The sequence below is a fragment of the Arthrobacter sp. 10T416 genome, assembly GCF_056394165.1.
In genome coordinates, this window is sequence record NZ_JBFTHI010000010.1 from 1 (window position 1) to 56,785 (window position 56,785).

General features: G+C 68.4%; 49 protein-coding genes and 4 tRNA genes (1 of these 53 cut by a window edge). 31 read left to right on the forward strand and 22 right to left on the reverse strand.

Annotated features, from left to right (window positions below; all coding sequences use genetic code 11):
• A partial coding sequence (locus AC1DBE_RS11340; RefSeq protein ID WP_476970589.1) for a CarD family transcriptional regulator occupies window positions 1-464 on the reverse strand: 464 nt, incomplete at its 3' end.
• A gap of 277 nt (window positions 465-741) precedes the next feature.
• Between AC1DBE_RS11340 and AC1DBE_RS11345 the strand changes: the two genes are divergently transcribed.
• Complete coding sequence (locus tag AC1DBE_RS11345; protein ID WP_476878632.1) at window positions 742-1,332, forward strand: hypothetical protein; 591 nt, start codon at window positions 742-744, stop codon at window positions 1,330-1,332.
• Between the two features lie 118 nt (window positions 1,333-1,450).
• Here AC1DBE_RS11345 and AC1DBE_RS11350 read toward each other — a convergent pair whose 3' ends face one another.
• Entirely contained in the window at window positions 1,451-2,131 is a 681-nt protein-coding gene (locus AC1DBE_RS11350) for a winged helix-turn-helix domain-containing protein (protein WP_476878631.1), read from the reverse strand.
• A complete protein-coding gene (locus AC1DBE_RS11355; RefSeq protein ID WP_476970665.1) occupies window positions 2,128-3,342 on the reverse strand; it encodes a sensor histidine kinase in 1,215 nt (404 codons plus the stop codon). Before AC1DBE_RS11355 ends, AC1DBE_RS11350 begins: the two co-directional genes overlap by 4 nt.
• A 207-nt stretch (window positions 3,343-3,549) precedes the next feature.
• Here AC1DBE_RS11355 and phoU point away from each other — a divergent pair, with 207 nt between their 5' ends.
• Window positions 3,550-4,212 carry a phosphate signaling complex protein PhoU gene (gene phoU / locus AC1DBE_RS11360; RefSeq protein ID WP_476878630.1) on the forward strand — a complete coding sequence of 221 codons (663 nt, stop codon included), beginning with the start codon at window positions 3,550-3,552 and terminating at the stop codon, window positions 4,210-4,212.
• A 94-nt stretch (window positions 4,213-4,306) separates the two neighbouring features.
• Here the strand turns inward: phoU and AC1DBE_RS11365 are convergent, their stop codons facing one another.
• Window positions 4,307-5,053 (reverse strand): phosphoglyceromutase, encoded by a 747-nt coding sequence (locus tag AC1DBE_RS11365; RefSeq protein WP_476878629.1) that lies wholly within the window; start codon window positions 5,051-5,053, stop codon window positions 4,307-4,309.
• Window positions 5,054-5,137: 84 nt separating this feature from the next.
• Between AC1DBE_RS11365 and AC1DBE_RS11370 the strand changes: the two genes are divergently transcribed.
• Window positions 5,138-6,010 carry a class I SAM-dependent methyltransferase gene (locus AC1DBE_RS11370; RefSeq protein ID WP_476970590.1) on the forward strand — a complete coding sequence of 291 codons (873 nt, stop codon included), beginning with the start codon at window positions 5,138-5,140 and terminating at the stop codon, window positions 6,008-6,010.
• On the opposite strand, the gene AC1DBE_RS11375 is transcribed toward AC1DBE_RS11370, so the two are convergent.
• Window positions 5,995-6,348 (reverse strand): DUF2516 family protein, encoded by a 354-nt coding sequence (locus AC1DBE_RS11375; RefSeq protein WP_476878627.1) that lies wholly within the window; start codon window positions 6,346-6,348, stop codon window positions 5,995-5,997. The genes AC1DBE_RS11370 and AC1DBE_RS11375 overlap by 16 nt on opposite strands.
• A gap of 9 nt (window positions 6,349-6,357) precedes the next feature.
• A complete protein-coding gene (locus AC1DBE_RS11380; RefSeq protein WP_476903843.1) occupies window positions 6,358-7,542 on the reverse strand; it encodes a trans-sulfuration enzyme family protein in 1,185 nt (394 codons plus the stop codon).
• Between the two features lie 91 nt (window positions 7,543-7,633).
• Between AC1DBE_RS11380 and tmk the strand changes: the two genes are divergently transcribed.
• The 4 genes from tmk (at window position 7,634) to AC1DBE_RS11400 (ending at window position 11,239) form a co-directional block, all read left to right on the forward strand.
• Complete coding sequence (gene tmk, locus AC1DBE_RS11385; RefSeq protein WP_476878625.1) at window positions 7,634-8,302, forward strand: dTMP kinase; 669 nt, start codon at window positions 7,634-7,636, stop codon at window positions 8,300-8,302.
• Window positions 8,299-9,441: a DNA polymerase III subunit delta' gene (locus tag AC1DBE_RS11390; protein WP_476970591.1), complete on the forward strand. Its 1,143-nt coding sequence runs from the start codon at window positions 8,299-8,301 to the stop codon at window positions 9,439-9,441. The genes tmk and AC1DBE_RS11390 overlap by 4 nt, the downstream gene beginning before the upstream one ends.
• A gap of 47 nt (window positions 9,442-9,488) precedes the next feature.
• The gene (locus AC1DBE_RS11395; protein ID WP_476970592.1) at window positions 9,489-11,063 is read left to right on the forward strand and encodes an alpha/beta hydrolase; all 1,575 of its coding nucleotides are present in this window, start codon (window positions 9,489-9,491) and stop codon (window positions 11,061-11,063) included.
• A gap of 103 nt (window positions 11,064-11,166) precedes the next feature.
• Window positions 11,167-11,239: transfer RNA gene (locus tag AC1DBE_RS11400), tRNA-Thr, on the forward strand.
• Between the two features lie 161 nt (window positions 11,240-11,400).
• Here AC1DBE_RS11400 and AC1DBE_RS11405 read toward each other — a convergent pair.
• Window positions 11,401-12,963, reverse strand: a complete 1,563-nt coding sequence (locus AC1DBE_RS11405) for a CehA/McbA family metallohydrolase (RefSeq protein WP_476970593.1) — start codon at window positions 12,961-12,963, stop codon at window positions 11,401-11,403.
• Between the two features lie 141 nt (window positions 12,964-13,104).
• On the reverse strand, window positions 13,105-14,049 hold the full coding sequence (locus tag AC1DBE_RS11410) for a peptidase (RefSeq protein WP_476879774.1): 945 nt from the start codon (window positions 14,047-14,049) through the stop codon (window positions 13,105-13,107).
• 320 nt (window positions 14,050-14,369) lie between these two features.
• On the opposite strand from AC1DBE_RS11410, the gene AC1DBE_RS11415 reads away from it, so the two are divergent.
• Window positions 14,370-15,701 carry an MFS transporter gene (locus tag AC1DBE_RS11415; protein ID WP_476970594.1) on the forward strand — a complete coding sequence of 444 codons (1,332 nt, stop codon included), beginning with the start codon at window positions 14,370-14,372 and terminating at the stop codon, window positions 15,699-15,701.
• On the opposite strand, the gene AC1DBE_RS11420 is transcribed toward AC1DBE_RS11415, so the two are convergent.
• Window positions 15,661-16,134 carry a DUF2231 domain-containing protein gene (locus AC1DBE_RS11420; protein WP_476879772.1) on the reverse strand — a complete coding sequence of 158 codons (474 nt, stop codon included), beginning with the start codon at window positions 16,132-16,134 and terminating at the stop codon, window positions 15,661-15,663. The two genes, AC1DBE_RS11415 and AC1DBE_RS11420, sit on opposite strands and share 41 nt — an antisense overlap.
• Before the next feature lie 70 nt (window positions 16,135-16,204).
• On the opposite strand from AC1DBE_RS11420, the gene AC1DBE_RS11425 reads away from it, so the two are divergent.
• The 3 genes from AC1DBE_RS11425 (at window position 16,205) to AC1DBE_RS11435 (ending at window position 18,728) form a co-directional block, all read left to right on the forward strand.
• Complete coding sequence (locus AC1DBE_RS11425; protein WP_476970595.1) at window positions 16,205-17,164, forward strand: hypothetical protein; 960 nt, start codon at window positions 16,205-16,207, stop codon at window positions 17,162-17,164.
• 36 nt (window positions 17,165-17,200) lie between these two features.
• Window positions 17,201-17,425, forward strand: a complete 225-nt coding sequence (locus AC1DBE_RS11430; protein ID WP_476879770.1) for a hypothetical protein — start codon at window positions 17,201-17,203, stop codon at window positions 17,423-17,425.
• A 169-nt stretch (window positions 17,426-17,594) separates the two neighbouring features.
• Window positions 17,595-18,728, forward strand: a complete 1,134-nt coding sequence (locus AC1DBE_RS11435; RefSeq protein ID WP_476970596.1) for a TRAP transporter substrate-binding protein — start codon at window positions 17,595-17,597, stop codon at window positions 18,726-18,728.
• Window positions 18,729-18,845: 117 nt separating this feature from the next.
• On the opposite strand, the gene AC1DBE_RS11440 is transcribed toward AC1DBE_RS11435, so the two are convergent.
• The 8 genes from AC1DBE_RS11440 to AC1DBE_RS11475 form a co-directional block, all read right to left on the reverse strand.
• Window positions 18,846-19,691, reverse strand: coding sequence for an aldo/keto reductase (locus AC1DBE_RS11440; RefSeq protein ID WP_476970597.1), 846 nt, complete (start codon window positions 19,689-19,691; stop codon window positions 18,846-18,848).
• A 95-nt stretch (window positions 19,692-19,786) separates the two neighbouring features.
• Window positions 19,787-20,242, reverse strand: coding sequence for a hypothetical protein (locus AC1DBE_RS11445; protein ID WP_476970598.1), 456 nt, complete (start codon window positions 20,240-20,242; stop codon window positions 19,787-19,789).
• 7 nt (window positions 20,243-20,249) lie between these two features.
• Window positions 20,250-20,888 (reverse strand): bacterial proteasome activator family protein, encoded by a 639-nt coding sequence (locus AC1DBE_RS11450; RefSeq protein ID WP_476880667.1) that lies wholly within the window; start codon window positions 20,886-20,888, stop codon window positions 20,250-20,252.
• A 130-nt stretch (window positions 20,889-21,018) separates the two neighbouring features.
• Window positions 21,019-21,210: a YbdD/YjiX family protein gene (locus AC1DBE_RS11455; RefSeq protein ID WP_476970599.1), complete on the reverse strand. Its 192-nt coding sequence runs from the start codon at window positions 21,208-21,210 to the stop codon at window positions 21,019-21,021.
• Window positions 21,211-21,221: 11 nt separating this feature from the next.
• Window positions 21,222-23,531, reverse strand: coding sequence for a carbon starvation CstA family protein (locus AC1DBE_RS11460; protein WP_476970600.1), 2,310 nt, complete (start codon window positions 23,529-23,531; stop codon window positions 21,222-21,224).
• A gap of 229 nt (window positions 23,532-23,760) precedes the next feature.
• Window positions 23,761-24,144, reverse strand: a complete 384-nt coding sequence (locus AC1DBE_RS11465) for a hypothetical protein (protein WP_476970601.1) — start codon at window positions 24,142-24,144, stop codon at window positions 23,761-23,763.
• Between the two features lie 71 nt (window positions 24,145-24,215).
• On the reverse strand, window positions 24,216-24,749 hold the full coding sequence (locus AC1DBE_RS11470; protein ID WP_476970602.1) for a PadR family transcriptional regulator: 534 nt from the start codon (window positions 24,747-24,749) through the stop codon (window positions 24,216-24,218).
• Window positions 24,750-24,889: 140 nt separating this feature from the next.
• On the reverse strand, window positions 24,890-25,873 hold the full coding sequence (locus AC1DBE_RS11475) for an NAD(P)H-quinone oxidoreductase (protein ID WP_476970603.1): 984 nt from the start codon (window positions 25,871-25,873) through the stop codon (window positions 24,890-24,892).
• 160 nt (window positions 25,874-26,033) lie between these two features.
• Here AC1DBE_RS11475 and AC1DBE_RS11480 point away from each other — a divergent pair.
• Window positions 26,034-26,121: transfer RNA gene (locus AC1DBE_RS11480), tRNA-Ser, on the forward strand.
• 142 nt (window positions 26,122-26,263) lie between these two features.
• Here the strand turns inward: AC1DBE_RS11480 and AC1DBE_RS11485 are convergent.
• Window positions 26,264-26,881 carry a hypothetical protein gene (locus tag AC1DBE_RS11485; protein WP_476970604.1) on the reverse strand — a complete coding sequence of 206 codons (618 nt, stop codon included), beginning with the start codon at window positions 26,879-26,881 and terminating at the stop codon, window positions 26,264-26,266.
• Between the two features lie 230 nt (window positions 26,882-27,111).
• On the opposite strand from AC1DBE_RS11485, the gene AC1DBE_RS11490 reads away from it, so the two are divergent.
• The 6 genes from AC1DBE_RS11490 (at window position 27,112) to AC1DBE_RS11515 (ending at window position 35,699) form a co-directional block, all read left to right on the forward strand.
• A complete protein-coding gene (locus AC1DBE_RS11490; protein ID WP_476879830.1) occupies window positions 27,112-27,549 on the forward strand; it encodes a helix-turn-helix transcriptional regulator in 438 nt (145 codons plus the stop codon).
• A 10-nt stretch (window positions 27,550-27,559) separates the two neighbouring features.
• The gene (locus tag AC1DBE_RS11495) at window positions 27,560-27,961 is read left to right on the forward strand and encodes a VOC family protein (RefSeq protein ID WP_476970605.1); all 402 of its coding nucleotides are present in this window, start codon (window positions 27,560-27,562) and stop codon (window positions 27,959-27,961) included.
• A gap of 154 nt (window positions 27,962-28,115) precedes the next feature.
• Complete coding sequence (locus tag AC1DBE_RS11500) at window positions 28,116-28,919, forward strand: VOC family protein (RefSeq protein ID WP_476970606.1); 804 nt, start codon at window positions 28,116-28,118, stop codon at window positions 28,917-28,919.
• A 359-nt stretch (window positions 28,920-29,278) separates the two neighbouring features.
• Window positions 29,279-33,820, forward strand: coding sequence for an ExeM/NucH family extracellular endonuclease (locus AC1DBE_RS11505; RefSeq protein ID WP_476970607.1), 4,542 nt, complete (start codon window positions 29,279-29,281; stop codon window positions 33,818-33,820).
• Window positions 33,821-34,035: 215 nt separating this feature from the next.
• Entirely contained in the window at window positions 34,036-35,478 is a 1,443-nt protein-coding gene (locus tag AC1DBE_RS11510; RefSeq protein ID WP_476970608.1) for a glycosyltransferase family 2 protein, read from the forward strand.
• Window positions 35,475-35,699, forward strand: coding sequence for a hypothetical protein (locus tag AC1DBE_RS11515; protein ID WP_476879140.1), 225 nt, complete (start codon window positions 35,475-35,477; stop codon window positions 35,697-35,699). Before AC1DBE_RS11510 ends, AC1DBE_RS11515 begins: the two co-directional genes overlap by 4 nt.
• Here AC1DBE_RS11515 and AC1DBE_RS11520 read toward each other — a convergent pair.
• Window positions 35,696-37,663, reverse strand: a complete 1,968-nt coding sequence (locus AC1DBE_RS11520; protein WP_476970609.1) for an FAD/NAD(P)-binding protein — start codon at window positions 37,661-37,663, stop codon at window positions 35,696-35,698. The two genes, AC1DBE_RS11515 and AC1DBE_RS11520, sit on opposite strands and share 4 nt — an antisense overlap.
• Before the next feature lie 74 nt (window positions 37,664-37,737).
• Between AC1DBE_RS11520 and AC1DBE_RS11525 the strand changes: the two genes are divergently transcribed.
• From AC1DBE_RS11525 to AC1DBE_RS11535, 3 genes are all read left to right on the forward strand, one after another.
• Window positions 37,738-39,969, forward strand: coding sequence for a prolyl oligopeptidase family serine peptidase (locus AC1DBE_RS11525; protein ID WP_476970610.1), 2,232 nt, complete (start codon window positions 37,738-37,740; stop codon window positions 39,967-39,969).
• Between the two features lie 82 nt (window positions 39,970-40,051).
• Window positions 40,052-40,139, forward strand: a tRNA-Ser gene (locus tag AC1DBE_RS11530).
• A gap of 122 nt (window positions 40,140-40,261) precedes the next feature.
• Window positions 40,262-41,917: a phytoene desaturase family protein gene (locus tag AC1DBE_RS11535; protein ID WP_476970611.1), complete on the forward strand. Its 1,656-nt coding sequence runs from the start codon at window positions 40,262-40,264 to the stop codon at window positions 41,915-41,917.
• Between the two features lie 34 nt (window positions 41,918-41,951).
• On the opposite strand, the gene AC1DBE_RS11540 is transcribed toward AC1DBE_RS11535, so the two are convergent.
• Window positions 41,952-44,141 (reverse strand): RecQ family ATP-dependent DNA helicase, encoded by a 2,190-nt coding sequence (locus tag AC1DBE_RS11540; protein ID WP_476970612.1) that lies wholly within the window; start codon window positions 44,139-44,141, stop codon window positions 41,952-41,954.
• Window positions 44,142-44,265: 124 nt separating this feature from the next.
• Between AC1DBE_RS11540 and AC1DBE_RS11545 the strand changes: the two genes are divergently transcribed.
• From AC1DBE_RS11545 to AC1DBE_RS11560, 4 genes are all read left to right on the forward strand, one after another.
• A complete protein-coding gene (locus tag AC1DBE_RS11545; RefSeq protein WP_476970613.1) occupies window positions 44,266-45,684 on the forward strand; it encodes a phosphomannomutase/phosphoglucomutase in 1,419 nt (472 codons plus the stop codon).
• Between the two features lie 4 nt (window positions 45,685-45,688).
• Window positions 45,689-46,198, forward strand: coding sequence for a hypothetical protein (locus AC1DBE_RS11550; RefSeq protein WP_476879146.1), 510 nt, complete (start codon window positions 45,689-45,691; stop codon window positions 46,196-46,198).
• 14 nt (window positions 46,199-46,212) lie between these two features.
• Window positions 46,213-46,695: an RrF2 family transcriptional regulator gene (locus AC1DBE_RS11555; protein ID WP_476879147.1), complete on the forward strand. Its 483-nt coding sequence runs from the start codon at window positions 46,213-46,215 to the stop codon at window positions 46,693-46,695.
• 194 nt (window positions 46,696-46,889) lie between these two features.
• Window positions 46,890-48,050 (forward strand): globin domain-containing protein, encoded by a 1,161-nt coding sequence (locus AC1DBE_RS11560; RefSeq protein ID WP_476879155.1) that lies wholly within the window; start codon window positions 46,890-46,892, stop codon window positions 48,048-48,050.
• A 125-nt stretch (window positions 48,051-48,175) separates the two neighbouring features.
• On the opposite strand, the gene AC1DBE_RS11565 is transcribed toward AC1DBE_RS11560, so the two are convergent.
• Entirely contained in the window at window positions 48,176-50,008 is a 1,833-nt protein-coding gene (locus tag AC1DBE_RS11565) for a phosphoenolpyruvate carboxykinase (GTP) (RefSeq protein ID WP_476903819.1), read from the reverse strand.
• A 277-nt stretch (window positions 50,009-50,285) separates the two neighbouring features.
• Between AC1DBE_RS11565 and AC1DBE_RS11570 the strand changes: the two genes are divergently transcribed.
• Window positions 50,286-50,359 (forward strand) — tRNA-Arg (locus AC1DBE_RS11570).
• Between the two features lie 118 nt (window positions 50,360-50,477).
• Here the strand turns inward: AC1DBE_RS11570 and AC1DBE_RS11575 are convergent.
• On the reverse strand, window positions 50,478-51,221 hold the full coding sequence (locus tag AC1DBE_RS11575; RefSeq protein ID WP_476970614.1) for a FadR/GntR family transcriptional regulator: 744 nt from the start codon (window positions 51,219-51,221) through the stop codon (window positions 50,478-50,480).
• 101 nt (window positions 51,222-51,322) lie between these two features.
• Here AC1DBE_RS11575 and AC1DBE_RS11580 point away from each other — a divergent pair, with 101 nt between their 5' ends.
• The 5 genes from AC1DBE_RS11580 to AC1DBE_RS11600 all read left to right on the forward strand — a co-directional run.
• Window positions 51,323-52,780: a dihydrolipoyl dehydrogenase family protein gene (locus AC1DBE_RS11580; RefSeq protein WP_476970615.1), complete on the forward strand. Its 1,458-nt coding sequence runs from the start codon at window positions 51,323-51,325 to the stop codon at window positions 52,778-52,780.
• Between the two features lie 127 nt (window positions 52,781-52,907).
• On the forward strand, window positions 52,908-53,585 hold the full coding sequence (locus tag AC1DBE_RS11585) for an ABC transporter ATP-binding protein (RefSeq protein WP_476970616.1): 678 nt from the start codon (window positions 52,908-52,910) through the stop codon (window positions 53,583-53,585).
• Complete coding sequence (locus AC1DBE_RS11590) at window positions 53,582-55,618, forward strand: YhgE/Pip family protein (protein WP_476970617.1); 2,037 nt, start codon at window positions 53,582-53,584, stop codon at window positions 55,616-55,618. The genes AC1DBE_RS11585 and AC1DBE_RS11590 overlap by 4 nt, the downstream gene beginning before the upstream one ends.
• The gene (locus AC1DBE_RS11595) at window positions 55,615-56,256 is read left to right on the forward strand and encodes a TetR/AcrR family transcriptional regulator (RefSeq protein WP_476903816.1); all 642 of its coding nucleotides are present in this window, start codon (window positions 55,615-55,617) and stop codon (window positions 56,254-56,256) included. The genes AC1DBE_RS11590 and AC1DBE_RS11595 overlap by 4 nt, the downstream gene beginning before the upstream one ends.
• A gap of 33 nt (window positions 56,257-56,289) precedes the next feature.
• A protein-coding gene (locus tag AC1DBE_RS11600) for a hypothetical protein (RefSeq protein ID WP_476970618.1) crosses the window boundary here: on the forward strand, window positions 56,290-56,785 show its 5' portion. The gene runs 269 nt beyond the window's last position; the window shows 496 of its 765 coding nt (coding positions 1-496); the start codon lies at window positions 56,290-56,292; its stop codon lies beyond the right edge, outside the window.

The window sequence follows — 56,785 nt, forward strand, 5'->3', positions numbered from 1 at the left end:
TCGAGAACGCTTGCGGCCTTCTCTTCATCAGTCTTCTCGGCCAGTGCCAGTTCTGAAATCAGAATCTGGCGGGCCTTGGCCAGCATGCGCTTCTCCCCTGCGGAGAGACCCCGGTCGTGGTCCCGGCGCCACAGATCGCGGACGACCTCTGCCACCTTGATGACGTCACCGGAAGCAAGCTTCTCCAGGTTTGCCTTGTAACGACGCGACCAGTTGGTGGGCTCTTCAGTGAACTCGGCCCGCAGCACGTCGAATACGTGCTCCAGGCCTTCCTTGCCCACTACGTCCCGGACCCCAACAAGGTCAACGTTTTCTGCTGGAACTTCAATGGTCAGATCACCCTGAGCCACCTTGAGCTTGAGATACATCTTCTCTTCGCCCTTGACAGTGCGCATCTTGATTTCTTCAATTTTTGCTGCACCGTGGTGAGGGTAAACTACTGTCTCGCCGACCTCAAAAACCATGTGGACATTCCCCTTTCCCGCAGACCAGTTTATCACGATTAAGGCATACGACTGCCATGGATCGGCCTCGGAAACCGCGTAAATCCGCGGAAAATGGCGTGAATCGGCCGCTTAAAGCCCTTGACGGATGCGGATAATAGTGCATTGGCCACCCCGTGCCAAGGCCCTCCGGCTTCGCTGCCCGGCGTCTCATCCGCGGTCCCGAATCCGCGTTTGAGGGCACTAGCGGATAGGCTATGCCTGAATAATGTTTCAAGACTCTCAAGGAGTGCGTGACGTGCGTTTCACTGCGATGACCCGGGGCCGGCGCGGCAAGCTGGCAATGGCAACGGCTGCACTTGGCATCAGCGTGCTGTCGGTGACCGGCTGCGGCTATATCAACCCCCAGCAGACCACTGAGCAGTACTCTGCCTCCGATGGAACGCGGACGGACCTGGGCCCGCTCCAGCTCCGCAACATGATGGTCATCGCAGACGGTGAGAACAAGCCCGGCCGCGTGCTCGGCGCGGTCTACAACACCTCCTCCCGCGATGTGAAGCTCACCATCGACGGCGCCAGCGGCTCCGAGACCCAGGTCCCGGTCAAAAAGAACTCCTACGTCCTGCTGAACGAGTCCGCCGACCCGGCGATCCTGAGCACCTCCGGCGGCAAGCCGGGTTCGCTCGTGGAGGTCACCATCAGCGAGGACGGCACCAGCAAGACCGCCAAGTTCAAGATGCCGGTCCTGGACGCCACCATCACGGACTACAAGAAGTACCTCCCCACCGCCGAGCCCACCGGCTCCGCGACCCCGTCCGGCACGGCCACCCCCTCCGAATCCGCCACCCCGGGGACGTCGGAGACCCCTTCGGCCACGCCGACGCCGTAGCCCGACGCTTCAGCCCGACGCCGGGCAGTCCCCGGCAACGGCAGTCCAGCCACACACAAAAGGAGGGGCACCCCACGGTGCCCCTCCTTTTGTGTGTGCCGGCTTGTGCGGGATCCGGCTAGGGTTCGAACTTGTAACCCAGGCCCCGGACCGTGATCAGGTACCGGGGCGCCGAGGGGTCCGGCTCGATCTTGCTGCGCAGCCGCTTGACGTGCACGTCGAGGGTTTTGGTGTCGCCGACGTAGTCGGAGCCCCACACCCGGTCGATGAGCTGCCCGCGGGTCAGGACCCGGCCGGAATTCCGCAGCAGCATCTCAAGCAGCTCGAACTCCTTGAGCGGCAGGGAGACCTGCTCGCCCTGGACGCTGACAACGTGCCGTTCGATGTCCATCCGCACGGGACCGGCCTGGACGGTGCTGGAGACCAGTTCCTCGGGCTCGCCGTGGCGGCGCAGGACGGCCCGGACCCGGGCGACGAGCTCACGGGAGGAGTAGGGCTTGGTGACGTAGTCGTCGGCGCCCAGTTCCAGGCCCACCACCTTGTCGATTTCCGCGTCCTTGGCGGTCAGCATAATGACCGGGACGGAGGAGCGCTGGCGCAGCTGGCGGCACACCTCAGTTCCGGACTGCCCGGGCAGCTGGAGGTCCAGCAGGACCAGGTCGGCGCCGTTGCGGTCGAATTCGGTGATGGCGTCCAGGCCGTTGTCCACGACCTCCACCTCGAATCCTTCCTTGCCCAGCAGGTAGGAGAGGGGGTCGCTGAACGACTCCTCGTCCTCGACAATAAGAATCCGGCTCAAGCGCTAGCTCCTTGTTCATGGACGCCGGCGGCGTCGCGTCGATCGTGTCGTGCAGTGTGAGGGGCCTTGCGGGGATCCTGCGCCGGCTCGTCCTGGCCTTCCATTTCCGGCAGGCGGATGGTGAAGGTGGAGCCCTGCCCGGGCTGGGACCAGAGGGTGACTTCGCCGCCGTGGTTGGCCATGACGTGCTTGACGATGCTCAGGCCCAGGCCAGTGCCGCCGGTGTGGCGGGAGCGGGCCGAGTCCACCCGGTAGAAACGCTCAAACACGCGCTCCTGGTCTTCCGGGCTGAGCCCCTCCCCCTGGTCCGTGACGGAGACCGCCACCAGGCCGTCGCGGGCCCGCACCCCCACACCCACGCGGGTGTTCTCGGGCGAGTACCGGATGGCGTTGTCGATCAGGTTGCGCAGCGCCGTGACCAGCAGGTCCTGGTCGCCGTAGACCATGGCGTCGGCCCGGCCGCCCACCACAATGTCGATGTTCTTGCTTTCGGCCGGCAGTTGGGACCGGTCCACGGCTTCGGCCACCACCGTGTTGATGTCCACCGGGTGGGCCTGCTGGGCCACGTTGGCCCCCTGCAGGCGGGAGAGTTCGATGATGTCCTGCACCAGCGCGGCGAGGCGGGTGGATTCCTTGTGCATCCGCTTGGCGAACCGGCGGACGGCTTCCTCGTCGTCGGGCGAAGCTTCCAGCGCCTCGGCCAGCAGCGAGATCGCGCCCACCGGGGTCTTGAGTTCGTGCGAAACGTTGGCGACGAAGTCGTTGCGGATCTCTTCGGTACGGGTGATCTCCGTGCGGTCGTCCGCGAGCAGCAGGATATATTCCTCACCAAGCATGGCGGCGCGGACCTGGACGACGATGGTTCCCTGGCCAAGCGGGCCGCGGGGCAGCTCGAGCTGCTTCTCCAGGATGACGCCGTCGCGGCGGACCTTCGCCGTCATTTCCAGCAGCTGCCGGTGCACCACCGTATGTCCCCGGACCAGCCCGTAAGCGTAGGCGCCCGGGCTGGCGCGCACCACGCCGTCGATGGCGTCCACCACCACGAAGGCACGCCCGACGACGGCGAGCACCTCGGCGGCGCCGTCGGGAAGGGACGGATCGCCGGTTTCGACGTCGCTGATCTTGCGCTGCTGTTCGCTGATCCTGAAGGCCAGCACGCCAAAAATGCCAAGCGCCAGGCCGATGAGGCCTGCGATCACACCGATAAGCATTGGATCCACGGCTTTAGCTTATGCGCAGCGGCCCGGCCGAAATTGAAATCTGGTGCGATTGCGGTGCTGGTTCAGCTAACGTTCACCTATTGAGGCGTAACAGTTCACCGGAGACTGGAAGGGTGAGAGGTTGAACGCCGCTACGGTGAAACGAAACGGGCCGGTCACAGTGGTGCCCGGCGACGTTTCCGAGGAAAGGACGCACCTGTGCGTAAGGTTTTTCAGGAAGAGCTCGTCCAGGTCGGTGAGCAGCTGATCGAGATTTCGAAGCTGGTCAGCGGTGCCTTCGAGAAGGCCACCACCGCCTTTGAGGGGGCGGACATCGACCTCGCCGAGGATGTCATCGCGGCGGATGCCCGGATCGATTTCCTGCAGAACAGCCTCGATGAACGTGCCATCGACATCCTCGCCCTCCAGGGCCCGGTGGCCAGCGACCTGCGCATGATCGTGGGCTCGCTGCGGATGAGCGCTTCCCTCGAGCGGATGGGCGACCTCGCCCGGCACATCGCCCAGCTCGCCCGGCTCCGCTACCCGGCCGTGGTCATCCCGCAGCCGCTGCAGGAGACCTTCAAGAGCTTCGCCAAGTACGACCTCGAAATCGCGGAGAAGCTCACCGTGCTCCTGGAAACCCGCGACCTCGAAGTGGCGCGCGACATCCTGAAGGCCAACACCGCCGTCAACGACCTGCACCTGAGCGTCTTCAAGGCCATCGCACGCAGTGACTGGGCCGAACCCGCAGCCACCACCGTGGACGTGGCCCTGGCCAGCCGTTACTTTGAGCGCTTTGCGGACCATGGCGTCTCCGTCGCGCAGAAGGTCACCTATCTGGTCACCGGCGCCTGGCAGCCCAACAGCATCGAGCACAGCTGACGGCTGGTCCGTCCCGGCAGCAGCCCATACGACGGCGGCCGGTCACCTTGGGGGTGACCGGCCGCCGTCGTTGTATCCCGGGTGGGAAGGAGGACTACTTCTTGCCCTGGTTCGCCACTGCCTTGATGGATTCCGCGGCGGCCTCGGGGTCCAGGTAGGTGCCGCCCGGGTTCAGCGGCTTGAAGTCCTCGTCCAGTTCGTAGACGAGCGGGATGCCGGTGGGGATGTTCAGGCCCGCGATGTCCTCATCGCTGATGCCGTCCAGGTGCTTGACGAGCGCGCGCAGCGAGTTGCCGTGGGCGGTGACCAGCACGGTCTTGCCGGCCTTGAGGTCTTCCTTGATGTCCGACTCCCAGTACGGCAGCAGCCGTACCAGGACATCCTTGAGGCATTCGGTGCGGGGCATGGCGTCGCCGAGGTCCTGGTAGCGCGGATCCCCCACCTGCGAGAACTCCGAGTCGTCGGCAAGGGGCGGCGGCGGGGTGTCGTAGGACCGGCGCCAGGTCATGAACTGTTCCTCGCCGTACTCGGCCAGCGTCTGGGCCTTGTCCTTGCCCTGCAGCGCGCCGTAGTGGCGTTCGTTGAGGCGCCAGTCCCGCTTGACGTCGATCCAGCCGCGGTCGGCCTTTTCCAGTGCCAGGTTCGCGGTGTTGATGGCCCGCTTCAGGCGGGAGGTGTAGAGGATGTCCGGGAGGATGTTGCTCTCCACCAGAAGCTCGCCGCCGCGTACTGCCTCGGCCCGGCCCTGGTCGTTCAGGTCAACGTCCACCCAGCCGGTGAACAGGTTCTTGGCGTTCCATTCGCTGTGGCCGTGGCGCAGCAGAATCAGCTTGTAAGTCATGCTTTTTATCCTAGCCGAGCGCTCCCTGACCGTGCCGAGCGTTACACGCCGCCCGCCTCACCGCAACGGCGATAGGGTTGGCGTGTGGTGCAGAAGGCTGAGCGGGTGGCGTCGCCCCGGAACCAGGGCGCGGCCCGGGACGGAGCCGCGGGCGCCTCCCGTGCCGGCCGGCCGGTGGGCAACGTGACCCGCGGGACCACCAACCCCAACCGGATGCGGCGGGTGGACCGGTGGCTGACCGGCCCCCAGGCCTGGCGCCTCCGCAACGCCACGGACCCGCTGGTGGTGGACCTCGGCTATGGCGCCTCCCCGGCCACCGCCGTCGAACTCTTTGAACGCCTGTCCGCGGTCAGGGCCGATGTGCACATGGTGGGGATCGAGATCGAGCCGGAGCGGGTCCGGCAGGCCAAGGCGCTGGAACGTCCCGGGCTCAGCTTCACGCGTGGCGGCTTCGAGCTTCCGGTGCCGGGCCGGCCGGTCCTGGTCCGGGCCTTTAATGTGCTGCGGCAATACGAGGAAGCGGATGTGGCGGCCGTCTGGCGGCTGGTGCAGGACCGGCTGGCGCCGGGCGGGCTGTTCATCGACGGGACGTGCGATGAGATCGGCCGCCGGGTCACGTGGGTGGCGCTCGACGCCGACCGTCCCCTCAGCCTGGGGCTGTCCATGCGTTTTGGCGGCTTTGAGCTTCCCTCGGAGATCGCCGAACGGCTGCCCAAGGCGCTGATCCACCGGAACGTGCCCGGCGAGCGGATCCACACTTACCTGCAGGCACTCGACAAGGCCTGGCTCGACGCCGCGCCGCTGGCCTCCTTCGGGAACCGGCAGCGCTGGACGGCCATGTGCCGGGCCCTGCGCGAGGCCGGCTGGCCGTTGCAGGACGGCCCGTCGCGCTGGCGGCTGGGCGAGCTCACTGTGGACTGGGAGGCCGTGGCCCCCGCCGGTCACCAGGGGCCGTAAGGGCCCATGTTCCTGCTGCCGCCGCGGCCGGCGTCCTTCACGGCGGGACGGACATCTGCGAGGTACACGGCAGCGGCCGTCACTGCGGCGAGGCCGAAGAGCCCCAGCGGGCCGAAGAACCCTCCGCCACCGCCCACGATGGAGAGCAGCCCGATGGCCAGTGCACCGCCGGTCAGTGCCAGCCAGAACGTTTTGGTCCGTTTGGACACCGCTTCGAACGCGTTGGCTTTGTGCCGGAGGCAGTCGAAGAACGCCCACACCTCGAGGCCAAGGGCCACGAGGGCGAGGAGGAAATAGATTCCTCTTTCGGCAATGTCAATCAGCACTCTTCCGTCCATGCCCCCAGCCTAGCCGTCCAGTGTGGCCAAAGCCTGCTGCAAATCGGCCCACAGGTCCTCGACGTTCTCAATGCCGACGCTCAGCCGGACCAGGTTCGCCGGCACGCTTTCCGGTTCCGCGGTGTGCCGGCGGCGGCGTTCAATCAGGGATTCCACTCCGCCCAGGGACGTGGCCGGCAGCCACAGCTGCAGGGCGCGGATCATCCGGTCGGCGGCGTCGGCCCCGCTGAGGCCGGCCGCCGGCGCCATCTCGATGCACAGCACCGAGCCGAAGCCCTTCATCTGGGACTTGGCCCGCTCGTGTCCGGGGTCCGCGGGGAGCCCCGGGTACCGGACGCTGCTGACGCGGGGATCGCCGCTGAGCCGTTCGGCGATGACCGCGGCCGAGGCCTGCGAGCGCTCAATCCGCAGTGCCAGCGTGCGCAGCCCCCGCAGGGCGAGCCACGCTTCGAAGGGCCCGGCGATGCCGCCGTGGATGGTGCGGTGGTGCAGCAGCTGCGCGTGCAGCTCGGCGTCGGACGTCACCAGGGCGCCCAGCACGACGTCGGAGTGGCCGGACAGGTATTTCGTGACCGAGTGCAGGACGACGTCGGAGCCGAGGCTGAGCGGCTGCTGCACCAGGGGCGTGGAGAACGTGTTGTCGGTGACGACGAGGGCGCCGGCCGCGTGGGCGGCGGCGGTGAGCGCACGGATGTCCGCGACGCCGAGCATCGGGTTGGTGGGGCTTTCGAGCCAGAGCATGCTGGCCGGCTTGCCGTCGGCGGGCGCCAGCTGCGCCAGCACGGCGTCGGTGTCCGCGATGTCCACGGTCCGCAGTTCCAGCGCGCCCTTCTGGGCCAGCTCGGTGGCCATCACGAGGGACCCCGCGTAGCTGTGCGACGGCATGACGAGTACACCCTGCGCCGGGACCAGGGACAGCGCGGAACTCACGGCGGCGAGACCCGAGGCGTACAGGAGGCCCGGAAGCTCGGCGCCTTCCAGTTGCGCCAGCGCCTGCTCGAACGGGTCCCAGGTGGGGTTGGAATACCGGCCGTAGCCGCGGTCTCCGGGACCCAGCGGTCCGGTGCCGAAATACGTCGAGGACAGCACGAGCGGCGGGTTGACCGGGGCGTCGCGTTCACGCGCCGGACGGCCCGCGGCCACCACTACGGTTTCGGCGGAAAGCGAGGCTGCCTGTTCATGGGAGAGACTCATGGTCACAGGGTACGATGCGGCCGCCCCGGCCCCGTAAGGCGTTACGCGCCGGCCACCCTAAAGTGTCGGTGATTATCGGTAGGCTAGAGCGGTGACTACCCAGACTCCCGGCCCGTTCCCTGGCCTGTTCATTGCCTTCGAGGGCGGCGACGGCGCCGGCAAGTCCACGCAGGCAGCCGAGCTCGCCGCGGCGCTGGAGTCACGCGGACTGACGGTGCTGCGGACCCGGGAACCCGGGGGCACCCCGATCGGCGAGAAACTGCGGTCCCTGGTGCTTGACCACGGCCATGGCCACATCGATGCCCACACCGAGGCCCTGATCTTCGCCGCCTCACGGGCGGCCCACGCCAGCCAGGTGATCCGGCCCGCGCTGGAGCGCGGCGACGTCGTCCTCACTGACCGGTACATCGACTCGTCGGTCGCCTACCAGGGCGCCGGCCGGAACCTGGGCACGGAGGCTGTCCGGGATATCAACGCATGGGCCACCTCCGGCCTGCAGCCGGACCTCACCGTGCTGCTCGACGTCGATCCCGCCGACGGCCGGCGGCGCCGGACGGCAGGGGACGCCGCGGAGGACCGGCTGGAATCCGAGGCGGACGAGTTCCACGCCCGGATCCGGGACACGTTCCTGGCTTTGGCAGCGGCCCGGCCGGAACAATATCTGGTCCTGGCCGCGCAACAACCCGTGGCGGAGCTGGCCGGGCAGATCCTCGCACGGGTCGAGGCGCTGCTCACGCTGCGCCAGGGCAGCTCGGCATGAGCGTCTGGGACGACCTCCAGGGCCAGCCCGCCGTCGTCACCCAGCTGCGCCAGGCTGCCGAGGGCGACGGGCTCACGCACGCCTGGCTGTTCACCGGTCCCCCGGGATCCGGCCGGTCCAACGCCGCGAAGGCCTTTGCTGCGGCACTGAACTGCGACCAGGAGGACGTGGCGAGGCGCGGCTGCGGGGAATGCCCGGCTTGCCAGACCATCCTCGGGGAGACGCACTCCGATGTGACTTTCGTGCGGACCGAGAAGGTCACCATCACCATCGACGAGGCCCGCGAGCTCGTCTCCAGCGCCGGCAACCGGCCCTCCTCGGCCCGCTGGCGGATCATCGTGGTCGAGGACGCGGACCGGATGGCCGAGCGCACCACCAACGTGCTGCTGAAAGCCATCGAGGAGCCCACCCCGCGCACCATCTGGATGCTGTGTGCCCCCTCCCCGGCCGACGTGCTCGTCACCATCCGCTCGCGCTGCCGCCCCGTGGCGCTGCGCCTGCCTCCCGCGGCGGACGTCGCGGCCCTGCTGGTCAAGCGCGACGGCGTCGACCCCGAAGTTGCCGAACGCGCGGCCCGCGCCGCGCAAAGCCACGTGGGGATCGCCCGCCGGCTGGCCCGTGACCCCGAGGCCCGGGACCGGCGGCTGGAGACCGTGCGGTTCCCCCTGCACCTGCGCGGCATCACAGCGGCCGTGATGATGGCGGACAAACTGGTCAAGATCGCCACCGAGGAAGCCAACAGCTCCAATGATGAGCGCGACGCCGCCGAAAAGACGGCGCTGCTCGCCACCCTGGGGGCACCCGAAAGCGGGCCGCTTCCGCCGGCGATGCGTGGCCAGGTGAAGCAGCTTGAGGATGACCAGAAGCGCCGCGCCAAACGGTCCATCACAGATTCGCTTGACCGTACCCTGACGGACCTGTTGTCCTTTTATCGGGATGTGCTGATCATCCAGATGGGCAATGCCGTGGAACTGGTCAACCTTGAACTCCGCGAGGAGCTGCGGGAGTTCGCCGGACGCTCGACCGCGGAAGTTACCCTTGCCCGAATGGATGCCATCAACAAGGCCCGCCAGCGGATCACCACCACCAACGTGGCTCCGCTGCTGGCCATCGAGTCCATGGCCGCCAGCCTGATTTGACCCGATCAGCCTCGATCCGCACAGTTCCACGTTCCAAGGAGAACCGCATGACGTCAGTTCCACCATCGCCGGCATGTAACCGAAGCCGGGGGTTCGGCGTGCGGAAGGCCAGCGCCCTGGCGCTGGGCCTGGTGCTGGCCCTGGTGCTCTCCTCGTGCACCCTGTTCGGGGGCGGCTCGAACAGCGCTTCGTCGACGCCCGATCCGTCGATCGCCGCTTCCGCCCCGGCCGAGCTGCGCAGTTTCTACTCGCAGCAGCTCAAGTGGTCCGCCTGCGAAGGTGACTTCCAGTGCGCCAAGGTCAAGGTTCCCGTGGATTACAGCAAGCCCGACGGCGACTCGATTGAGCTCGCCGCGATCAAGCTGGTCTCGAAGGGCGGCAACAAGAAGGGCAGCCTGCTGGTCAACCCCGGCGGCCCCGGCGGCTCCGGCTACGACTTCGTCAAGGATGCCGGGTCCACGAACATTTCCGAGAAGGTACGCTCCAACTACGACGTCGTCGGCTTCGATCCGCGCGGCGTGAAGCGCTCCGCTCCGGTCACGTGCCTCACGGACAAGGAACGCGACGCGAACCGCGCCAAGATCTACAAGCTGGACACCGACGCCGGGCTGGCCGAGGCCCTCGCCGACAACAAGGCGATCGCCGCCAAATGTGCCGAGAAGACCGGCCCCGTCCTGGGCCACATCGACACCGTCAGCGCCGCAAAGGACCTCGACATCCTGCGGGGTGTGCTCAACGACGCCAAGCTGAACTACCTCGGCTACTCCTACGGGACGTTCCTGGGTTCCACCTATGCCTCGCTCTTCCCGGACAACGTGGGCCGCATGGTGCTCGACGGCGCACTGGACCCGTCGCTGAGCAACGAAGAGCTCACGGCAGGCCAGGCAAAAGCCTTCGAAAAGGCCATCCATGCCTACGTGGCCCGGTGCCTGCAGGAGAGCGGCTGCCCGCTCAGCGGTACCCCGGACGAGGCCATCCGGCAGATCCAGGAACTCATCGCCGCGATCGAAGCGAACCCGCAGACCGCCAAGGACGGGCGTGTGGTCAACGCCTCCATGTTCGTCAGCGGCTTCATCCTGCCGTTCTACAACGACGACAACTGGCCCATTCTCACCCAGGCCCTGGACAGCGCCATGAAGGGGGACGTCTCCCCGATGCTGCGCCTGGCCGACTTCGGTGCCGACCGTGAGCCCAACGGCACGTACTCGGCCAACTCGACGTTCGCGTTCAACGCCATCAACTGCCTGGACTACCCGATGACCTCCGACACGGCAGCGATGCGGGCGGACGAGAAGCAGCTCCGGCAGCTCTCCCCGACCCTGGGCTACTACTTCGCCTACGGCGGCACGAGCTGCAAGGACTGGCCCTACAAGAACGTCCGCACCCCCGCGCCGGTCAAGTACACCGGCTCCACCGACATCGTGGTGGTCGGCACCACCGGCGACCCCGCCACACCGGTGGAGTGGGCCAGCTCCCTGCGCAAGCAGCTGGGCACCGCTTCGCTGCTGACGTGGAAGGGCGAGGGGCACACCGCCTACGGCCGCTCCAACAGCTGCGTCGAAAAGGCCGTGGACGGGTACCTCGTGGACGGCAAAACGCCGGCTGATAACACGGTCTGCTGACGCGCCGGAGGCCACCGCCCGGCTCATTTTGACCCGGGCGCAAAGACTCCATTACAGTTGTCTCTTGCATGATCCGCCCGGTTCGCCGGGCGTTCACGCGGTTGCTTCCTTAGCTCAGTCGGTAGAGCGTCTCACTCGTAATGAGAAGGTCATCAGTTCGATTCTGATAGGAAGCTCGAAGAAACCCCGCCATTCCTAGGAATGAGCGGGGTTTTGCTTTTGGGGCTCGTCGCTCAGGGCATAAAACTGCTCCCCGACAGTAGGGCTGATTTCTCAGTCCAACTATCGGGGAGCAGTTCATTTCCCGGAGCCGGTCCCGCCGTGGTTGGTGAGGCTGCTACTTCGCGCCGAGGAAGACCGGGTTCGTGAGGGCGGCCATCGGCCCGAGCAGCAGGGCCGTTCCCATGGCGGTGCCGTTGCTGGGGGTGCCGTCGGCCATGGGGTGGCGGACCTCGACCCGCACGTAGGAGGAGAGCTGCGCCGTGGTGATCCAGCTGTGGGAGCCCTGGCCGGAGGCCGGAAGCGTGACCTGCTGGGTCTGCCCCTCATCAGTGATAATCCGCACCACACCGTTCGGGACACCCGTGATGTCCACGCGCACCGTCACCGGCGCGTCTGCGGCGACATCCAGCCGCTCCCCTACGCCGGCTTTCCGTACGCCCGAGGTGACGCTGAGATCCAGCGAGATGTCGGCGGACTCGGCGATCCAGCTGCGTCCGTTGCGGATGCCCTCCAGCAGCGCGTCGTGGGAGAGCGCCGTGGCGTTGACGACGTTGTGCGGTAAACCGATGACCTGCGGCGCACTGTGGGCGTCACTGTTGCCCATGGCCGGCAGCCAGCGTCCGCCGGTACGCGCAGAGTGGGCGAGCATGGAGTCCCAGGAGTTGATCGCGTACTCGTCATCCGCGGTCCAGGGGCCGGTCCAGACCTCAACGGCGTCGGCGTCGTCGTACCCGAACTTCCAGCGGCAGGCGACGTAGGGGCAGAACGGGTGTGCCGGGACTACCAGGCCGCCCGAGGCATGGATGTGCTGCGCTTCCTGTTCGAATCCCTTGTCGCGGGCCCGGTAGCGCCAGTCGATCCAATCCCCCGGTTCGATACCGAGGGCGAGGTAGTGCCCGTTCCGGGTGGTGACTTCCTCCCCCGTGAGGATCAGCAGATCGTTGCCCGCGAGAGGCCCCCATACCCCGTGCGAGGCGGGGGTGTTGTGGTCGGTGCTGATCATGAAATCGAGTTTCGCGGCCCTTGCACCGGCCGCAACTTCCGCCGGGGTGCGCTTGCCGTCGGAGTAGACGGTGTGCAGGTGGGCGTCCCCGCGGTACCAGGCAGCTCCGCGGCCCGCGACCTGCTTCGGCGGGTACTGGGGACGGAACGGGGCGCCGTCGGGACCGTAGTCGAGGGTGACGTTGACGGTGTAGTCCATGCCTTGCTCGGCCACCTGGTACGGGCCCAGGGCGATGTTCCAGGTCCCCTTGCCGATCGGGCCGGGCAGGTAGCCGGGCGTGGCTTCGGCGGCGCTGATGAAGAATTCGGTGCGGAAGCCGCCGGACCAGCCGCGGAAGCCCTTGCCGGCGATGGCGGTGCCGTTCTCATCGAATACTCCGATGTCGCAGGCGTTGGTCAGCAGCCCCGAGGGCACCGTGGGCTTGCTGTAGGTGTAGGAGACGCTGATCTTGTTGACACCGGCGGGAACCTGCACCGGAAGGTACACGAAGTCGGCGGCTCCGGGGTCCAGATGCCCGGTGAGGGTTTTGGTTTTGCTGGTGCCGGTGTCCGCGGCGGCGAAGCTCATGGGCGCCAGGGTGATGGCTGCGCCGGTCAGTGCAGCAGCGAGGAATCCTCGGCGGCTGGGCGATAAGGGAGCATTATTGGCCTCGTGGGCCTGGCAGGGTGAAGTCACGCCCCCGAGTCTCAGGATGCGGACTTAACGGAAAGCAACGGGTCGACGAACACCGCCTAAACCGCGGCTGGGAAGATGCCGGGACTTATGGAACCTGAGGTCGGGGGCCCGGCCCTGTAGTGACGGCAAGGCCTCTGCCCTTCAGAGCCCGGGCCGGCACTCTCCGCGGCCAAGAATGGACAGTCCCGTCAGGTCGCCGGCCTGGTAGGTGCTCAGGCCGGCGGCATCGGTCGGGTTCATCAGCTGGGTCGGGTCCTGAACATGGTCCAGTCCCACCACATGGGCGAGTTCGTGTTCGATGGTGCCCCGCGCGGGCGCCGGCCCTTCGTGTTCGATGATGGTCTGCAGGCCGGGCCCGTTCAGGGTCAGCTGGCCGCTGACGTACGTGTAGTCCCGGTTGCCCAACCCGACGGAATCGCTGCCGCCCAGGCCGAGGACAGTGTCGCCGTACTCGGGGTTGGTGAAGCGGGGCTCTTCCGCGCTGGTTTCCCACGCGATGAGCACCGGCGCCCACCGGTCACCGTACCGGTCCGGCTGGTAGGACTGCCGGTCCTTCGACGGCGCCTCTGTGGTGGCGCCGTCGTCGATGAACATCAGCCCGGTCGCCCGGGAGACCGCCGCGACGGCCTCTTCGATGAGCTTCGGCCCGGCCGCGGGCGAGTTGGCGGCGCGGGTGACGTAGTGGATCGGCCGGCAGGGGTCGTAGGTCACGGGCTGCCCGCCGTTGCTGGTGTCCATAAAGGCGTAGGCGGTGGACCAGTCGGTCACCCGTGCGGGCGTGCCGAGGGGCACGGCATGCTCCTCCCGGCCCGGCGTCGGGTACGTGGCGAACGGATCGGGCATACCTGCGTCTGCCTGGCTCCGGTTCCGGTTGGGATCCGGCGCGGTGTGGTAGATCAGGCCGCCGGACTCACCGGCGGCGGCGGTGGTGGCGGGGCTGGCGGCGGGGCCGCCCAGGATCGCCGAGGGTTTCAGGTCGCCGTGCAGGTAGAGGCTGAAGCCGGCCGTAAGTACGCCCGTGATCACGACGGCGGCGACCCTCGACAATGTCCCGACGATCAGGGCACCGCGCGGCCGTTTCCGCACGGCCGGTGACGGGTAGGCCTGACCGGTCCCCCAGCCAGGATAATGCGGAACCCCGGGCCGCTCCGGTTTGCTGGCGTGTTCCTCCGGCCGCCACAGCGGACTCTGTGACGGCTCCCCCGGTCCATCCATCCGCAGCTTCTCCCCCGTTGTTCCCGACTCCGGTGTCAGCGTAAGGGAATCCCGGGCTTCACGCCATGGTTAGACGCCCACATGCCCGCGGCGGCATGGATTTCCCTGGCAGCGCGCCGGGGGCAGGGTCAGGGGCCGCTCCCGGGCCGGATCTGCTTGTCATTCCGCGCCCGGTCCGCGAATCTTGGGAAATGGACCGGCCTGAGCGCGAGGTACGCCCGGCGGCAGCGCCGTCGGGACGGACCCCGACGCCGGTTCCCGGCAGCAACCGGCCCTGGAGCGCGGTGGTCGGCTTCGGGCTGGTCAGCCTGGCGACCGACCTCGTCTCCGACGGCGCCCGCCCGCTCGCCGGGCCGCTTCTGGCCCAGCTTGGCGCCTCTGCGCTGCTGGTGGGGGTAGTGACCGGCGCAGCCGAGGCCGCGGCCCAGGGGCTGCGCCTGGTCTTTGGGCCGTGGGCGGACCGGACGCGCAAATACTGGACGTTCACGCTGGCCGGATACGCCACGACGGCGGTGTGCGTGCCGCTGCTGGCGCTTGCCCCGGCCGCGGGTGCCGCGGGGCTGGTCCTCGCCTCGGTGCTGATCATCGGGGACAGGGTAGGCAAGGCCGTGCGCAGCCCTGCCAAGACGGTGCTGCTGGCCGCCGCGGCCAAGGGGGTGGGCCGCGGCCGGGGCTTCGCCGTGCACAAGTCCCTGGACCTCGCCGGAGCGGTCGCCGGACCCGTCATCGTCGCCGCGGTGCTGGCCGCGACCGGAGTCCTTCCGGCAGCCTTCGCTGTCCTGGCCGTTCCCGCCGGCGTCGCCGTCGTGCTGCTGCTGGCGTTGCGCCGCAGGGTTGCGGGGCCGGACAGCGCCGGCACAACACCGCTCCCGGCAGGCAGGCCCACGGCCTTATTCTCCGGCGTATTCCTGCTCTTTGCGGTGTGCGCCTTCTTCTGGAGCGCCGGACTGGTGGCCTTCGGCGTCATCGCCTACCACCTCGGCGCTGACGTGGCTGTTCCCGCCCCCGTGGTTCCGTTGCTCTATGCCGCCGCCACGGGCGCGGCGGCGCTGGGGGCGTTGGGGAGCGGCAGCGTCTACGACCGGCTTGGTCCGTCGGTGCTGCTGGTCCTGCCGGTACTCATCGCCGCCATGCCCGTGCTGGCCTTCTCCAACGTCCTCGCCCTGGTGCTGGCCGGCGTCGCGGTGTGGGGCGCCGCCACAGGAGTCCAGGACTCAACCGTCAAGGCGCTAGTGGCGGATCTTGTGCCGGGGCCGAGGCAGGGGTCCGCATACGGGGTCTTCGCCGCCTTCGAGGGTGCGGGCGCGCTGGCCGGCGGCGCTCTTTACGGAGCCCTCTACGGTGCGTGGCCGGCCCTGATCGCCGTCGTCGCGGCCCTCCAGGTGGCGGCGTTGGGCCTGCTGCTCATGACGGTTCGGCGGTTGCACCGGACGGGAGAGGCCGGCACCGCCGCAGCGGCGGGCGGTGCCGTTGACCCGGTTGTTAGCGTCCCCAGACGGACGCGGCGCCGGAGTGACCGGTGACGATGCTCTGGTAAACGTAGACGGCGCCGGCCACGGCGCCGGCGACCAGCAGAATGATCCGCACCACCCGGTTTGCGCGCAGGCTTCCGAGGAAGGTGAACCGCCGGCCGATTGGCTCGAAGGTCACCACGATCATTGCCGCGACCACCACAAAGAACACCACCGAAATGATCTTCAGCGCGTCGCCCTGCTGGGCGTGGGCCAGTACCGCTGCCGTGGCCGGCCGGGACTTCTCCAGCTGCTCGCCCGCCTGCGCCGTGACAAGGGCCACCGGAACCAGCAGCAGGGACAATACAGCCAGGGGCCAGGCCAGGTACCGGCGCCAGCGCGGCGCGGCCGCGTACACAATGGCAGCGAGGCCGGCCATCGGACCCAACACCACAACGGCGTGGACCAGCAGGATGTGTGCCGGAAGGCCTGCAATTTCAATCACGTGGGATCTCCTACGGTGGACGTGCGCTGCGCGCCCCCGGCATGCAGGCCGGAGCTTCTATGATTCTTGCATGGCAAACCGTGAGCTCGCGGGGATCGCGGCGCGACTCTACGCGCTGCCATTCGACGACTTCGTCGCGGCCCGCAATAACGCGGCCAAAGAACTGCTGGGAACAGCGCCCGCGACACCCGAGCTGAAGTCCCGCGTGGCGCAAGTACGCGCCATGCCCAAGCCCTCCGTCGGCGCCTGGGCCGTGAACATGCTCGCCCTGCACCGCCCGGACACGGTCCGGGCGCTGATCGAACTGGGCCAGGAAATGCGCGGCGCGCAGGACTCCCTTGACGCGGCCGCATTGCGGAACCTGGGCCGGGAGCGGCGCAAACTCCTGGCAACCGCCGTCGACGCAGCACGGGCCGTGACGGTGCAACAGGGCCGGACGATCAGCACTGCCATCGCCGCCGAAGTGGAGCAGACCCTGCGGGCCGCCACGGCCGACGAAGGTGCCGCTGCCGCGGTCCGCAGCGGCCGGCTCCTCCGGTCTCTGTCGGCCGACGGCGTCGACGTCGTTGAGCTCGACGGCGCCGTCGCCCTCCCAGACCTGCCGGTGCCCACGCAGCCGGCTTCCGCCGGACGGACGGACGCGCGGACACCTGGCCCCGCGGCCCCGGATCAGCCGCGGCTGCGCGCAGTCCGCCCGGAACGGCCCGCCCCCACCCCCTCCGTCCGGGAACGGGCCGAGGCAGCCCTGGCGCTGGCCGCCGAAGCCGCGCTGTCCAGCGCCGCTGAGGCGGAGCAGGCCGACGCGGAACTGGCCGAGGCGGCGGGCGCCGCAGCTGCCGTCGCCAAGGAAGCCGCGGAACTCAAGGAAAAGCTGGCACGCGCCGAAGACGGGCTGCGGCTGGCACGCAAACGCCTTGGAACAGCCACCACCGCCGCGCAACTGGCGGCCCGCATGGCGGACAAGGACCGCCGTCGCGAGGATCTGGCGCGGGAACGGGTACTGCGGCTCGGCAACACGCCGGGCGGGTGAGCCTTGACTGTCACACCCCGGTTGCAGACTTAAGCCATGGAACAGCATCAGGAATTTGCAGCAGCCCCAGGTGCCGCCGCCACGTCAGCGGCCGTGTATTGGGAGGTCACCTACCTGGACACGGACTGCGGCCGGGTCCGTACCGAAGCTTTCGACGATGCCGCTGATGCGGAGCGGTTCGCCAGCCGCCGCCTCCTCGGCGAGGACGGCTGGGCGATCGTTGACGCCATCCGTCCGATGGAGGGCCGGGCGGCCGCCTAAGGCCGGCGACCGGCTTGCGGGCCCCCGGCTACGGGAGGGGGCACCCTGCCGGACAGCGCGGCCTCTTGTGCGGGCCGGCATCGGTGTCCGCAGGGTGCGGACCGGCCCTTTTGGCTCGGCGGCCGGAGGAGTACTTTCGGAATGAAGGCATTTCCCGAAAGAGGCCACCATGCAGCCACCGCGGCGCCGCAAGCCCCCAGACCGCAGCAGTGCACGGGCCCGCTGGGGTGCAGCGACTGCGGCCGGCGCTCTCCTCTTCGCCGCGGCCGGGTGCGCGCCTGCCAGCAACACCGTCCAGGGAGGGCAGCAGTCGTCCGACGACGCGACGGTCCTGACCCTCGCTACCGCCGGCGGACCCGACGGGCGGTCCGCAGCCCAGATCAACGAATTCGCCCGCCAGGTCAAGGATGTCTCCGGCGGGCGGCTTCGGATTGAGCTGGTGCTGAAGGCAGCGGCCGACGAATCCGGCGCCTGGGACCAGGCCGTCGCCCAGTCCACCGAGGGCGGCGACTTCGACATGGCGCTGGTTCCCACCCGGACGTGGGAATCCGAGGGGGTGCTGTCCTTCGCGGCACTGTCTGCCCCCTTCCTGCAGGCCTCCGACCAGGCATTGGCGAAGATGGTCGAGCCTGAGATCGCAGGCAGCATGATGGCGGGGCTCAAAACGGTCGGGCTCACCGGCCTCGCGCTGCTTCCCGACGGCCCGAGGATGCTCTTTGCCTTCGGAGCTCCGGTGGCCACACCGGCCCAGCTCGCCGGAAAAGTTGTCCGTGCTCCGCGCTCCAGCACCGGCTATGCAACCCTGAAGGCGCTGGGCGCGACTCCGGAAACCCTGGCGGGGCAGCTCTTTACTGACGCCCTCGCCAAGGGCACGGTCCGGGCCGCCGAGTCTTCCTTCACGCGGGCTGCCGCTTTCCCGCGGCCCAGCACCACGGCCGGGAACCTGCCGTTGTACGTGAAGGTCAACTCGCTGGTGATCAACTCCAAGACCTATACCCGGCTGGCCGCCGACGACCGGCGGATCCTGCTCGAGGCAACAGCCAAAACCCGGGCAGCCGTAACCGGCTCCATGATCCACACCGCGGAGGAGGCGGCCGCCTACTGCCAGCACGGGGGCACGGTTGTCACGGCCACGGACAAGCAGGTCGCGGCCTTCGAAGCCGCGGCGGCCCCGGTCTACGCCCAACTGGAGAAGGACGCCACCACGCGGGCACTCATCGCCAGGATCCGGGCCCTCTCCGACGCCGCAGAGGGCGCAGCGGACATCGCACCCTGCGGCCCCGGTGCGGGACCCGGCGGGTAGCGGGACCCGGCGGGCCGCCACGGGCCGGCACACTCAAACGAAAGAGCGGTCCACGACCCACAGGTCGCGAACCGCTCCTCCGGTCGCCCCGGCAAGTGCGCCGGGGCAGGAACGTGCTTAGGCGAAGTCGGAAACCGCCGGGTCCGGACCAATGCGTCCGGCGCCCTCGGCAGTCCGGTCCAGGCCGTTGATGGCCTGCACGTCGGTCTCGTCGAGGGTGACGTCCAGGGCGGCGTAGTTCTCGCGGATCCGCGACTCGGTCACGGACTTGGGGATCACAACGTTGCCGATCGCGAGGTGCCAGGCGATGACCACCTGAGCCGGCGTGGCGTTGTGCTTGGCGGCGATCTGGGCGATGACGGGGCTCTCCAGCAGCTCGCCGCCCTGGCCCAGCGGGGACCAGGCCTGCGTAAGGATGCCCTTGGAGGCGTTGAATTCGCGCAGCTCGGCCTGGTTGAAGAACGGGTGCAGTTCGATCTGGTTGATCGCCGGCACAACGCCGGTCTCGTCGATCAGGCGCTGCAGCCCTTCCTTGGTGAAGTTCGAGACGCCGATGGTCTTCACCCGTCCCTGCTTCTGGAGCTCAATGAGCGCCTTCCAGGTGTCCACGTACTTGTCCTGCTTGGGCTGCATCCAGTGGATCAGGTACAGGTCCAGGGTTTCGAGGCCCAGGCGCTCCATGGACTTTTCGAACGCTGCGAGGGTCGACTCGTAGCCCTGGTCGGCGTTCCACAGCTTGGTGGTGATGAACATTTCCTCCGGCTTGAGGCCCGAGCGTTTGATGGCGCGGCCCACACCGTCTTCGTTTCCGTAGATCTTGGCGGTGTCGATGTGCCGGAAACCGGCCTCGAACGCCTGGACAACCACCTTTTCGGCGACGTCGTCCTCAACCTGCCACACCCCGTAGCCCAGCTGCGGGATCGTGTTGCCGTCATTGAATGTCAGTTCCGGTGAAGAAGTCATTGGACCATCCTGCCAACCTGCAGGCTGTCAGACCAGTGATTCGGGACTACTAAGCTAGGCGCTTAACCCGGAATAACGCCGCCGGCCGCCGGGAGTCAGCCGTTTCCCGCCGCTTCCGCGAGCCTTCGTTCGGCGTCGTCAATGTGTTCCACCACCGATTCGGCCCGACGGCGGACCGATGCCGCGCCCACGGGCACCGGTCCGACGGCGAGGCGGAGCATCGCGGCCGCTTCCGCCGTCATGGCAAGCGAGTTGCCCGCCGTCGACAGTGAGCGGTGGACGCCGGCGAGGGCACCGGGGATGTCCAGGCCATCACTTGGCGACCGGCGCTGCGCTTCCACGCAGATCTGCCGCACCCGGACGGCCAAAGCCGAGAGCTCGTTGGCGATCTCCACCAGTTCCGCGTAGAGGGCCTCGTCCTCGACCCCCTCAAGGACCTGGTGGTAGCGGTCCAGTCCTCGGACAAACCGGTCGTGGGCGCGGCGCCACAGCCCCTTGCCGAGTTCGGCGTCGTCCCTGCGGCCCTGCCGTGCGGCGCTGAAGAATCCCAACGGTGTCCTAGAGGTACTGGCCCGGACCGTGGTCCGGGTCTACGGGTTTGGCGGGCTGGGAGGGATCGGCCCCGGGCTGCGGCTCGGCGGCGCGCTGTGGCTCGCCGTTTTCCCCGATGATCACGCCGGGAGCGATCATGGTTCCCGGCGGCAGCTGGCGGAGCTGCAACTGGGCCGCCGCGTGCTCGCGGGCGGCGTGCTGGGCCGCGATGGCCGTCTGGATGCCATGGAAGAGGCCCTCGAGCCAGCCGACCAGCTGGGCCTGCGCGATCCGCAGCTCCGCGTCGGACGGGGTTCCGTCCGCGGGAAACGGCAGATGGATCCGTTCCAATTCCTGCACCAGCTCCGGCGCGAGGCCGTCTTCGAGTTCCTTGATGGAGCGTTCGTGGATTTCCGCGAGGCGCACCCGGGCGGCGTCGTCCAGCGGGGCGGATTTCACTTCGTCCAGCAGCTGTTTCATCATGGTGCCGATCCGCATCACCTTGGCAGGCTGATCCACCAGGTCCTGCAAATGGCTCGCCCGGCTGCGCGGGTCCTGCCGGCCCTGCCCGCTCCCGGCCGGCGCTGCGTCCTGGACCGCAGCGGACGAGGTGACGCCCTCCATCGCGGTTTCATCGGCCGAGTGAGTGTCGATCGGATCGCTCATGGCTTCATACTCTCACGGGCGGCAACGGCGTGCGGGCGTGCATGACTCCCCGTGGCCGCCGGCGCCGGAACAGCGGAAGGCGCCGCCGGGAACGTGGAGTTCCCGGCGGCGCCTTCGGGCCGGCGGCTGATCAACAGCAGCGGCCCTGGGGGTTGCTGTCCTGCCGGTCCGTGTGGTCCCGCCAGAACGCCCGCTCGGTCAGGGGCGGGCCGTCATGGCCGGATGCCTGATGGTGCTCCAGGTACTTTTTGTAGGCGTCAGCTCCGAAGACGCCACTGAAATAATCAGCAACGCTCCGGAGACCCGCGACGAGGGCGTTCATGGCAGCAACCGTCAGTGCCGGGCGGAGTGTTCGAGCCGCTGGTCGGCCGGGAGGTTCTTCCACTCCGCGCCGAGCTCCCGCTCAGCAGCAGTGGGGAAGAGGCCCGCCGGCGCGAAGACGCGGGACGGCTGGGCCGGATCCTCGTACTCCACGTTGGCGATCCCGGCCGAGGCGTTACGGAAAGCTTTCGCCGTCGCGATCAGTGCGGTGATGATGACGATGATGCTCAGCACCACGAAGATCACCGATAGCAAGCCCTGGATCATGGTGTTGCGGACCACGGCTTCCATGGCGGCCTGCGTCTTGGCCGTACCGAAGGAGGTCTTGCCGTCCGCCAGCGCCTTGGCGAAGGCGGCGTTATTGGCGAAGTATCCAACGGCGGGGACCGGCGAGAAGATCTTGTAGAAGCTCGCTGTGATGGTCACGACGGCGGCGAAGGCCAGCGGGAGCGCCACGATCCAGAGGTACTTGAAGGTGCCGCGCTTGGCCACGATCGCGAGCACCACGGACAGGGCTATGGCCGCGAGCAACTGGTTGGCGATGCCGAAGAGCGGGAACAGCGTGTTGATGCCGCCCAGCGGGTCGGTGACGCCCATCAGCAGCACCAGCCCCCATGCGGCCACCATCACCAGCGTGGCGAGCCACGCCCCGGGCCGCCAGGAGTGGTCCTTGAACTTCGGAACGAAGTTGCCGATCGAGTCCTGCAGCATAAAGCGGGCGACACGCGTACCGGCGTCGACCGCCGTCAGAATGAAGAGCGCCTCGAACATGATCGCGAAGTGGTACCAGAACGCCATCATGGCGGTCCCGCCGATGAACTGTTGCATGATGTGGGCGAGGCCGACGGCGAGGGTGGGCGCGCCGCCGGACCGGGAAATGATGCTCTGCTCCCCGACGTCCTTGGCGGTCTGCGCCAGGACATCCGGAGTGATGTTAACGCCGGCCAGGCCGAGGCTGTTGACCCACTGGGCGGCCGTTTCCACGGTTCCGCCGGTCAGTGCCGTGGGGGCGTTCATGGCGAAGTAGATGCCGCGGTCGATCGAGATGGCCGCCACGAGCGCCATGATGGCGACGAAGGATTCCATCAGCATGCCGCCGTAGCCGATCAGGCGCGTCTGGCGTTCCTTCTCGATCAGCTTCGGCGTCGTGCCGGAGGCAATCAGGGCGTGGAAGCCGGAGAGGGCGCCGCAGGCGATGGTCACGAACAGGAACGGGAAGACGGCTCCGGAGAAGACGGGGCCGTTGTCACGGGACGCGAACTCGCTGAAGGCCGGGACGGTGATCTCGGGCCGGACCACGATGATGGCCAGGGCCAGCATCACGATCACGCCGATTTTCATGAAGGTGGAGAGGTAGTCGCGCGGGGCCAGGAGCAGCCAGACGGGCAGGATCGCGGCGATGAAACCGTAGATGATCAGGCCCCAGGCGATGGTGACCTTGTCCAGGTGGAAGAACGCGGCACCCCATTCGGTGCCGGCCACGGCGCCGCCGCCGATGATGGCGGCCATCAGGAGCACGAAGCCGATGAGCGAGACTTCCATAACCTTGCCGGGGCGAAGGTAGCGCAGGTAGACGCCCATAAAGAGGGCGATCGGAATGGTCATGCCGACGGAGAACACACCCCAGGGGCTCTCGCCGAGGGCGTTGACCACAACGAGGGCCAGGATGGCGACGATGATCACCATGATCAGCAAGGTGGCGACGAGGGCCGCGGTACCGCCGATCACACCGAGTTCCTCACGCGCCATCTGGCCCAGCGAACGGCCGCCGCGACGCATGGAGAAGAAGAGGACGAGGTAGTCCTGGACGGCGCCGGCAAGGACGACGCCGATGATGATCCAGATGGTGCCGGGCAGGTAACCCATCTGGGCCGCGATGACCGGGCCCACGAGGGGTCCGGCGCCGGCGATGGCGGCGAAGTGGTGGCCGAACAGGACGTTGCGGTCGGTGCGGACATAGTCCTTGCCGTCCGCCTTGTACTCGGCCGGGGTGGCGCGGCGGTCGTTGGGCCTGGTGATGTAGCGTTCGATCACCTTGGAGTAGAACCGGTAGCCGATCAGGTAGGTGCAGACCGAGGCGAACACGAACCAGATGGCGTTGACGGTCTCGCCGCGGACGATCGCGAGCATAAACCAGGCGACTCCGCCCAGCAGCGCGATGGTTACCCAGAGGGCGATTTTGGTGGGGGTCCACTTGCGCTCTTCGGCGTCTCGGACGGACTCGTCGACGGCGGTGGCCGGCAGCCCCGGCACCGGCGTGAGGCCGTCGTCGGCGTCGTCGAGTTGCGCGGTGCTTGGCCCGCGATCTGGCACTGTGCCCATGTCTCCTCCTTGAGAAACCCGTGGCCGATCAGCAGTCGGATCCGCCCATGGCACCCTATCAACGCCGTGATCGGTTGGGCCTGTCACCGCGGCCGCATTGCCATACGGCTCGTTGAGCGGCGCACTGGCCGCGGTGAACGGCGTCACATGGGGCGCTCAGGCCGGGCCGGTGAGCTGCATCAGGCGGGCCGTCCAACGTCAACCTGACCGGGCGTATCACGCAGCCAATTTACTTCCCGCGGATCTGGTGCATCAGTTCCTGGGCCGATTGCCTCAAAGTTGGCCGTGGCGGATGGAGTTCCTGACGCCACCCGAAAATCAGTTCCTCCAAGGCGGTTTCCTCGTTCCCTCTGGCTAGCCAAACAACCTGATACTCCCAAAAGACGTTGGCAGCGTAGTAGTCCGCCACGATGTACGAGTCGAGGGGGCCATCTTCCGGCGACGAACTAACGACTTCAGTCCAATAACCGCTTGTATGTTCCGGATAGAAGAGAATCAGTCGGTTCGAGTAGTCACCCTTGGTGATCACGCCAAGGCGGCCGTGCGGTTCCCAAAATTCCTTGTCCGCAAGCAGACGCAACAGGCTCCGTCGGTCGCGCTGTCCTGATTTCACTACGACCGAGCACCTCCTAGGACGTCATTCTGAGGATCCAAATTTACCCAACTCAGCCGACGGTGGGGCGCTCAGGCCGGGCCGGTGAGCTGCATCAGGCGGGCCTCGCACAGGTCCAGCCACCTCACCTCGGCCTCGGTCTGGAAGATCAGCGAGTCGAGGACCAGGAGCTTCGCGGTGTCCGCCGGTCGGGGGTGCACGACGCTCTCGCGCCGCGCTTTGGTGTACTCCTGCAGGGCCCGGATCGAGACGGCCCGCTGCGCCTGGATGAGTGCGCCGACGTCGACGTCCGGGAGGGTCAGTGCGAGGGCCAGTTTGATGGCGAGCTCGTTGCGGGGCGGGCTGGTACGGCCCACGGGCGCCCGGAACCAGTCCCGGGCCTCGGCGACGCCGGCGGCGGTAATGCTGTAGACGACGTGGCCCTCGCCGTCCGCGCCGTCTTTTTGCACGAGACCGTCGCGTTCCAGCCGTTCGAGGGTGGTGTAGACCTGCCCGATGTTGAGGGGCCAGGACGAACCGGTGCGGTCCTCGAATTCGGTCCTGAGCTGATACCCGTAGCGCGGCCGGTCCTGCAGCAGCGCGAGAAGGCTGTGGCGGATAGACATGGTGCTCCCGAGGGTAGCTGGACGATGGTATACACGCGCCCCAAGACGCGTGTATACCCCGTATGGAATCACACTATCGTCGTTTGCCCCGGAGACCCGCATAGATATGCCGGACCGCGCATGCCATTGGTCACATCCTGCTACATGACCAGAAGTACCTTGCCCACGTGCTCACCGGAGTCGAAGTAGCGGTGCGCGGCCTGGACCTGGTCCAGCGGGAAAGTCTTCGCGACCAGAGGGTGGATCCGCCCGTCCGCCAGCAAGGGCCAGACGGCGTCACGGACGGCGTTCATTATGACCGTCTTCTCCTCCACGGGCCGGGGCCGAAGTGAAGTCGCGATAATGGCAGCCCGCTTCCGGAGCAGCTGGCCGAGGTCCAGCTCCCCCTTGGTGCCGCCCTGCAGCCCGATCACGACCAGCCGGCCGTAGTCGGCCAGCGCGTCGACGTTCTGGCCGAGATATTTGGCGCCGACGACGTCGAGGATGACGTCCGCGCCTTTCCCGCCGTTCTGTTCGCGAAGGCTGTCCGGGAAGTGCTCCTCGGAGTAGTTGATGGCGATATCGGCGCCGAGGAAGGCCTTCGCGGTGCCGACCTTCTCGGCCGAGCCGGCTGTGGTGGCCACGCGGGCGCCCAAGGCTTTGGCGAGCTGGATGGCCATAGTGCCGATGCCGCCGGTGGCCCCGTGGACGAGCACGGTCTCCCCTGCCTGGAGCTGGGCCGTCATGACCAGGTTCGAATAGACAGTGGCCGCGACCTCCGGCAACGACGCAGCGGTAACCAGGTCTACGCCGTCGGGAATCCTCAGCACCTGCCCGGCCGGAACCGCAACCTGGCCCGCATAGCCGCCGCCGGCCAGCAACGCCACCACTTTGTCCCCGACGGAGAACGGCTTGGTAACCCCCGGGCCAAACCCGGCGATCCGCCCGGACACTTCGAGTCCCGGGACCTCGGAGGCACCCGGAGGAGGCGGGTAGAAGCCCATACGCTGCTGCACGTCGGCCCGGTTGAGCCCGGCGGCAACGACGTCGATCAGCACCTCGCCGGGACCGGGCACCGGTGCCGGGACCTCCCGAAGTTCCAGGACCTCCGGACCGCCGGGCTCTGAGATGTAGACAGCCTTCATGGAGAACTCCCGATTCCTTACTGATTTCTTGCGGGCAGGGCGCCCGATGCACGCGGCACAGGCAGCACCCGTTTCCAGAGTAGGGGCCCCAACGGACAGCGTCTGCGAGCGCCGCCGCTTTTTTGTGGCTGCCTACCGGCTATGAAAGACTACTCGTTAGGGAAGGTTGTCCGAGCGGCCGATGGAGCTGGTCTTGAAAACCAGTGTGCGGTAACCCCGTACCAAGAGTTCGAATCTCTTACCTTCCGCGGACGCGCAATGATTTGCGCGGTTGAGGGGCCGGTTGGGGCAATCGCAAGGTTGCTCCGGCCGGCCTTTCCCGTCCCTCCCGGAGCCCGGCTTCCCGTTTCCCGCCTCCCGGTTTCCCGCCTCCCGGAGCGCAGACCACCGTCAGGCGGAGGGCTCCGCGGGTTCGACCAGCTCCACCGCATACGGCTTCGTCGCCGAGCGCCGCAGCGGAGGCCGCAGGCGCACCTGGTAGGGGCCGTCCCGGAAAATGGCGCGGGGATCCATCTGGATCACCAGCAGCGGCTGATCCCTGCTGATGTCCACCCGCACCAACGTGCCGTCACGGCGCCCGTTGACCAGCAGCGGGGTGGCCGGCTCCACCGCGGTATTCCCGAGCAGTTCCCGGTTGCCTGCCGGAGCCCCGAGATACAGGATGCCGTGCGCGCGCCCCACGACGGTCAGCGGGATGAGGAGGTTGGGCGTCGAGGCGTCGGGGGCGGGCGCGTCCGGTGCGGAGCCGCGGTGGCGGGATGCTTTCCGGGTTGCCGACGACGCCGCGGCCGCGGACCGGCTGCACTCCGGGCAGCGGGTGCGCTCCCCGACGTCGGCCAGCATCGTCACGAGAAGGCCGCGCGGCGCCGAGGCCCACTTGTCCGCTACCGATCCGCACCACCGGGTGTGGAACTCGTGCCCGTATTTCATGACGTAGACCTGGCCGTGGCCCAGGACCGGCATCCCGTCCCGCCAGGCGGCCGGCGCTACCGGTTTGAGTTCGCCCACGGCGCTGGCGCGGCCCCCCGCGGGCTGGCCGGACTTGAGATATTTGCGGAGGAGCGGGTTGGGCGGCCGTTTTGGTCCTGGGATGGCGGGGCCTTCCTTTGCGGAGGGAGCGCGGTCTGCTCCCCGTGGTTACCCCCTGTCTAGCTTGCGGGCTTTTCCCCCAAGTTGCCAGCCGGATGGGACACTTTTTCGCCGGTCCGGACACACCAGGTGAGGGTTAGAATTTCGGCATGACACCACAGGAGCTTGCCAACCTGGCCCATGTGCGCCGGGCGCGGGACCTGATCGACCGCCACTACGCGCGCCCGCTGGACGTGCCCACGATGGCGGCCGGGGCGCTGATGTCCCCGGCCCATTTTTCCCGGCAGTTCAAAGCCGCCTACGGCGAGACGCCCTACAACTACCTCATGACCCGGCGGATCGAGCGTGCCATGGCGCTGTTGCGGGACGGCGCCTCCGTGACCGAGGCGTGCATGGAGGTCGGGTGCACGTCCCTCGGGTCTTTCAGTTCCCGGTTCACCGAGGTGGTGGGGATGACGCCGAGCGCCTACCGCGACCTGGAGCACCGCGCCGCGAAGGCCATGCCGCCCTGCGTCGCCCGGCAACACACACGGCCGCCGCGGAAACCGAGCAGGATCGAAGAAGCGCCGCCACTCCCCCGCGCCTAGCGTGTGAACTATGAACATTTCACTGCAGTACGCACACATCACTGTCAACGACCTCGACGAGTCGCTCGCCTTCTATCGCGACGTTCTCGGGCTGGAGGTACGCAACGACGTCGGCTCCGACGGGCACCGCTGGATCACCCTGGGCAGCACCAGCCAGCCCGACCTGGAGATCGTGCTTTCGCCCCCGCATGCCGGCCGTTCCCAGGACGACGGCGACGCGCTCCAGCAGCTGCTCACCAAAGGCGTCCTGCCCATCATCGTGTTCCGTACCGACGACCTGGACGCCACCTTCGAGAAGGTTCGGGCAGCCGGGGCGGAGGTCCTGCAGGAGCCCATCGTCCAGCCGTGGGGTCCGCGCGACTGCGCGTTCCGGGATCCCTCCGGCAACATGGTCCGCTTCAACCAGGGCTGACCGGCTGCGACCAGCCGCTCCCTGGAGGGGGGCATGTCGGCATACCCGTTGAAACGGTCGGACCCCGGGCATAGGGTCGTCCTTGTCTGACCCACCCATCAGTGAGCGGCCGCCGGCGACCCGGCCGGACCGCCCAGAAGCAGGAGAGCCCACCATGCCGAAACCCGACATCACCCCCGGCGCACCGTGCTGGATCGACCTCATGACCTCGGACACCGAGCAGGCGAAGAAGTTCTACGGCGAACTCTTCGGCTGGACCTTCGAAGCCGGCGACGAGGAAAAGTACGGGGGCTACATCATGGCCTCCAAGAACGGTAAGACCGTCGCCGGAGTGATGCAGAAGATGGCGGAGCAGGCCGGCTTCCCGGATATGTGGAGCACCTATCTGCGCGCCGATGACGCGGCCGCGACTGCCGATGCCGTGAAGGCCCACGGCGGCCAGGTTTACATGGAGCCCATGGACGTCCCGGAGCAGGGCAAAATGGCGATGTTCGCCGACGCCACCGGCGCCTCGATCGGGATCTGGGAGCCGCACGAGATGAAGGGCTTCGAACTCGCTGCCGAGCCCGGCGCTCCCGCCTGGCACGAACTCCACACCAAGGATTACCCCGCAGCGGTGAAGTTCTACCAGGACGTGTTCGGCTGGGACACGGACGTTATGAGCGACACCCCGGAGTTCCGTTACACCACTCTGGGCGCCGGAAACGCCGCCAAGGCCGGGATCATGGACGCCTCGGGCTACCTCCCCGCCGAGGTGCCCTCCAACTGGCAGGTGTACTTCGCCGTCCAGGACGCGGATGCGACCTCGGCCCAGGCCGTGTCGCTGGGGGCGACCGTCATCCAGGCCCCCGAGGACACCCCGTTCGGCCGGCTCGCCACACTGAGCGATCCCACGGGGGCAATGTTCAAGATCGTCGCCGAGACCGCTCCGGAGGGCTCGCGCAACGAAAACGCCTAGGACCCGGCGCTTTCATAAATCCTTTGGAAAAATTGCTGTAAGAAATACCGGCCATCCGCTTCCCAAGCGGCTACTGGCCGGTATTCTTTTGACTGCCCGGGCCGGGGGAAGGCCGGGGCAGTCAGAAGAGCTCTACCAACACCGTCGCTGGGGCCCCCTTGTTGGGCCCCGCAACGGCTGCGAGGCGGTCCGCTGGGGGCCGTCCCGCCGAATGCGCATGCAATCCACCTTGTGTTCATTCACCTCTGTTTTGCTGTGCCGGAATCTGCTTGACCAGGAGCAGACCGGCCGGTCCGCGGGCCTTATCCCGGACATCGCACCCAGCCCTTACCCGGGCACCCTAATGAGAGTTAGAGCGGATGAAAATCACACCTTGGAAAACAGCGCTGGGCACTGCGCTGTCCGCGGGGCTCATCGCAGCGCCGCTGACGGCCGTGCCGGCCGCCGCACTGGAGGCCTCACCGGCAGCCGCCGGAACATCGCCAGTGGTCATCAGCGAGGCGTACCTGAGCGGCGGTAGCGCCGGAGCGGCCTACAAGAACAAGTTCGTCGAGTTGTACAACACCTCGGATGCCCCGGTTACGCTGGACGGCTGGTCCATCCAGTACCGCTCCGCCACCGGCGCCGCAGCCCCCAGCACAACGGCGGCCCTCGCCGGCAGCATCCCCGCCAAGGGGTACTACCTGCTCAAGGGCGGAAGCAACGGCACCGCCGGGCTGGACCTGCCCGCCGCCGACGCCACCGCCGCCGGCTTCAACCCCGCGGGCGCGGGCGGGACAATCGTCCTGGCCAAACAGGCCACAGCCCTGGGTGAGCTTGCCACCGGCTCGGTTGTCGAGCCCGCGAACGTTGCCGACCTCCTCGGCTACGGGACCTCCAACACCTTCGAAACCCGGGCCGCAACACCGCCGTCGGGCAATACGGACGTCAAGAGCATGAACCGCAACGGCGGCACGGACAGCAACACCAACGCCGCCGACTTCACGCTCAACGCCACCATCACCCCCAAGGCCGCCAACGGCGTCGCCGATCCCGGACCGGTAGATCCGGGCCCAGGCACACCCCCGGCCGCCAAGACCATCGCCGAAATCCAAGGCACCGGCACGGCCAGCCCGCTCGCCGGAACGGCCTTGACCACTCGCGGCAAGGTGACCGCGGCCTTCCCGACCGGCGGCTTCGCAGGCTTCTACCTCCAGACCCCGGGCACCGGCGGCGACCTGACGCCGGCCAACCACACGTCGTCGGACGCGATCTTCGTCTACGCCCCCTCTGCCGTCGCGTCGGTCCAGATCGGCGACTACGTGGAAGTCACCGGTGACGTCGCCGAGTACTACGGCATGACCCAACTCAATGTCGCCGCCGCGGCCGGGGTCACGAAACTGACTGATGCCGCCCCGGAGGTCAAGCCCACGGGCTTTAGCCTCCCTGCCGACGAGGCTTTCCGCGAATCCCTGGAGGGCATGCTGCTGACGCCGCAGGGCGCCGTCACGGTCGCGGACAACTTCTCCCTGAACCAGTACGGCGAAATCGGACTGGCCGGCGGCACCACCGCGCTGGAGCAGCCCACCGCCGTCGCCCCCTACGGTTCGGCGGACTACACCGCCACGGTTGCGGCCAACGCCGCACGCGGCATCAAGCTCGACGACGGCGCCAGCACCAACTTCCTCAAGGACGCCACCACCAAGGCCCAGACGCTGCCGTACCTGACCACGGCGGATCACGTCCGGGTCGGCGCGCCGGTGACCTTCAAGACCAACGTGGTGCTCAGCTACGCGAACAACTCCTGGAAGTTCCAGCCGCTGACCCAGCTGACTGCCGAGAACGCGGACACCGTCCAGCCGGCCGGCTTCGGCGCGACCCGTGCGGACGCTCCGGCCGCCGTCGGGGGCAACCTCAAGCTGGCCTCGTTCAACGTCCTGAACTACTTCCCGACCACCGGCGATCAAATCCCCGGCTGCACCTTCTACACGGACCGAGCCGGGAACCCGATCACCGTCAAGGGCGGCTGCGACGTCCGTGGCGCGGCCAACGCTGAGAACTTCAAGCGCCAGCAGGACAAGATCGTGGCGGCCATCGCCAAGTCCGGCGCCGACGTCGTCACCCTCATGGAGGTGGAGAACTCGGCCCAGTTCGGCAAGAACCGGGACGATGCCCTGGCCAAGCTGGTGGACGCGCTCAACATCGCCACCCCCGGCATCTGGGACTACGTCCGTACTCCGGCCAACGCTCCCCCGCTGGCTGACGAGGACATGATCCGCACTGCTTTCATCTACAAAAAAGCCGCCGCCGAGCCGGTGGGCGAATCCATCATCCACAACGACACCATCGCATTCGCCAGTGCCCGCAAGCCGCTGGCCCAGGTCTTCAAGCCGGTCGGCGCGGGCGATGACAAGAAGTTCATCGCGATCGCCAACCACTTCAAGTCCAAGGGTTCGGCCGCGACTCCGGACGACACGGACAAGGGCCAGGGCGCCTCGAACCTCGCCCGCACCGCCCAGGCCAAGTCCCTGCTGGCCTTCTCCGACGAACTCCAGAAATCCAAGGGCACCGACAAAGTGTTCCTGATCGGCGACTTCAACTCCTACGCCAAGGAAGACCCCATCAACGTCCTCACGGCCGCGGGGTACGTCAACCAGGACGAAAAGGCCAAGACCGCCGACGGGAACGCCAAGCACTCGTACCTCTTCGGCGGGCTCGTGGGGTCACTGGACCACATCCTCGCCTCGCCGGCCGCCAACGCCGTCGTCACCGGCGCGGATATCTGGAACATCAACTCGGTTGAATCTGTGGCACTGGAATACAGCCGCTACAACAACAACGTCACCAACTACTACGCACCGGACCAGTTCCGTGCCAGCGACCACGATCCCGTGGTGGTGGGCCTGAACCTTCTTCTCACCCCGGCGAGCGTCGAGCTGAACTTCCTGGGCATCAACGACTTCCACGGCCGCATCGACTCAAACACCGTGCAGTTCGCCGGAACGATCGAAAAGCTCCGGGCCGCCGCGGCCCCCGGCGCCACCGCGTTCCTCTCCGCGGGCGACAACATCGGCGCGTCCCTGTTCGCGTCGGCCGTCGCCAAGGACCAGCCGACCATCGACGTGCTGAACGCGCTGGAGCTGCGCACCTCGGCCGTGGGCAACCACGAGTTCGACGGCGGCTGGGCGGACCTGCGTGACCGGGTGGTCGCCGGCGGCAGCAACGCCAAGTTCCCCTACCTCGGCGCCAACGTCTACAAAAAGGGCACCACCGAGCCGGCCCTGCCGGAATACACCGTGCTGGACATGAACGGGATCAAGGTGGCCGTGATCGGCACCGTGACCCAGGAAGTGCCCTCCCTGGTCACCCCGTCCGGGATCGCTGACCTTGAATTCGGTGACGCTGTGGACGCCATCAACCGTGTCGCCGCCAAGATCAAGGCCGGCAAGCTCGCCGACGTGATCATCGTCGAGAACCACGACGGCGCCGGTTCCGGCGCCCCCGAAGGCGCCACCCTGGAGCAGGAAGTGGCCGCCGGCGGCCCCTTTGCCAAGATGGTCCAGAAGGTCACCCCGGATGTCGCCGCGATCTTCAACGGCCACACCCACAAGCAGTACGCGTGGGACGCCCCCGTCCTGGATGCCGCCGGACAGCCGACCGGCAAGACCCGTCCGATCGTCCAGACCGGCAACTACGGCGAGTTCATCGGCCAGATCCAGCTCACCGTCGACACCAAGACGATGGCGGTCACCGGTTACAAGGCTGCCAACGTCAAGCGCAGCACGGACCCGGCGGCCGACCTGGTTGCCGCGTACCCCCGGGTGGCCGCAGTGAAGGCCATCGTGGACAAGGCCGTCGCGGACGCAGCCGCGATCGGCAACCAGCCGATCGGCAAGGTCACCGCGGATATCACGACGGCGTTCGGCGGCTCACCGGCCGTCCGCGACGACCGCTCCAGCGAGTCCACCCTGGGCAACCTGGTGGCCGACTCGCTGGTGGACACCCTCAAGGCGCCGGAACTCGGCGGCGCAGAGATCGGCGTCGTCAACCCCGGCGGGCTGCGCAACGAGCTCTACTACGCACCCGAAGGCACCGTCACCTACGCCGAGGCCAACGCGGTCCTGCCGTTCGTGAACAACCTCTGGACCACGTCGCTGACCGGTGCCCAGTTCAAGACGCTGCTCGAGCAGCAGTGGCAGACCAACCCGGACGGCACGGTCCCCAGCCGCGCCTACCAGCAGCTGGGCCTGTCCAAGAACATCAACTACACCTACGACGCCGCCCGTGCCGCGGGCGACCGGATCACCGCAATCCGCATCAACGGTGCCCTGATTGATCCGGCGAAGTCCTACCGGATCGGGACGTTCAACTTCCTGGCCACAGGCGGCGACAACTTCCGCATCTTCAAGGAAGGCACCGGGACCAAGGATTCCGGCCTCGTGGACCGGGACGCGTGGATCAAGTACCTGCAGGCGCACAACCCCGTCTCGCCGGACTTCGCCCGCCGCTCCGTGGCCGTGGTGAACACCACCGCAGCCGAGGTCAAGGGCGGGGACGCCATCACCCTGGCGGTCTCCAAGCTGGACCTCACCTCGCTCGGCAGCCCGGCCAACGCCTCGCTGCGGGCCGAATTCACGGACGCCGCCGGGACGGTCACCGCCCTGGGCAGCATCCCGGTCACCGCCGGCGCCGCCACGGTGAACGTCAAGGTGCCTGCCGGTGCCGCCGCCGGAACGGGCACCCTGGTGCTCACCGCCGTCGAATCCGGCACCGTGGTAAAGGCCGCAGTAAACGTCGCCGCCAGCACCCCGGTTCCGCCGAAGTGCACGGCGCCTGTCCCGCCGACCAAGTGGTACGACTTCGCCGGGTGGATCAAGTACACGATCGCCTGGGTGAAGTACCAGAAGTGCCTGCGGGGCTAAGCGCCTAGCCTGCCAGGAATGAGCATGCCCCTCCCCTGGCCGGAGCGGTGGACACAATGCGTAAATGTCCACTGCCCGGCCCGGGGAACGGGCATGCTCATTTTTTGTGCGGCGCGGTGCAGGACAGGCGCCGCAGGAGGCCGCAGGTCCCGTCACGTACCGTCGCGGTGCCGCTGGGACTGGTGGGACCTGTGGGGGCGTTGATATCATTGCGCATGCGAAAAGGGAGATTTAACCGCGCAGTCGGCATTTTTATCGCCCTGACCGCAGGCGGTGCGGCCGCGCTTTTGTGGTTCGCCGTCGCCGCCGGCGGCCCCGCGCTCAGCGAGTCCCCCGCCCACGGCCTCTTCTTCGGTTTCTGGAGCATCCTCTACAACACGGATGCGCCCGCGCCCCGCATCATCCTGGCCGCCATCGCCATGGCACTGCTCCTGGCCGCCGGCGTCGCCACCGTGGACCGGCGCATCGCCAACCGCTCCCGGCGTTCCGCGAACCCGCTCACCGGCCCGCTCGCGCCGCGCGTGGTGATGGCAGCGACCCGGGGTGAATATGCCGGCCCCATCCGCGTCACCGTGCTGATCCCGGCCCACAACGAGGAAGTATCGCTGCCCCTGACGGTCGCGTCCCTCCTCGAGCAGTCGCGCCGCCCCGACCGCGTCATCGTCGTCGCCGACAACTGCACGGACGCCACGGTGTCCCTCGCCCGGGAGGCCGGCGTCGAGGTCATCGAATCCGTCGGCAACACGCAGAAGAAGGCCGGCGCGCTCAACCAGGTCCTCAAGGAGTTGCTCCCCGATCTGGGCGACAACGACGTCGTGATGGTCATGGACGCCGATACCCGGCTCGACGACGGTTTCCTCGCCGCCGCGGTGGACCGCTTCACCAACGACCGGGCCCTGATGTCGGTGGGCGGCCTGTTCTACGGCGAGGAAGGCCACGGACTGATCGGCCAGTTCCAGCGCAACGAATACCTGCGCTACAGCCGGGAAATCGGGCGGCGCCGCGGCCGCGTGTTTGTGCTGACCGGGACCGCATCGATGTTCCGCTCACGGGCCCTGCGGACCGTGGCGGAGAGCCGCGGCGTGTCCATTCCCGGCGCCCCGGGCGATGTGTACGACACCGCCGCGCTGACCGAGGACAACGAGCTCACGATCGCGCTGAAGTCGCTGGGCGGGCTCATGATTTCGCCGGCACAGTGCACCGTGGTGACCGAGCTGATGCCCAGCTGGCGGACCCTCTGGTCGCAGCGGCTGCGCTGGCAGCGCGGGGCCCTGGAAAACATCGGCGCCTACGGCATCACCCCGCAGACCCTCCGGTACTGGGCCCAGCAGCTGGGGATCGGCTACGGCGTCATCGCGCTGGGGTCCTATCTTTTGCTAATCTTCCTCATGGTCTTCTCCCTGGACACGTGGGTCTGGTTCCCGTTCTGGCTGGGGCTGGGCGGCCTGTTTATGGTCGAACGCGTCGCCACGGTATGGCAGGGCGGCTGGCGTGCCCGGCTGCTGGCCGTCACCCTGTTCCCGGAACTGTTCTTCGACATGTTCCTCAACGTCGTCTACCTCAAGGGTGTCGCGGACATCTCGCTCGGCCGGACCGCCAGCTGGAAACACGTCGCACACGTCAAACCACGCGAAGCCATGGGGGCCGAACGCTCATGACCATCACCGCCGTCGTTGTCCCGGCCGGAATCCTGTTCCCCGAAGACCTCCTGCACTCGCAGTGGTTCGCCATCCTCGCCACCTTCGTAGCGATCAACACCGTGATGTACGCCGCCCTGGCGCTGGCGAAGATCCTGCCCAAGGTGCACCCGTCCGACTGGATCCGGAACCGGAACGAACGCTCGGAAACCCGCAGCATCCACCCCGACGCCGCGAACTAGGGCGCGTCCGGACGCAGGATGTCCCGGGCGATCTCGTCAGCATCGTGGAGGGTGCGCTGGCCGCTGGGATAGACCGGCCCGTCCTGCTGACGGGCCTCGGCGGCGATGGCCGTGCCCCACTGCGCCGCGGAAAGCTGCAGCCCCAGCACATACACACCCTCGGAGACCGAGCCGTTCGCGCCGACCGGCCGGTACGGGTGCGGGACAACATCCAGCCCGGAACTCTGCACAGGAATGCCCTCGACGCTCATCATCAGCCGCGGACGCACCACACCGTCCGCTAGGAGCTGCTCCAGGAGGGGTGAGGCGTTGACAGCCACGCGGTTGGCCGGCGCCAGGGCCTCCACCAGCACGGAGGCTTCGACGGTTGCACCGCCGCTATCCGCGGCCACCCAGGGCGAGGCGGCGGTGAAGGTCCGGTTCCTCCGGTCGACGTCGAACTTGGGGTCGGGGCCCACAAAGCTGACCACCCCGGCACGGACCAGGGCCGCGAGCTGCTCGGCGCGGAGGGCGGGCGGGCCGCTGGCGAGCCCTTCGACAAACGACTCGAACCAGCCGCGCAGCCCGGCGACCCACGACTCGTCGGTGATCCCGCCGTCGGCCACGGCCGTTTTCAGTACCGCCCGCCCATGGTGCAGGGCACCGATCGCCATCTTCACGGGGTCGTCCTCGCCGAGCGCGGAGCGGCGGGCGTCGTCGAGCAGGTAGTCGACGACGGCGGCGTCCAGGTCCGCCCGCGCGGGGAAGCTCCGGCCGGCCAGCGGTGCGGCCAGGCCCAGCAGGTCCAGGCGGTGGGCCGGGTCCACGTGCGCGCCGATCACCTCAGCGGCGGCATCCTCCCATTTGACGGTGGAGTGGGCGTGCGGGTGCAGGGCCTCCTCCAGACCGGCGAGGAAACCTGCCGGATCCGCGCCCACAGCGTCCGGACGGGACCGCGCCAGGGTGGAGTAGTAGGCCCAGATAACGTCCCGGTGCAGCAGGGGCCAGAGGTCGTGGTCGAAGGCGGGGAGGATGCCTGCGGCAGTGAACCGGGCTAGCGCCTCCCCGGTGAAGTACCGCAGTGACACCGTCGACGGGTAGTACCCGGCGAGGGTCGCCTTCGCCCGGTAGGGGGTCCCGCGGCGTGACGCGGCGATGATGAACGGTTCGCGCCCGGACGGCAGGTATTCCAGGCCCTCACCGTCCGGCGACGGGAGGAACTTGCCGCCGCGGCCCTCGGTCAGCTGGCCCATCACGTCGAAGAAGTTCAGGCCCATGCCGCGCACCAGAACCGGCTGGACGGCGGGGATCACTGACCAGTCGACGTCGGCCGGCGCGGCCGGAGGCAGGTACGTGAGTCCCAGGTCCTGTGCCGCCGACTGCAGCTCACGCTGCTCCGGGCTGAGCCTGGATTCCAGGTGCCCGAGCGCCAGCACTACGGACCCGACGTTCAGCGCGGTACCGTCCGCGAGCCCGACGTCGAACCCGGCGTCCGGACGCGTCCGCGCCCGCCGGACCGACGTCGCGGTGGTCTGGTGGAAGTCAACGCTCACCCCGGCGGGCAGCACCGCCAGAAGATCCTCCACGGTGGAGCGCAGATACCGGCCATAGAGGGCGCGGCTGGGGAAGTTAGCGGAATCCAGCCCGGCCAGCTCGGTGCGCTCCTCGGCGGTGAGCGCCGGATGCGGGTCCCGCCGCTGCCGGTGGCGCCACTGGTCAAAGGTGCAGCCCGCCAGCGGCCTTGCCAGCTCGGGGTTTTCGGGCACCACCGTGGGGTAGAAAGATTGTGTGTTCATTAGGTAGAGCCTGGACTGGCCCGGCTGCCAGACATGGCCCGGCCCGGCAGGATAAGGGTCGATCACGTCGATGTGCAGGGTGGATTCCGGGGTGGCGGGCTCCCAGTTGGCGAGCAGCCGCTCCAGCACGCTGGTGCCCCGGGGTCCGGCGCCGATCAATGCCGTCCGGATGCTTTGCGATGTGCCCACGGCATCCAGAGTATCCGCATCCGGGCCGCCGCCTTGACTTGCCTGCCCGGCGCTGGTGTTGCTTGGATGGGCCCATGACCACCTCTTCAGCTGAGTATCCCACCGCGTCCGGCGAGCTCTCCGGGGCCTCCTCCGGCACCGCTCCCGAACCCGTCGACGAGAACATCTGGCTGGAGGAGATCTACGGCGAACAGCCATTGGCTTGGGTCCGTGAGCAAAATGCCCGCACCGAGGAACTGCTGGAGGACGCCGAGTACGGCGAGCTCGAAGGCCGGATCCTCGAGGTCCTGGACTCCACCGACCGGATCGCCATGGTGGGCAAACACGGCCAGTGGTACTACAACTTCTGGAAGGACCGCGGGAATCCCAAGGGCCTGTGGCGCCGGACCGACTGGGACAGCTACCGGGCCGGGTCCCCCGACTGGGAGGTGCTCCTGGACGTGGACGCGCTCGCCGCGGCGGAGGGCGAGGAGTGGGTCTTCCACGGCGCCAGCTTCCTCCGTCCCGCGGAGGGGCAGCCGCACCGGCGTGCCCTGCTGGCGCTGTCTCCCGACGGCGGCGATGCGAACCGCTACCGCGAGTTCGACGTCGAGACCCGCAGCTTTGTTGACCCGGCGGAGGGCGGCTTTGACCTGCCGACGGCGAAGGGCAACGTCTCTTGGCTGGACGCCGACACGCTGCTGGTCGCGAGCACCGCCGCGGGTCTGCCGCGGACCAGCTCCTCATACGCCCGGACCGGGGTGCGGCTGCGCCGCGGCGAGTCGCTGGCCTCCGCCGAACGGCTCTTCGAGATCCCTGAGGACCACATGATGGCCCTCCTGGCGCACGATTCGACCCCTGGTTTCGAACGCACCTTCGCCGTGGACTGGATCAGCTTCTTCGAAAAGCGCACCTCGGTATTGCGCGACGGCGACTGGCTGGACATCGACGTGCCCAACGACGTCAACCTCAGTTCGCACCGGGAGTGGCTGCTCTTCCGGCCCCAGTCCGACTGGGACGTTGACGGCACCACCTACCCGGCCGGTTCGCTACTCGCGGCCGGCTTCGAGGATTTCCTGGCCGGCAGCCGGGAACTGTCCGTGCTGTTCACCCCGGATGAGCACACCTCGCTGCAATCCTGGAGCTGGACGCGGGACTTCCTGCTGCTGAACCTGCTCCGGGACGTCTCTTCCGAGATCCGGGTACTGGACCCGGAGCGGCCCGGCTCCGACGTCGCGTGGGCATCCACCGTCCTGGACGCCTGCCCGCCGCTGCATGACGTCAACGCCTACGCCGTGGATGACGAGGACGACGCCGACGACGCCGGCAGCGGGGCGGGTAACGACTTCTGGCTCGTCGCCACCGGATTCGCGACGCCGAGCACCCTGACCCGCGGCACGCTCACCCGTGCGGGGGTGGACGGGGTGGTCAGCTCGCACGAGGTGGTCCGGACCTCGCCGTCGTTCTTCGACGAGGACGCCTACGAGGTCCAGCAGCACTTTGCCGTGTCGCAGGACGGCACCCGGGTGCCCTATTTCCAGATTGCCGCCAAAGGCCTGGTGCTCGACGGGCAAAACCCGACGCAGCTCTCCGGCTATGGCGGATTCGAGATCTCCCGGACGCCGGCGTACAGCGGCGCCGTCGGCCGGGCCTGGCTGGAACGCCGCACGAAGGAGTCGGCGGGCGCCGAGGGCGCCGCGCCGCACAGCCGGGGCGGCGTCTACGTCGTGGCGAACATCCGCGGCGGCGGCGAGTACGGCCCGTCCTGGCACCGCGCCGCGCTGCAGGAGAAGCGGCACCGCGCCTACGAGGACTTCGCCGCCGTCGCGCAGGACCTGATAGCCCGCGGCGTAACGTCCCGCCAACGCCTCGGCTGCGTCGGCGGCTCCAACGGCGGGCTGCTGGTGGGAAACATGCTGACGCAGTACCCGGAACTGTTCGGGGCCGTCTCGTGCGGGGTGCCGCTGCTGGACATGCGCCGGTACAGCAAGCTCTCCGCCGGGTACTCGTGGATTGCCGAATACGGCGACCCCGATGTGCCCGAACAGTGGGAGTTCATCCGGACCTTCTCGCCCTACCACCTGCTCCGCGACGGGGTGGAGTACCCGGAAACGTTCATCTGGACGGCCACCTCGGATGACCGGGTGGGTCCGGTGCAGGCCCGCAAGATGGCGGCCCGCATGCAGGCCATGGGCATCCCCAACGTCTGGTTCCACGAGGCGCTCGAGGGCGGCCACGCGGGAGCCTCAGACAACCGCCAGGCCGCGGCCCTGCAGAGCCGCAGCCAGCATTTCCTGTGGCGAGCCCTCGCCGGCAGCGCCGCCTGAGCCCGGGAACCGACGCACCCGCCGACCGTTTTGCACTGCATGGCCCCTTCTGCGTATCCTTGGTTGGCTAGTAATAGCAATTGGAGACGTGCCAGAGCGGCCGAATGGGCTTCACTGCTAATGAAGTGTGGGGCACAACTCCACCGGGGGTTCAAATCCCCCCGTCTCCGCGTTTGGCCCCGGTCCTGGACCGGGGCCTTTTGCGTTCCCGGGTTTCTCGCGTTGCCGGGGTCCGCTGCGTTTTCGGCCGGGCCTGGGCCGCGGCGGCGGGGCCGGATGGCAGGATGGGCCCATGTCGACCAACCACGCGTTTGACGCGATCATCCTCGGCGGCGGCCACAACGGCCTCGCCGCGGCAGCGTACCTGTCCCGGGCCGGACGGAACGTCCTGCTGCTGGAAAAACTGGACCAGCCCGGCGGCGCTGCCGTATCTGCCCAGGCGTTCGACGGCGTTGAGGCCCGGCTCTCGCGCTACTCCTACCTGGTGAGCCTGTTGCCCCGGCAGGTCATCGACGACCTCGGCCTGCAGATCACCCTGGCGAGGCGGCGGTACTCCTCCTACACCCCGGATCCCGGCAACCCCGGCCGGGCACTGCTCATCGACAACGAGGACGCCGCGTCCACCGCCGCCTCGTTCGCCGCCGTCGGCGCGTCCGCGGATGAGTTCAAGGCCTTCAACGATTTCTACGCGGGCTGCGGAAAGCTCACGCGGGCACTCTGGCCCACCATGACCGCCCCGCTGCCCACCCGCTCCGAGGCCCGGGACCTCGCCGTCCGTGCCGGAGCCGCCGAGGCGTGGGAGAACATGATCGAACAGCCGGTGGGCCACGGCATCAGCCGGGCGCTCGGGCACGACCTGGTCCGCGGCGTTGTGCTCACCGACGCCCTCATTGGCACCTTCTCCCGGGCCGACGACGCCGACCTGCAGCAGAACATCTGTTTCCTCTACCACCTGATCGGCGGCGGCACCGGCGACTGGGACGTTCCCGTGGGCGGGATGGGCGCGGTGTCCGGAGAGCTGGAACGCGCCGCCCGGGAGGCGGGAACCACCATCCTGACGGCGGCCGAGGTCACCGCCGTCCGGCCGGGCGGTGTTGTTGATTACCGGCACGGCGGGCAACTTCACTCCGTCTCTGCCCCGTGGGTCCTGTCCAACGTGGCCCCGGTGGTCCTGGACCGGCTGCGCACCGCGGGCCGGGCCGGGGCGGGCGCGGAGGCTCCCGGGAAGGACCCCGCCGCGGTCCCGCAACCGGCGTGGAACCCGAATCATCTCCGCGAGGGGGCGCAGGTCAAGGTCAACCTGCTGCTCAAGCGGCTGCCCCGGCTGCTGGACGGCTCGGTCAGCCCCGAAGCGGCGTTCGGCGGCACCTTCCATATCAACGAGACGTGGTCCCAGCTGGATGCGGCGTACCTCAGTGCCGCGGCGGGAACAATCCCGGAGCCACTGCCGTGTGAGATCTACTGCCATTCACTGACCGACCCGAGCATCCTCGCCCCCGAGCTGCAGGCGGCCGGCGTGCAGACGCTCACGGTGTTCGGACTGCACGTTCCGGACCGGCTCATTACCGAGCAGAACAACGACGAGCGCCGGGCTGAGCTGGAGGCCGCCGTCCTCCGGTCGCTCAACAGTGTTCTCGCCGAGCCGGTGGAGGACCTGCTGCTGACCGGTCCGGACGGCAGGAAGTGCATCGAAACCAAGACCACACTGGACATCGAGCGCGCCGTAGGGATGCCCCGGGGCAACATCTTCCACGGCGGCCTCGACTGGCCCTTCCTCGAGGACGACGCGCCGCTGGACACGCCCGGACAGCGCTGGGGAGTGGCCACGGACGACCCGCAGATCCTGCTGTGCGGCTCCGGCGCCCGCCGTGGCGGGGCTGTCAGTGCCATCGGCGGGCACAACGCCGCCATGGCTGTCCTGGAGTCGGACCCCACGGTCGGCGCCTAGGGGCACGGCCGGCCCGCGCCCGGCGGGCCGGCGCCTAGCCTGCCTGGCCGAGGACCAGCGGGAGCACCGCCCCGGCCCCCGCTTGCCGGAGCGCACGCCCGGCGACGGTGACGGTCCAGCGGCTGTCCACGAGATCGTCCACCAGCATGACGCTCTGGCCCCGGATCCCCTCCAGGGCGGCGGCGAGTTCGGGTCCGACCACCAGCCGTTCCCAGACCCCCGCGAGCCGGTAGGCGCTGTTTCCGCCGCGGCCGCCTGTGGGTCCGCCGTGGGCCAGCTGCAGCTGACCCACGTACGGGATCCGTCCGATCTCGGAGATCCCCCGGGCCAGCGACTCCACCAGCTCCGGTTTCCCGCGGGACGGAATGCTCACGATCGCGGCCGGGCGGCCGGCGCCGCTCCAGCCCGGGGTCCGTGCGTCACCGGTGCCCCACTCGCGCAGGACCTGCACGCAGGCGCGCAGCATCCCCGGGTCCACGGCCCGGTCCGGGGCGCCCGCGGCGAAGGTCTCCCGCAGCGCCCCGCCCCAGCCAAGGTCGGTCAGGCGGGCCAGGACACGTCCATTGGCCAGGCTTTCCTCCGGCTTGATCTTGCCTTTCACATTCACGCCCAGGCGGTCCATGCCACTGGGCCACTGCAGCCGCGGTTCCAGCAGCATCCCGGCCCGGCTCAGTGTGGCGCCTGCCGCCTCTGTGGCGTCGGCGGCGATGTCGGCCGGGAACCATCGGCCCGCGCAGTTGTCGCAGCGTCCGCAGGCCGCGGCGGTTTCGTCGTCGAGGACGGAGGTGATGTATTCCATCCGGCACCCCGCCGTGTCCTGGTAGATCACCATCGAGTCCTGCTCGTCGACCCGGGCCTCGGCGATCCGGCTGTACCGCTCGGCGTCGTAGGTCCAGGGCTGGCCGGTGGAACGCCACCCGCCGCCGACGCGTTCGACTGCCCCGTCCACGGCCAGGACCTTCAGCAGCAGTTCCAGCGGCGTCCGGCGCAGGTCCACGCGGGCCTCCAGCGCCACCGTGGACACCGCGGTGCCCGCCTCGGCGAGGGCGGTCAGGACGGCGGCCGCTTTTTCCTCAGAGGGCATGGAAGCGGTGGCGAAGTACTGCCAGATGTCCCGGTCTTCGGCGCCGGGCAGGAGCAGGACGTCGGCGTTTGCGGCGCCACGGCCGGCACGGCCGACCTGCTGGTAGTAGGCCACCGGGGACGACGGCGCTCCGAGGTGCACCACGAATCCAAGGTCCGGCTTGTCAAAGCCCATGCCGAGGGCGGAGGTGGCGACCAGGGCCTTGACCTCATTGTCCTTGAGCAGCTGCTCGGCCCGCTCGCGGTCCGCGGGGTCCGTCCGGCCCGTGTAGGCCAGGACGTTGTGGCCGGCCTCGGCCAGGAGCCTGGCGGTGTCTTCGGCCGCTGACACCGTGAGGGTATAGATGATGCCGCTGCCCGGCAGGTCAGTCAGGTGCGTCAGGAGCCAGCCCAGCCGTTGCCTCGAGTCCGGCAGCCGCAGCACGCCCAGGCGCAGCGATTCTCGGCCCAGGGCGCCACGGATGGTCAGCACGCCGTCGCCGAGCTGTTCCTCGATGTCATGGACCACCCTGGAGTTGGCGGTGGCGGTGGTGGCCAGGACCGGGACGCTGTCCGGCAGCTGGGTGATCAGGTCCGCGATCCTGCGGTAGTCGGGACGGAAGTCGTGGCCCCAGTCCGAGATGCAGTGTGCCTCGTCAATGACCAGCAGCCCCGTGCGACGGACCAGCTCCGGCAGCTGGTTTTCGCGGAACGAGGGGTTGGTGAGCCGCTCCGGGGACACAAGGAGCACGTCCACCTCGTCGGCCGCGAGCTGTTCGCGGACCGTGTCCCAGTCGAGCTGGTTCGCCGAGTTGATGGCCACGGCCCGGACCCCGGCGCGCGCAGCGGCGGCAACCTGGTCGCGCATCAGGGCCAGCAGCGGGGACACAATCAGGGTGGGCCCGGCGCCGCGGCGGCGCAGCAGGAGGGAAGCGACGAAGTACACGGCGGACTTGCCCCAGCCGGTGCGCTGCACCACCAGGGCCCGGCGGCCGCCGTCGACAAGGGCCTCAATTGCTTCGAACTGGCCGTCGTGGAACTCGGCGTCGGGGTGTCCGACGAGTTCCCGCAGCACCGCCTGGGCCTGTTCCCGCGTCCCGGTACCCCCGGCGGAGGCGGGGTGGGCGGCGGAAAGGACTGCAGCGTTCTGGTTATTGGCCATTGCTTCAGTATCCCAGCCACCGCCGACAGCCACGAAGCCGGCGGCGGCCTATGTGGACAGTCCGTGTCCACATAGCAAGCCACTTCCGGGCGGCCGGGGCGCGGACCCCCGTAAGATAGAAGCCGTGACTAGCGACCAGACGAAGACTTTTGACCTCTCGGCTTCCTTCAAGGCCTATGACGTGCGCGGCATTGTGGGCGAATCCATCACCGCGGAAATCGTCGAAGCCGTGGGGGCTGCCTTCGTGGACGTCCTGGACCTCGCGGGCGAGACCGTGCTGGTCGGCGGCGACATGCGCCCCTCCTCCCCGGAGTTCAGCCGGGCCTTCGCCAACGGCGCGGCCACCCGCGGCGCCAACGTCCAGCTGCTCGACCTGATCTCCACCGATGAGCTCTACTACGCCTGCGGAGCACTGAACGCGGCCGGCGCCACGTTCACCGCCAGCCACAACCCGGCCGCGTACAACGGCATCAAGATGGCCAAGGCCGGCGCCGTCCCGATCTCCTCCGAGACCGGCCTGAAGGAAATCCAAGCTTTGGCCGAGGACTACCTCAACGCCGGCACCATCCCCGCCAAGGGCCCGCGCGGCCTGATCAGCGTCCGCGACGTGCTCAAGGACTACTCCGAGTACCTGCGCAGCCTCGTGGACCTGAGCGGCTCCCGTCCGCTCAAAGTGGTGGTGGACGCCGGCAACGGCATGGCCGGCATGACCACCCCGGCCGTCCTGGGCGACACCCTGCTGCCGAAGCTGCCGCTCGAAATTGTCCCGCTCTACTTCGAGCTCGACGGCTCCTTCCCGAACCACCCCGCCAACCCGCTGGAACCGGAGAACCTGCGTGACCTGCAGGCCGCCGTCGTCGAGCACGGCGCGGACATCGGCCTGGCGTTCGACGGCGACGCCGACCGCTGCTTCGTGATCGACGAAAAGGGCGAGCCGGTCTCCCCCTCGGCCGTCACCGGCATGGTCGCCCGCCGGGAGATCGCCCGCGCCAAGGCCAACGGCGAGGAAACGCCGACGATCATCCACAACCTCCTCACCTCCCGGGCCGTGCCCGAGCTGGTTGAAAATGACGGCGGCCGGGCGTTCCGCACCCGCGTGGGACACTCCTTTATCAAGGCCGTTATGGCAGCCGAGGGCGCGATCTTCGGCGGGGAGCACTCCGCCCACTTCTACTTCCGCGATTTCTGGAATGCGGACACCGGCATGCTGGCCGCCATGCACGTCCTGGCTGCCCTCGGCGAGCAGGACGGCCCGCTGTCCGAGCTCGGCCGCGAGTACGAGCCCTACCGGTCCTCCGGCGAAATCAACTCGGAGATCGAGGACAAGGCAGGCGCCGTGGAACGTGTCCGCGTCGACTTCCACGACGAGGACGTTGAGGTGGACTACCTCGACGGCAGCACGTTCATCGCCGCCGACGGCAGCTACTGGTTCAACCTGCGCCCGTCCAACACCGAGCCCTTCCTGCGCCTGAACGTCGAGGCCACCGACCAGGCAACCATGGAACGGGTCCGCGACCGGGTCCTGGCCCTGGTCCGGGGCTGAGGCAGTGACCGACGCGGCGAAAGCCCAGGAAACCGTCCTGCAGCCGGCCGATCCCGCGGAGGACTCATGGCGGGGTTCGGTGCCCGATGCCAGCGCCACTGACCTGGAGAACCTGCTCGGCACCGGTGTGGGCGCCGCCCAGGAACAGCTGGAGCGCAATGGCGGCTTCCTCCCGTTCGCCCTGGTGGTGGAGAACGACGGCGAGGTCCGCCTTGTCGCCGTCACCCCGGCGGATGCGGAGCCCGGCACCGAGGCCGACTTCGACGCCGACGGCATGATCAGTGATCTCACCGAGCTGCTCCGGCAGCACCGGGACGAGTTCCGCGCCGCTGCGATCGTCTGCGACATCACCCTCCTGGAAGAGGATTCGGACGCCATCCACGTGGCCGCCGAGCACCAGGACGGATCCGTGTTCGCGGCCGTGCTGCCCTACAGCGCCAATCCGGAGTCCCGCGAGCTGGAATTCGGCGATCTGGCCGCAGACGCCAACGAACCCGCCGTTTGGGTGGACTAGACCAGGCCCGTGCCATGAAGATCAACGCCTTTGCCGACGTGAGCCTGCGCGCCATGATGGTGCTCGCGGCGGCGCCGGACGGCGGACTGCTCACCACCCAGAGCATCTCGGATGCCGTCGGCACCCCGTACAACCACGTCAGCAAGGCCATGGCCAGGCTGCGGGAGCTGGGCCTGATCGACGTCGAACGCGGCCGTAACGGCGGCTCCCGGCTCAGTGGCGCCGGCCGTACCGCGACGGTTGGACAGTTGCTGCGGGCGCTGGACACCCGGACGGATCCCGCAGACTGCGCGGGCGCCGGCGGCACCTGCCCGCTGATCAACGAGTGCCGGCTGCGCGGCGCCCTGGGCCGCGCCCGCGAGGCCTTTTACCGTGAGCTTGACGACATTGTGGTGGCCTCCCTGCCCACTGAGAGGCAGATGAACCCCGTCTTCCAGGCCATCGGCCTGCGCCCCGGACTCCGGCCGGACCCCCAACCCGGCCTGTACCCGGGCTGACCGGGCCGCGCCTCCCGCGCCGGCGCCACCCGAGGCCCCCGTACCCGGCCTCCGGCACCCTCCGCAACCCAACAGCGTCAATTTGCAACCTTTTTCTACGGCGTGTAGAACTGAGGCATAAATACACGCATTTCAAATGCGGGTATTTCGGAACGTCCGGTTGAAGACACCGGGCCACTATCTCAGGAGTCAGCATGCTCTCGGACAAGTCCTTCCCCGTCATCGAGGCCACCCTGCCGCTGGTCGGTTCCCGGATCGGCGAGATCACCCCCAAGTTTTACGCCCGGCTCTTCGGCGCGCACCCCGAACTGCTGGATGGACTGTTCAGCCGCTCCAACCAGCGCTCGGGCAACCAGCAGCAGGCCCTGGCCGGGAGCATCGCCGCTTTCGCCAGCCACCTCGTGAGCAACCCCGGCACCCTCCCCGAGACCGTACTGTCCCGTATCGCCCACCGCCACGCCTCGCTGGGCATCACCGAGCCGCAGTACCAGGTGGTCTACGAGCACCTCTTCGCGGCCATCGCCGAGGACCTTGCCGAAGTCATCACCCCCGAGATCGCCAAGGCCTGGACCGAGGTCTACTGGCTGATGGCCGACGCGCTGATCAAGCTGGAGAAGGGCCTCTACGCGGCGCAGGCCAACGGCAAGATGTGGACCCCCTGGCGGGTTGCCGCCAAGACCCCCGCCGGCACCGGCTCCATGACGTTCGTGCTGGACCCGGCGGACGACACCCCCATCACCCCGGCATTGCCCGGCCAGTACGTCAGCGTCAAGGTCACGCTGCCGGACGGCCTGCGCCAGGTCCGGCAGTACTCGCTCTCCGGCGACGCCGGCACCAGCCGCAGCTTCACCACCAAGCTCGACGACGGCGGCGAGGTCTCCCCCGTGCTGCACAACAATGTGGAGGTGGGCGACATCATCGAGATCTCCAACCCCTACGGCGAAATCACCCTCAAGGACGGCGACGGCCCGGTGGTCCTGGCCTCGGCCGGCATCGGCTGCACCCCGTCGGCGTCGATCCTGCGCTCCCTCGCCGAGGCCGGCTCGGACCGCCAGGTGCTGGTCCTGCACGCCGAAAGCACCCTGGACAGCTGGGCCCTGCGCTCCCAGATGACGGACGACGTCGAGCGCCTCGACGGCGCCGAACTGCAGCTGTGGCTTGAGCAGCCCGTGACCGGGACCAAGGAGGGCTTTATGTCCCTGCGCGACGTGGACCTGCCGGCCAACGCCTCCCTGTACCTGTGCGGACCGCTTCCTTTTATGAAGAACATCCGCAACGAAGCCATCAATGCCGGCATCCCCGCCACCCGGATCCACTACGAGGTCTTCGGGCCGGACATCTGGCTCGCCAACTAAGTCCCCCCGCCTCCCTAACTTCGCTCCGCTCAGCCAGGGAACCCTCGGCGGCGGAGGCCCCTGTTGGGAACGACGGCGGCCCCGCACCTGCGATAGGTGCGGGGCCGCCGTCGTTGGTCATCCTGCTAGTGCGCGGACATCCGCTCCTTGAGGGAACCGAGCTCGGCGCGCAGCGCGTCCGGCAGCGAGTCGCCGAACTTCGCGTACCACTCCTCGATCGAGGCGAGCTCGGCGTCCCATTCCTCGCGGTCGACGCGGACGGCGTCTTCCACGTGGGCGTGGGTCAGGTCCAGGCCGGTCAGATCCAGGGCGTGGCCGGTCGGGACGAAGCCGATCGGCGTCTCGACCGCGTCGGCCTTGCCTTCAATGCGCTCGATGGCCCACTTCAGCACCCGGGAGTTGTCCCCGAAGCCCGGCCAGGCGAAGCCGCCGTCGGCCGTGCGGCGGAACCAGTTGACCAGGAAGATGTGCGGCAGACGCTCCGGGTTGGCCTTGCCGGAGACACTGATCCAGTGCTTCAGGTAGTCGCCGGCGTCGTAGCCGATGAAGGGCAGCATGGCCATCGGGTCGCGCCGGAGCACGCCCACCTGGCCGGCCGCGGCAGCGGTGGTTTCCGAGGACAGCGTCGAACCCATAAAGATGCCGTTGGTCCAGTTGCGGGCCTGGGTCACCAGCGGCACGGTGGTCTTGCGGCGGCCGCCGAACAGGATCGCGGAGACCTCAACGCCTTCGGGGCTGTAGTACTCCTCGGCGAGCATGTCGACCTGCGAGATCGGCGTGCAGAAACGGGAGTTCGGGTGCGCGGCGGGCTTGTCCGACGCCGGCGTCCAGTCGTTGCCCTGCCAGTCGGTCAGGTGCGCCGGGACTTCGTCCGTCATGCCTTCCCACCACACACCGCCGTCGTCGGTGAGAGCCACGTTGGTGAAGATGCTGTGGCCCTTGGCGATGGCGCGCATGGCGTTGGGGTTGGTGCCCCAGCCGGTGCCCGGAGCGACGCCGAAAAGGCCGGCCTCGGGGTTGGTGGCGCGCAGTTCGCCTTCCTTGCCGATCCGCATCCAGGTGATGTCATCGCCGAGGGTCTCGACGTTCCAGCCTTCGATGGTGGGGTCCAGCAGGGCGAGGTTGGTCTTGCCGCAGGCCGACGGAAAGGCCGCGGAGACGTAGTAGTTCTTCTTCTCCGGCGAGGTCAGCTTCAGGATGAGCATGTGCTCGGCCAGCCAGCCCTCGTCGCGGGCCATCACGGAGGCGATACGCAGCGCGAAGCACTTCTTGCCCAGGAGGGCGTTGCCGCCGTAGCCGGAACCGAAGGACCAGATGGACCGCTCTTCCGGGAAGTGCACGATCCACTTGTCCGGGTTGCAGGGCCAGGCGACGTCCGCCTGTCCCGGGGCCAGCGGGGCACCCAGGGAGTGCAGGGCCGGGACGAAGAAGGCGTTGGTTGCCGTGATCTTGTCCAGGACCTCGGTGCCGATGGTGGCCATGATGCGCATGGAGGCAACCACGTAGGCGCTGTCGGTGATCTCGACGCCGAACTTGGGGTCCTCGGCGTCGAGGTGGCCCATCACGAACGGGATGACGTACATGGTGCGTCCGCGCATGGAGCCGCTGAACAGGCCGCGCAGCTTTTCCTTCATCTCCGACGGGTCCATCCAGTTGTTCGTGAAGCCCGCGTCCCGCTTGTTTTCGGAGCAGATGAAGGTCTGCTCTTCAACGCGGGCGACGTCGGCCGGGTCGGAGAACGCTGCAAAGGAGTGCGGGAAGAGCTTCTCGTTCAGCCGGGTCAGGGTGCCGGCGGCCACGAGCTCGTCAGTGAGCCGCGTGTTCTCCTCTTCCGAACCATCAACCCAGTGGATCTGGTCCGGCTGGGTCAGTTCAGCAACCTCTTCAACCCATGCCAGCAGCCCGGCATGTGTGGTGGGTGCTTTCTCAAGCAGCGGCAGTCGCGCCAGATCGCCCATTACGGTTCCCTTCCTCGGGTTCAGTGGTGTGTCCTAAATGTAGGGCTCGCGGCGGATTCATTTTTGGGCCCAAATACGGGTTGACTCCAGGAGCGCGGAGCAAAAACCGCAGAAAGTCAAGGTTTTCCCTGGGGAATCGTCGCCATTTTTGTGACGAAGGTCACGTAGACCGGTCTAGTCAGGCAGATTACATGCCTCACGATTTGGCACTCCGGGCCCACCTCGCGTAAAGTAATTCGAGGTTCGGGGAGCGAGAAGTTCCCGAAGAGCCGAGAATGCGCCCATAGCTCAGCTGGATAGAGCGTCTGTCTACGGAACAGAAGGTCAGGGGTTCGAATCCCTTTGGGCGCACAGAGTAAAAAGATCCGCACCGGTCCGCCGGTGCGGATCTTTTTGTTTTCCCGTCCGGTTTCCCGGCCGGTTTAGGGGGCGCGTCGTGTTCCCCGCCTGGTTCCCCGGGCCGCCTGCCCTAGTCCTCCGCCGCCGCCTCAACCCTGCGGCGGATCGCCCCGAAGTGGCTGCCCAGCAGTTCGGCGGCCAGGTCCGCGTCCCCCGCGGCCACTGCCTGGTACAGCTGCCGGTAGCGCACAGCATCGCCGGGCCGGTCGACGCCGGCCACGGACCGCTCCAGCTCGATCCTGCGGCCGACGGTCCGGAACGCGCCCAGCAGGCCCTGCAGCTGCGCGTTACCCAGTGGCTCGAACAGCAGGTGGTGGAAGTCGGCTGCGGCCTCGACGAAGGGCTCGCCGGAACGTGCCAGCTCTTCGATCCTCAGCACGGCCGCCTCCAGCCCCGCCAGCTTGCCCGGCTGCAGGGCCGCTATCGCCGTGCCGACCAGTCCGGACTCCAGCAGCCGCCGGGCATCAATGAGTTCCAGGGCTTCCCGCCCCTGGTGCCGCAGGGAGAGGCGCGCCCGGAACAGCAGCCCTTCCACCAGGGCATCGAAGTTGCTCGCGGCCACGAACGTACCGAAGCCGTGGCGGATCTCGATGACACCCACGGCCTGGAGCACTTTGAGCGCCTCCCGCAAGGTGTTTCGGCCGACGCCCAGGACGCCGGTCAGCTCGTTCTCGGTGGGCAGCGGGTCACCCGGTTCCAGTTCCCGTTCGAGAATCAGTTCGATGATGCCGGACTGCAGGGCACGCAGCCGTTCCTGCGCACCCCGGCGGCGGGGCGGCACCGCGCCGGCGCCACTCATTGCGGCTGCACACATCAGTGGACTCCTCCCCCGGGTGACCCTCAGGGTAGCGGACGTCCCACCTCCTGCACAGGGCCCCGCCCCGGGTACAGTCCCGGCGGGGTTAGGCTGTTGCCATGACGGCACACCTAGAGCGTGAATTCGATGTCATTGTGATCGGAGCGGGCGCGGTGGGCGAGAACGTGGCCGAGCGCGTGGTGAAGGGCGGACTGAGCGCCGTCCTGGTGGAAGCGGAACTGGTGGGCGGCGAGTGCTCCTACTGGGCCTGCATGCCCTCGAAGGCCCTGCTGCGGCCCGGCACCGCGCTCCACGGCGCCCAGACCGTCCCCGGCGCCGAAGAGGCAGTGACCCGCGTGCTCGATGCCGAGGCGGTGCTGAAACGGCGGGACTACTTCACCTCCAACTGGCAGGACGACAGCCAGGTCAAGTGGGTCGAGGACACCGGCATCGAGCTCCTGCGCGGCCACGGCTGGCTCACCGGCACCCGCCGCGTGGAAGTCGCCGGCCTGGACGGCAACAACTACGCACTCACCGCGCACCACGCCGTCGTACTGGCCACCGGCTCGCGCCCCAGCATTCCGTCCATCGAAGGGCTCGAGGACGCCGACTTCTGGACGACACGGGAGGCCACTTCGGCCCGGGAAATCCCCGACCGTCTCGGGGTACTCGGCGGCGGTGTAGCCGGGACCGAACTCGCCCAGGCCTTCGCCCGGCTCGGCTCGGCCGTGACGGTCGTGGCCCGCGGCGGCCTCCTCGGGACCTTTCCGGCTCCCGCGGCGGAGCTGGTCCAGGCCGGGCTGCGGGCCGACGGCGTCGAGCTCCACCTCCACACCGGAACCGAGAGTGTCCACGAGGATGAGGACGGAGCCCTGACCCTGACCCTGGCGGGCGGCGGCACCGTCACCGTGGACAAGCTCCTGGTCGCCACCGGCAGGCACCCGGCGCTCGAGGGCCTCGGCCTGGAGAGCGTGGGGCTGGGCGACGGCGGGGAGGCCACCCGGCGGCTGAGCACGGATGCGAGCGGACTCGTCCTGGGCGCGGAGGGCAATGACGACGCCCCCTGGCTGTACGCCGTCGGCGACGCCGCAGGCAAGGTCCTGCTGACCCACCAGGGCAAATACGAGGCGCGGGCCAGCGGCGACGCCATTGCCGCCCGGGCCAAGGGAAGCCTCTCCGGCGAGCCTGGTGCCTGGAGTCCGTACGCCCACACGGCCGACGACCACGCTGTTCCCAACGTTGTCTTCACCGACCCCGAGCTGGCTTCCGTGGGCCGCAGCCTGGAGCAGGCCAAAAAGGACGGCTACCGCGCCACCTCCGTGCAGCTGCCCATCCAGGTGGCGGGGTCGTCGCTGCATTCCGAGCATTACAAGGGCTGGGCCCAGCTGGTGGTGGACGAGGACCGCAAGGTGCTGCTCGGCGCAACCTTCGCCGGGCCCGACGTGGCCGAGCTCCTGCACGCCGCGACGATCGCCGTCGTGGGCGAAGTTCCCCTCAGCCGGCTGTGGCATGCCGTCCCCTCCTACCCCACCATCAGCGAGGTGTGGCTGCGGCTCCTGGAGGAATACGGCCTCTAAGCGACGCCCCCTCAAGGGCCCCGGAGCCCGGCTCCGGGGCCCTTTTGTGTCCCGTTGCTCACATCTATTTGAACTGACCGGTCAGTTTAGTTAGCCTTGGAGAAGATCATCCTTCGAAAGGCATCCCTTGCTCCGCGTACAACAGCTTCACGTGAAGGGCCGGCGTGACCCCCTGGTTCCGACCACCTCGTTGCAGGTCGGCCGGGGTGAACTCCTGCTTGTCACCGGCCAGCGCCAGGACCAGCGCACCGCACTCGCCCTGACCCTCAGCGGACGGATGAAGCCCTCCGGCGGGACCGTCCAGTGGGACGGCGCCGGACGCATCAAGCAGTTGCGGCAGGCGGGCGCCGTCGTCGACGCTCCCGGCGTCAGCGAACCGGAACCGCACCTGAGCGTGCGCGACCTGGTGACCGAGGACCTCGCCCTCATCCCCCGCCGTTACCGCGGCGCCCTGCTGAGCACACCCTGGCTCAAGGTCAACCGCTTTGAGGACATCGCGGGAAGCTGGGCCGAGGAGCTGCCCGCGCACCGCCGCCTGGAACTGCTGACGGCCCTGGCCCTGGCGGATCCCCACACCGACCTGCTGGTGGTCGACTCTCCGGACCGCCACAGCGGGGATCCGGCCGATTGGCTTCCGCTGCTCCAGGAACTGGCGCACGACGGCGGGCGGCCGCTGGCCGTCGTCGCCACGGTCGGCAGCATCCCGACGGGGTGGACCGGTCCGGCCGAAGAGATTGGCAATGCCGTCCCGGCACCCGAGCCCGAGGACGCACCCCTGGAGACCGAAACCGAGGAGGCCCGATGACCGTGCTGCGGCTGGCCCGTTCCGAACTTAAGCGCATGACCGGCGGCCTGCTGCCGAAGCTGACCATCCTGGCCCTGACGCTGGTGCCCCTGCTCTACGGCGCGGTGTACCTCTACGCGAACTGGGATCCCTACGGCAAGCTCAACCAGATCGATGCCGCCCTGGTGGTCGAGGACACCGGTGCCAGCGCAGCGGACGGCACACGGCTTGAGGCCGGCCGGAAAGTTGCTGACAGCCTGGTGGCGGGCCATGTCTTCAACTGGAAGACCGTTTCCAGCTCCGAGGATGCCGACCGGGGCGTGAGCAGCGGCGAGTACGCGTTTGCGCTCAAGATCCCCAAGGATTTCTCCGCCAACCTCGTCTCGCCGGGAAGTTTCGACGCCGCGAACCAGGCCATGCTGAACGTCACCACCAATGACGCCAACAACTACCTTCTGGGCACCATCGTGGACAAGCTCACCACCGCCGTGCACGCGTCCGTCGCGAAGGAGGTGGGCGAAGAGACCGCCAACCAGCTCCTGACGGGCTTTGGCACGATCCATTCCCAGATGCTCAAGGCTGCCGACGGGGCCGGGAAACTCTCCGAGGGCGTCGCCAAACTGCGCGACGGGGCAGTCAGCCTGCACTCCGGGACCGGCGCACTCAGCAGCGGTGCCAACGAGCTCTTCGCCGGGCAAACCAAGCTGCGGGACGGCGCCAACCAGCTCAATGCCGGTGCCGGCCAGCTCAGCGCCGGTCTGGGGCAGCTCAAGGACAAGACGTCGACGCTGCCCGCCGATTCGCAGCGGCTCGCCGACGGCGCCGCCCAGGTGGCGGCCGGCAACGCGGCCCTGAACACGAAGGTCCAGGACGCCGTCGTACAGCTCGGCGCCGCGGACCGGGGCCTTCGGGACCGGGTGGTCCAGTCCAACAACCGGCTGACCGCCGCCGGCGTGATCACTCCGGAGCAGGCGGCCAAGATCCTGGCCGACTTCGACACCGCTGCCGCGTCCGACCCGGCAGCGCAGGCCAAGTCCAAGGTCCAGGCCGATGCGGCCCAGATCCAGCAGCTGGCCGACGGGTCCGCGGCCGTCAGTGCCGGGGCGGCCAAACTTGCCGCCTCCACACCGGCCCTGACCGGTGCCATCTCCCAGGCATCGGCCGGCGCCGACCAGCTGTCGGCAGGTTCAGCCGCCCTGGCCGCCGGGGAGCAGACCGCCGTTGACGGCAGCGCCAAGCTTGCTGACGGTGCCAGGAAGCTCGACGCCGGGGCCGGCCGGCTTGCCGACGGCGCCCGGAGCGCCGCCGATGGCGCCGCGACCCTGGCCACGGAACTGGACAAGGGCGCCGGAAAGGTCCCGCACCCCAACGACGGCCAGAAGGGCAGCCTCGCCAAGGTGATGGCCGACCCCGTCGCGGTCAGCAACGTCTCGCAGGCCAAGGCAGGCTCTTACGGCGCCGGGCTGGCACCGTTCTTCCTCACCCTGGCCCTGTGGATCGGCGTGTTTATGCTGGTCCAGGCCATGCGCCCGGTCACCCAGCGCGCCCTGGCCTCCAACGCTCCGACCTGGAAGATCGCCGTCGGAGGCTGGCTGCCCTTCCTCGCCGTCGCGGCGGTCCAGGCCAGCCTGCTGACCCTGGTGGTGGACGTGGGGCTGGGCCTGAACCCCGCCCACCCCGTACTGATGTGGGTCCTGATGCTGGCTGCCGCCATGGCCTTCAGCGCCATCATCCAGGGTGTAGTGGCCCTGCTCGGCTCGCCCGGCAAGCTGGTGGTGCTGATCCTGCTGGTCCTGCAACTGGTCTCGTCCGGCGGCACCTTCCCCTGGCAGACCACCCCGGAACCGCTGCACGTGGTGCACCAGATCCTGCCGATGGGTTATGTGGTCAACGGCATGCGCCACCTGATCTACGGCGCCGACCTGGCCGGCGTCGCACCCACCATGCTGGGCCTGGTTGGCTACACTTTGCTGGGACTGGCGATGTCCGCCGTCGCCGTCCGGAAACACAAGTTCTGGACGCTCAAGACCCTGAAGCCGGAGATCTCCGTATGAGCACCCAGCCCCGCGAGGCAGCGGCGTCCGACGGCGACGGCGCCAAAAAGCTCCGCCCCGGCCGTACCAACGCGACCAAGCAGAAGCTGTTCGAGGCCTCGATGGAACTGATCGGCGAACGCGGCGCCGCCGGTGTGACAGTGGATGAAATCGCCGCGGCCGCCGGAGTCTCAAAGGGCACGGTCTACTACAACTTCGGCAGCAAGTCCGATCTGATCGCGCAGCTGCTGCGGCACGGCGTGGACATCCTGATGGCCCGGCTGCTGAGCGTCAAGGACGAGTCGGCGGACCCGCTGCTGGCGATGGAGGAAATGATCGGCCAGGCCATGGACTTTATGGCCGAGTACCCGTCCTTTGCCCGGCTCTGGGTCAGCGAGAACTGGCGGACACCGAGCGAATGGCAGGACACCTTCAGCGAACTCCGCGGCCGGCTCCTTGGTGTGATCGGCGCCGCGATCGAGGCCGTGGCGGCCCGCTACCCTGTGGATCCCGGGGTGTCGCGCGGCAGCCTGGAGACCGCGATCTTCGGGGCGTGTTTTGTGGTGGGGCTGGACCGTCAGACCTACAATCCGGAGCGCACCAGGGCGCAGAGCGTTGCCGCCATCATGGCGAGCATGCGTGGCTACGTGGTGAAGTAGCCCTGCTCGGGGATGATTGGTCACATGCGCCACATGGGTAAAAGCGGAAAGACCGCCATCGGAGCCTCACTGGCAGCCCTGGCCCTGCTGGTGCTCGCCGGCGCCACCCTGAACGAAACCGTGGGACTGTGGTTCCTGGCCGCGTCAGCGATCGCCTACGTGGCGTGTGTGGCCGAGGTCCTGGTCCGGCGGCGGCACAAGACGCTCCTGGCCAGCGGGGTCGGCAGCATTCTTTTCATCGCCTTCGGCATTGCCTTCCTGCGCCAATGGGGACTGGCCTTCAACCCGGATCCGAATGCGCTGTCCACCAACGTTGATTCCGACCACCCGGACCTGTACTTCTACCTCTCCGCGGCCTCCGGCGCAGCGACCCTGCTGTTGCTCCTTGCCGGTACCGTCCTGCCGGGCCGGGGTGCGGCACCGCGGGGCCACGCCGCCCGCCATCCTGCCGCCGGCGGACGAGCGCCCGCATCACGCAGGCCCGCCGCCCGGACCGCCGCCAGGACCACAGCACCGCGTTCGGGGGCGG

Excerpts from the sequence above, each read along its gene's own strand:
- AC1DBE_RS11560 (WP_476879155.1), top strand. The coding sequence starts at position 46,890 with ATGCTCTCGGACAAGTCCTTCCCCGTCATCGAGGCCACCCTGCCGCTG.
- AC1DBE_RS11365 (WP_476878629.1), bottom strand. The coding sequence starts at position 5,053 with ATGACTTACAAGCTGATTCTGCTGCGCCACGGCCACAGCGAATGGAAC.
- AC1DBE_RS11555 (WP_476879147.1), top strand. The coding sequence starts at position 46,213 with ATGAAGATCAACGCCTTTGCCGACGTGAGCCTGCGCGCCATGATGGTG.
- AC1DBE_RS11450 (WP_476880667.1), bottom strand. The coding sequence starts at position 20,888 with ATGAGCGATCCGATCGACACTCACTCGGCCGATGAAACCGCGATGGAG.
- AC1DBE_RS11470 (WP_476970602.1), bottom strand. The coding sequence starts at position 24,749 with ATGTCTATCCGCCACAGCCTTCTCGCGCTGCTGCAGGACCGGCCGCGC.
- AC1DBE_RS11540 (WP_476970612.1), bottom strand. The coding sequence starts at position 44,141 with ATGGCCAATAACCAGAACGCTGCAGTCCTTTCCGCCGCCCACCCCGCC.
- AC1DBE_RS11500 (WP_476970606.1), top strand. The coding sequence starts at position 28,116 with ATGCCGAAACCCGACATCACCCCCGGCGCACCGTGCTGGATCGACCTC.
- AC1DBE_RS11495 (WP_476970605.1), top strand. The coding sequence starts at position 27,560 with ATGAACATTTCACTGCAGTACGCACACATCACTGTCAACGACCTCGAC.
- AC1DBE_RS11595 (WP_476903816.1), top strand. The coding sequence starts at position 55,615 with ATGAGCACCCAGCCCCGCGAGGCAGCGGCGTCCGACGGCGACGGCGCC.
- AC1DBE_RS11515 (WP_476879140.1), top strand. The coding sequence starts at position 35,475 with ATGACCATCACCGCCGTCGTTGTCCCGGCCGGAATCCTGTTCCCCGAA.
- AC1DBE_RS11505 (WP_476970607.1), top strand. The coding sequence starts at position 29,279 with ATGAAAATCACACCTTGGAAAACAGCGCTGGGCACTGCGCTGTCCGCG.
- AC1DBE_RS11425 (WP_476970595.1), top strand. The coding sequence starts at position 16,205 with ATGGCAAACCGTGAGCTCGCGGGGATCGCGGCGCGACTCTACGCGCTG.
- AC1DBE_RS11375 (WP_476878627.1), bottom strand. The coding sequence starts at position 6,348 with ATGGACGGAAGAGTGCTGATTGACATTGCCGAAAGAGGAATCTATTTC.
- AC1DBE_RS11565 (WP_476903819.1), bottom strand. The coding sequence starts at position 50,008 with ATGGGCGATCTGGCGCGACTGCCGCTGCTTGAGAAAGCACCCACCACA.
- AC1DBE_RS11490 (WP_476879830.1), top strand. The coding sequence starts at position 27,112 with ATGACACCACAGGAGCTTGCCAACCTGGCCCATGTGCGCCGGGCGCGG.
- AC1DBE_RS11590 (WP_476970617.1), top strand. The coding sequence starts at position 53,582 with ATGACCGTGCTGCGGCTGGCCCGTTCCGAACTTAAGCGCATGACCGGC.
- AC1DBE_RS11430 (WP_476879770.1), top strand. The coding sequence starts at position 17,201 with ATGGAACAGCATCAGGAATTTGCAGCAGCCCCAGGTGCCGCCGCCACG.
- AC1DBE_RS11455 (WP_476970599.1), bottom strand. The coding sequence starts at position 21,210 with ATGAACGCCCTCGTCGCGGGTCTCCGGAGCGTTGCTGATTATTTCAGT.
- AC1DBE_RS11395 (WP_476970592.1), top strand. The coding sequence starts at position 9,489 with ATGACGTCAGTTCCACCATCGCCGGCATGTAACCGAAGCCGGGGGTTC.
- AC1DBE_RS11575 (WP_476970614.1), bottom strand. The coding sequence starts at position 51,221 with ATGTGTGCAGCCGCAATGAGTGGCGCCGGCGCGGTGCCGCCCCGCCGC.
- AC1DBE_RS11440 (WP_476970597.1), bottom strand. The coding sequence starts at position 19,691 with ATGACTTCTTCACCGGAACTGACATTCAATGACGGCAACACGATCCCG.
- AC1DBE_RS11390 (WP_476970591.1), top strand. The coding sequence starts at position 8,299 with ATGAGCGTCTGGGACGACCTCCAGGGCCAGCCCGCCGTCGTCACCCAG.
- AC1DBE_RS11580 (WP_476970615.1), top strand. The coding sequence starts at position 51,323 with ATGACGGCACACCTAGAGCGTGAATTCGATGTCATTGTGATCGGAGCG.
- AC1DBE_RS11475 (WP_476970603.1), bottom strand. The coding sequence starts at position 25,873 with ATGAAGGCTGTCTACATCTCAGAGCCCGGCGGTCCGGAGGTCCTGGAA.
- AC1DBE_RS11525 (WP_476970610.1), top strand. The coding sequence starts at position 37,738 with ATGACCACCTCTTCAGCTGAGTATCCCACCGCGTCCGGCGAGCTCTCC.
- AC1DBE_RS11380 (WP_476903843.1), bottom strand. The coding sequence starts at position 7,542 with ATGAGTCTCTCCCATGAACAGGCAGCCTCGCTTTCCGCCGAAACCGTA.
- AC1DBE_RS11510 (WP_476970608.1), top strand. The coding sequence starts at position 34,036 with ATGCGAAAAGGGAGATTTAACCGCGCAGTCGGCATTTTTATCGCCCTG.
- AC1DBE_RS11460 (WP_476970600.1), bottom strand. The coding sequence starts at position 23,531 with ATGGGCACAGTGCCAGATCGCGGGCCAAGCACCGCGCAACTCGACGAC.
- AC1DBE_RS11535 (WP_476970611.1), top strand. The coding sequence starts at position 40,262 with ATGTCGACCAACCACGCGTTTGACGCGATCATCCTCGGCGGCGGCCAC.
- AC1DBE_RS11415 (WP_476970594.1), top strand. The coding sequence starts at position 14,370 with ATGGACCGGCCTGAGCGCGAGGTACGCCCGGCGGCAGCGCCGTCGGGA.
- AC1DBE_RS11435 (WP_476970596.1), top strand. The coding sequence starts at position 17,595 with ATGCAGCCACCGCGGCGCCGCAAGCCCCCAGACCGCAGCAGTGCACGG.
- AC1DBE_RS11355 (WP_476970665.1), bottom strand. The coding sequence starts at position 3,342 with ATGCTTATCGGTGTGATCGCAGGCCTCATCGGCCTGGCGCTTGGCATT.